General features: G+C 56.2%; 39 protein-coding genes and 5 pseudogenes. 25 read left to right on the plus strand and 19 right to left on the minus strand.

Annotated features, from left to right (window positions below; genetic code table 11):
- Positions 1-1,338, minus strand: a 1,338-nt coding sequence (locus ACOZ32_RS13920) for a DUF790 family protein (RefSeq protein WP_424335336.1), incomplete at its 3' end; no start/stop codon positions are given.
- A complete protein-coding gene (locus ACOZ32_RS13925) occupies positions 1,325-2,734 on the minus strand; it encodes a DEAD/DEAH box helicase family protein (protein WP_424335337.1) in 1,410 nt (469 codons plus the stop codon). The genes ACOZ32_RS13920 and ACOZ32_RS13925, both read right to left, overlap by 14 nt.
- Positions 2,735-3,133: 399 nt before the next feature.
- Between ACOZ32_RS13925 and ACOZ32_RS13930 the strand changes: the two genes are divergently transcribed.
- From ACOZ32_RS13930 to ACOZ32_RS13955, 6 genes and pseudogenes are all read left to right on the plus strand, one after another.
- Entirely contained in the window at positions 3,134-3,541 is a 408-nt protein-coding gene (locus ACOZ32_RS13930; protein ID WP_049892649.1) for a hypothetical protein, read from the plus strand.
- A gap of 334 nt (positions 3,542-3,875) precedes the next feature.
- A complete protein-coding gene (locus tag ACOZ32_RS13935) occupies positions 3,876-7,259 on the plus strand; it encodes a DUF5817 domain-containing protein (RefSeq protein ID WP_424335338.1) in 3,384 nt (1,127 codons plus the stop codon).
- 105 nt (positions 7,260-7,364) lie between these two features.
- Positions 7,365-11,117, plus strand: a complete 3,753-nt coding sequence (locus ACOZ32_RS13940; RefSeq protein WP_285253738.1) for an Eco57I restriction-modification methylase domain-containing protein — start codon at positions 7,365-7,367, stop codon at positions 11,115-11,117.
- A 42-nt stretch (positions 11,118-11,159) separates the two neighbouring features.
- Positions 11,160-12,224 (plus strand): type I restriction enzyme HsdR N-terminal domain-containing protein, encoded by a 1,065-nt coding sequence (locus ACOZ32_RS13945; RefSeq protein ID WP_285253739.1) that lies wholly within the window; start codon positions 11,160-11,162, stop codon positions 12,222-12,224.
- A gap of 462 nt (positions 12,225-12,686) precedes the next feature.
- Positions 12,687-12,932 (plus strand): annotated as a pseudogene (locus ACOZ32_RS13950) (restriction endonuclease); the annotation flags it as partial.
- A gap of 528 nt (positions 12,933-13,460) precedes the next feature.
- Positions 13,461-14,090, plus strand: coding sequence for an archaellin/type IV pilin N-terminal domain-containing protein (locus ACOZ32_RS13955; RefSeq protein WP_285253741.1), 630 nt, complete (start codon positions 13,461-13,463; stop codon positions 14,088-14,090).
- Positions 14,091-14,251: 161 nt separating this feature from the next.
- On the opposite strand, the gene ACOZ32_RS13960 is transcribed toward ACOZ32_RS13955, so the two are convergent.
- Positions 14,252-15,325 carry a hypothetical protein gene (locus tag ACOZ32_RS13960; RefSeq protein WP_424335339.1) on the minus strand — a complete coding sequence of 358 codons (1,074 nt, stop codon included), beginning with the start codon at positions 15,323-15,325 and terminating at the stop codon, positions 14,252-14,254.
- A 126-nt stretch (positions 15,326-15,451) separates the two neighbouring features.
- Between ACOZ32_RS13960 and ACOZ32_RS13965 the strand changes: the two genes are divergently transcribed.
- Entirely contained in the window at positions 15,452-15,706 is a 255-nt protein-coding gene (locus ACOZ32_RS13965; protein WP_059059238.1) for a winged helix-turn-helix domain-containing protein, read from the plus strand.
- Positions 15,707-15,810: 104 nt separating this feature from the next.
- Here the strand turns inward: ACOZ32_RS13965 and ACOZ32_RS13970 are convergent.
- From ACOZ32_RS13970 to ACOZ32_RS13980, 3 genes and pseudogenes are all read right to left on the minus strand, one after another.
- Positions 15,811-16,176, minus strand: a pseudogene (locus ACOZ32_RS13970) (IS5-like element ISHmu1 family transposase); the annotation flags it as partial.
- A gap of 10 nt (positions 16,177-16,186) precedes the next feature.
- Positions 16,187-17,623, minus strand: coding sequence for an IS66-like element ISNpe24 family transposase (locus ACOZ32_RS13975; protein ID WP_015298959.1), 1,437 nt, complete (start codon positions 17,621-17,623; stop codon positions 16,187-16,189).
- A gap of 160 nt (positions 17,624-17,783) precedes the next feature.
- Positions 17,784-18,284, minus strand: a pseudogene (locus tag ACOZ32_RS13980) (IS5/IS1182 family transposase); the annotation flags it as partial.
- A gap of 67 nt (positions 18,285-18,351) precedes the next feature.
- Here ACOZ32_RS13980 and ACOZ32_RS13985 point away from each other — a divergent pair.
- Positions 18,352-20,037: an ATP-binding protein gene (locus ACOZ32_RS13985; RefSeq protein ID WP_424335340.1), complete on the plus strand. Its 1,686-nt coding sequence runs from the start codon at positions 18,352-18,354 to the stop codon at positions 20,035-20,037.
- Here the strand turns inward: ACOZ32_RS13985 and ACOZ32_RS13990 are convergent.
- Positions 19,990-21,339, minus strand: coding sequence for an IS4-like element ISH5 family transposase (locus ACOZ32_RS13990; RefSeq protein WP_012289547.1), 1,350 nt, complete (start codon positions 21,337-21,339; stop codon positions 19,990-19,992). The two genes, ACOZ32_RS13985 and ACOZ32_RS13990, sit on opposite strands and share 48 nt — an antisense overlap.
- Positions 21,340-21,432: 93 nt before the next feature.
- Between ACOZ32_RS13990 and ACOZ32_RS13995 the strand changes: the two are divergent.
- Positions 21,433-21,606: pseudogene (locus ACOZ32_RS13995) on the plus strand (hypothetical protein); the annotation flags it as partial.
- Between the two features lie 105 nt (positions 21,607-21,711).
- Positions 21,712-21,894: a DUF5817 family protein gene (locus ACOZ32_RS14000; protein WP_424335352.1), complete on the plus strand. Its 183-nt coding sequence runs from the start codon at positions 21,712-21,714 to the stop codon at positions 21,892-21,894.
- Between the two features lie 64 nt (positions 21,895-21,958).
- Here the strand turns inward: ACOZ32_RS14000 and ACOZ32_RS14005 are convergent, their stop codons facing one another.
- Both ACOZ32_RS14005 and ACOZ32_RS14010 read right to left on the minus strand, forming a co-directional pair.
- On the minus strand, positions 21,959-23,365 hold the full coding sequence (locus tag ACOZ32_RS14005; protein WP_424335341.1) for a hypothetical protein: 1,407 nt from the start codon (positions 23,363-23,365) through the stop codon (positions 21,959-21,961).
- Entirely contained in the window at positions 23,358-23,774 is a 417-nt protein-coding gene (locus ACOZ32_RS14010; protein ID WP_424335342.1) for a hypothetical protein, read from the minus strand. Before ACOZ32_RS14010 ends, ACOZ32_RS14005 begins: the two co-directional genes overlap by 8 nt.
- Positions 23,775-23,997: 223 nt before the next feature.
- Here ACOZ32_RS14010 and ACOZ32_RS14015 point away from each other — a divergent pair, with 223 nt between their 5' ends.
- A complete protein-coding gene (locus ACOZ32_RS14015) occupies positions 23,998-24,192 on the plus strand; it encodes a hypothetical protein (RefSeq protein ID WP_424335343.1) in 195 nt (64 codons plus the stop codon).
- Positions 24,193-25,283: 1,091 nt separating this feature from the next.
- Here ACOZ32_RS14015 and ACOZ32_RS14020 read toward each other — a convergent pair.
- Both ACOZ32_RS14020 and ACOZ32_RS14025 read right to left on the minus strand, forming a co-directional pair.
- Positions 25,284-25,430: a DUF7563 family protein gene (locus tag ACOZ32_RS14020; protein WP_230892641.1), complete on the minus strand. Its 147-nt coding sequence runs from the start codon at positions 25,428-25,430 to the stop codon at positions 25,284-25,286.
- A 1,442-nt stretch (positions 25,431-26,872) separates the two neighbouring features.
- Complete coding sequence (locus ACOZ32_RS14025) at positions 26,873-27,865, minus strand: transposase (protein WP_424335300.1); 993 nt, start codon at positions 27,863-27,865, stop codon at positions 26,873-26,875.
- A gap of 410 nt (positions 27,866-28,275) precedes the next feature.
- Here ACOZ32_RS14025 and ACOZ32_RS14030 point away from each other — a divergent pair, with 410 nt between their 5' ends.
- From ACOZ32_RS14030 to ACOZ32_RS14045, 4 genes are all read left to right on the plus strand, one after another.
- Positions 28,276-28,647 (plus strand): hypothetical protein, encoded by a 372-nt coding sequence (locus ACOZ32_RS14030; RefSeq protein ID WP_285253390.1) that lies wholly within the window; start codon positions 28,276-28,278, stop codon positions 28,645-28,647.
- Between the two features lie 593 nt (positions 28,648-29,240).
- Positions 29,241-29,582, plus strand: a complete 342-nt coding sequence (locus tag ACOZ32_RS14035; protein WP_424335344.1) for a MarR family transcriptional regulator — start codon at positions 29,241-29,243, stop codon at positions 29,580-29,582.
- 876 nt (positions 29,583-30,458) lie between these two features.
- On the plus strand, positions 30,459-30,956 hold the full coding sequence (locus ACOZ32_RS14040) for a DUF1643 domain-containing protein (RefSeq protein ID WP_424335345.1): 498 nt from the start codon (positions 30,459-30,461) through the stop codon (positions 30,954-30,956).
- 212 nt (positions 30,957-31,168) lie between these two features.
- The gene (locus ACOZ32_RS14045; RefSeq protein ID WP_424335346.1) at positions 31,169-31,729 is read left to right on the plus strand and encodes a TATA-box-binding protein; all 561 of its coding nucleotides are present in this window, start codon (positions 31,169-31,171) and stop codon (positions 31,727-31,729) included.
- Positions 31,730-31,818: 89 nt separating this feature from the next.
- Here ACOZ32_RS14045 and ACOZ32_RS14050 read toward each other — a convergent pair whose 3' ends face one another.
- Positions 31,819-32,100 carry a PadR family transcriptional regulator gene (locus ACOZ32_RS14050; RefSeq protein WP_424335347.1) on the minus strand — a complete coding sequence of 94 codons (282 nt, stop codon included), beginning with the start codon at positions 32,098-32,100 and terminating at the stop codon, positions 31,819-31,821.
- Positions 32,101-32,691: 591 nt separating this feature from the next.
- Between ACOZ32_RS14050 and ACOZ32_RS14055 the strand changes: the two genes are divergently transcribed.
- Positions 32,692-33,459, plus strand: coding sequence for a hypothetical protein (locus tag ACOZ32_RS14055; RefSeq protein ID WP_424335348.1), 768 nt, complete (start codon positions 32,692-32,694; stop codon positions 33,457-33,459).
- A gap of 198 nt (positions 33,460-33,657) precedes the next feature.
- Here ACOZ32_RS14055 and ACOZ32_RS14060 read toward each other — a convergent pair whose 3' ends face one another.
- Positions 33,658-34,827, minus strand: coding sequence for an ISH3 family transposase (locus ACOZ32_RS14060; protein WP_285255186.1), 1,170 nt, complete (start codon positions 34,825-34,827; stop codon positions 33,658-33,660).
- Between the two features lie 282 nt (positions 34,828-35,109).
- Between ACOZ32_RS14060 and ACOZ32_RS14065 the strand changes: the two are divergent.
- The 5 genes and pseudogenes from ACOZ32_RS14065 to ACOZ32_RS14085 form a co-directional block, all read left to right on the plus strand.
- Positions 35,110-35,205, plus strand: a pseudogene (locus tag ACOZ32_RS14065) (DUF7692 domain-containing protein); the annotation flags it as partial.
- A gap of 172 nt (positions 35,206-35,377) precedes the next feature.
- On the plus strand, positions 35,378-35,545 hold the full coding sequence (locus tag ACOZ32_RS14070) for a hypothetical protein (RefSeq protein ID WP_424335349.1): 168 nt from the start codon (positions 35,378-35,380) through the stop codon (positions 35,543-35,545).
- Between the two features lie 50 nt (positions 35,546-35,595).
- Positions 35,596-36,111: a hypothetical protein gene (locus ACOZ32_RS14075; RefSeq protein WP_424335350.1), complete on the plus strand. Its 516-nt coding sequence runs from the start codon at positions 35,596-35,598 to the stop codon at positions 36,109-36,111.
- A gap of 604 nt (positions 36,112-36,715) precedes the next feature.
- Positions 36,716-37,321 carry a site-specific integrase gene (locus ACOZ32_RS14080; protein ID WP_230890689.1) on the plus strand — a complete coding sequence of 202 codons (606 nt, stop codon included), beginning with the start codon at positions 36,716-36,718 and terminating at the stop codon, positions 37,319-37,321.
- The gene (locus ACOZ32_RS14085) at positions 37,318-37,737 is read left to right on the plus strand and encodes a hypothetical protein (protein WP_230890688.1); all 420 of its coding nucleotides are present in this window, start codon (positions 37,318-37,320) and stop codon (positions 37,735-37,737) included. Before ACOZ32_RS14080 ends, ACOZ32_RS14085 begins: the two co-directional genes overlap by 4 nt.
- 98 nt (positions 37,738-37,835) lie before the next feature.
- Here ACOZ32_RS14085 and ACOZ32_RS14090 read toward each other — a convergent pair whose 3' ends face one another.
- The 5 genes from ACOZ32_RS14090 to ACOZ32_RS14110 all read right to left on the minus strand — a co-directional run bounded on the left by ACOZ32_RS14090 (position 37,836) and on the right by ACOZ32_RS14110 (position 40,977).
- A complete protein-coding gene (locus ACOZ32_RS14090) occupies positions 37,836-38,285 on the minus strand; it encodes a hypothetical protein (protein ID WP_285258161.1) in 450 nt (149 codons plus the stop codon).
- A 24-nt stretch (positions 38,286-38,309) separates the two neighbouring features.
- Entirely contained in the window at positions 38,310-38,648 is a 339-nt protein-coding gene (locus ACOZ32_RS14095) for a toxin-antitoxin system TumE family protein (protein WP_285255103.1), read from the minus strand.
- A 622-nt stretch (positions 38,649-39,270) separates the two neighbouring features.
- Positions 39,271-39,732, minus strand: coding sequence for a hypothetical protein (locus tag ACOZ32_RS14100; protein WP_010890495.1), 462 nt, complete (start codon positions 39,730-39,732; stop codon positions 39,271-39,273).
- Entirely contained in the window at positions 39,732-40,505 is a 774-nt protein-coding gene (locus ACOZ32_RS14105; RefSeq protein WP_010890494.1) for a ParA family protein, read from the minus strand. The genes ACOZ32_RS14100 and ACOZ32_RS14105 overlap by 1 nt, the downstream gene beginning before the upstream one ends.
- Positions 40,506-40,785: 280 nt before the next feature.
- Entirely contained in the window at positions 40,786-40,977 is a 192-nt protein-coding gene (locus ACOZ32_RS14110) for a hypothetical protein (RefSeq protein ID WP_012289581.1), read from the minus strand.
- A gap of 156 nt (positions 40,978-41,133) precedes the next feature.
- Here ACOZ32_RS14110 and ACOZ32_RS14115 point away from each other — a divergent pair, with 156 nt between their 5' ends.
- Positions 41,134-42,300 (plus strand): ISH3 family transposase, encoded by a 1,167-nt coding sequence (locus ACOZ32_RS14115; protein ID WP_230890048.1) that lies wholly within the window; start codon positions 41,134-41,136, stop codon positions 42,298-42,300.
- Between the two features lie 130 nt (positions 42,301-42,430).
- Here the strand turns inward: ACOZ32_RS14115 and ACOZ32_RS14120 are convergent, their stop codons facing one another.
- On the minus strand, positions 42,431-42,643 hold the full coding sequence (locus ACOZ32_RS14120) for a hypothetical protein (protein ID WP_424335351.1): 213 nt from the start codon (positions 42,641-42,643) through the stop codon (positions 42,431-42,433).
- A gap of 80 nt (positions 42,644-42,723) precedes the next feature.
- On the opposite strand from ACOZ32_RS14120, the gene ACOZ32_RS14125 reads away from it, so the two are divergent.
- The 3 genes from ACOZ32_RS14125 (at position 42,724) to ACOZ32_RS14135 (ending at position 45,037) form a co-directional block, all read left to right on the plus strand.
- Positions 42,724-43,005, plus strand: coding sequence for a PadR family transcriptional regulator (locus ACOZ32_RS14125; protein ID WP_285254774.1), 282 nt, complete (start codon positions 42,724-42,726; stop codon positions 43,003-43,005).
- Between the two features lie 596 nt (positions 43,006-43,601).
- Positions 43,602-44,576 (plus strand): hypothetical protein, encoded by a 975-nt coding sequence (locus tag ACOZ32_RS14130; RefSeq protein ID WP_010890491.1) that lies wholly within the window; start codon positions 43,602-43,604, stop codon positions 44,574-44,576.
- Complete coding sequence (locus ACOZ32_RS14135) at positions 44,573-45,037, plus strand: IS1096 element passenger TnpR family protein (RefSeq protein WP_285257927.1); 465 nt, start codon at positions 44,573-44,575, stop codon at positions 45,035-45,037. Before ACOZ32_RS14130 ends, ACOZ32_RS14135 begins: the two co-directional genes overlap by 4 nt.
- Positions 45,038-45,075 lie beyond the last annotated feature (38 nt).

Below are 45,075 nucleotides of genomic sequence, written 5' to 3' on the forward strand. Positions count from 1 at the left end.
TGACTGGATCGCATGGTTCTCGGCTACCTCGACGACATCATAGACGTGGATACCAGACTTGAACCACAGCAGACGGTCACTCGCTCCTTCGAAGTCGTCCGCCGAACAGTCCAGTCGTTCTGAGACCGCTACAAGCAGATGGTCAACGTCTGCATCACGCAGCTTCGCCAGCTTCTTTTCAAGATATTCGGGCGTCCAGAACCCCACGATTTCGAGAATCGCTCGTCGGCCATCGGGGTGTTCAAGCGCGAAGTCTGGAATCATCACCTCCGCACCCAGGTCTAGCACGTCGTCTTCTCGGAGTAATTCCCAGTCGGTGTTCGCCCGGTTCCACTTCTGGGCGAGCGTTCGTTCGACGTCGCTGTCAAAGTCACTCTGAGCGGTGTAGTGTGACGAGAGGCCCTCGGTATGGTCGAGGTCAAATGACAACGTCTCTCCCCTCTGGCTGTCTTCGTCGTTGAGAATTTCGGCGTGCATCTCCCAGCGGTCACATAACGGGAGCGCCGGGAGAAAGTTCGACAGCCGAATCCCGTACTTCCGTGACTGTGAGAACAGCGACGCAGGCCCATCCAATACTGCCTCATACCCATCGGCGGCGTCCGTCGTTGATACCCGGTTGCCGTCCGTGTCGATGGGATAGATACGGTGCATCAGCCCGAACAGTTTTACATAGCTGAACGCGGTGCCGAAGTGGTCCCAGACTCGGATCCGCATCTGGGTTGCGTCGTACAGGACTGCTTGCGCCAACGCGAGATTATACCGGGTGAGGAGCCACTCCACTGTGATGGTGTCCTCGGCGTACGTCTGCTCGCTATCACCCGTCAACCGCGTCGTCGCTGCTGACGCGTCTCCCCTGTCGTATTCGTCGGCCACACGGTCTCCGAACTGGACGAGCTGTTTGTTGTCCTCTAGGTCCGCGTACATTCCTTGATGGCACTGTTCAAGCGAGATCCCTAACCGGTCGGCCACAGCAGTGTACACATCCAGCCAGTGTGCATCCTCACCCAGTGTGGGCTGGCGGACAATTGGATACGACTCGTTTGCCTTCTCGAATAACTGCTGGCGGATCTCTCGCGGGTCGGCTGCGGCGACCGTCTCGAACTCGCACTCGTCTTTCAGCAATTTCGCCAGCCCTTGGATGAGTTTGTAGTCTGTATCCGCGATGGTGAGTTCGTCGATCGTTTCCTCAAGCTCGCCTTTTGACTCCCCGAGATGGTCCTCGAATACCTGAATGAGTTCCGCTGCTGTCTCTCGATACTGTGGTTCATCTGTATCGATGAATAGCGGCGTGACTGTTCCGTCTCGCGTCCGCGAGCGGGCGAGGTCAGCTGTCAGCATTCGTTGTCACCCCCTGGCGGCGGCGCTTGGAGACGTACTGCTCCATCGTGTCGTCGGTGATGAGTTCGTAGAGTCGGGCTGGTTCACGGTCTTCTGTGGGGCGGAGAATGCGGCCGAGACGCTGAGCGTACTGGCGTTTCGATGCACTCCCAGAGAGAATAATCCCGACGTTCGCTGCAGGGACGTCGATTCCTTCGTCAAGCACCTGTGACGTGACGAGCATCGAGTACTCACCTGTTCGGAACCGTTCTAGGATTTCTGTGCGCTCGTCTGTCTGGGTCTGGTGAGTGATACAGGGGACGATGAACTCCTGAGAGATGTCATAGGCAAAGTCGTTGTTTGCGGTGAAGATGATGGTTCGGTCGTCGTAGTGGCGTTTCAGTAGGTTGTCGAGGGTGTCGAGTTTCTTCTCGGCGGTGCGGGCGATTTCCTCGGCACGTTGCTTGGCGATGAGAGCGCGACGACCGTCCGGGTCGTAGGACGTGCGTTTGAGGAATTCCTGATAGCCGTCCTGTTTCCAGATATCGACGTCGTGATTGTCTAGGTAGTCGCGGTAGATCTGGTACTCGTCGTCGTACTGGTTGCGTTCTTCGGGTGTGAGGTCAACCTTCAGGTGGATGGTTTCGTATTCGCTGAGGTACTCTCCGGCGAGTTCGTCGACGTTCTCCTCGTAGACGACGGGGCCAATCAGGTCTTCCAAGACGTTGTGTTCCCCATCAGTGCGTTCGTAGGTCGCAGTCAGGCCGAGCCGGTACGGGGCAATCGTCATTTCCGGGATTTGCTGGTAGGTTGGGGCCGGGAGGTGATGGACCTCGTCGACGACGAGCAGGCCGAACTGGTCGCCGTACTCGTTGATGTAGCGATACGCAGAGTCATAGGTTGTTACTGTGATGTCGGTGACGTTGTGGCTGCCGCCGCCAAGTACGCCAATCTCGTGGGGGAGTTGGTCACCGAAGGCGTTGGTGAGGGTGGCGTGCCACTGGTTCAGCAGGTCAATTGTTGGGACGACAACAAGGGTACTGACGGCAGCGTCAGCAATGGCTTGGACAGCAAGGAACGTCTTGCCACTCCCCGTCGGGAGGACAACGCTGCCACGGCGGTCGTGGTCGGTCCAAGCAGCTAACGCGGCCTGCTGGTAATCACGGGGTTCGATAGCAACAGCAGGCGTGAGATCAAGATCACGGTAGGCGCGAGCGTCATCGTGGAGGGACTCGTCGGTGTGTGAAGCCTGATTCAGCGTGGCTTGCCCATCGGGGCCCTGTGCCCATTGGCAGAGGTCTTGATAGTGGAGGGCACGCGCTCGATACTCGTCGACGCGGTCATCCCAGTCCGCGTAGGGAACTGAATTGGGCGCGTCTTCGAGCAGGAGAGTGCCATCATCGAACGCGAGACGCATTTGGGGTGTGGTACGCATTTCGCGGTACTTGTCCTTGCGGGACTACAGGTACAGTAGCATGCCATAGGGTACATTTCAGGCTCTCTTAGGGAGATACCAAGCCCGTACGTCGGTTAAGGTGGGAGATTAGTGGAACAGCAATGTCACGGCTCACGACCGCGTGAGGTGAGTAGCCGGTCGAATAGAACGAATTCCATGTGCATGAATCGAGAATGCCACGAAGAGTTCCTCATTCGGCTGAACACGCTTAATTAGACAGTGCCCCCTCGGCAAAATTCTGTTGGGGTCAGTACTACCGCATATACACATTTAGCAATTCAGCGTTCAAGAATGATCAGCACTTGCAGAAGTCAACGGGGCCAAGCAATCAAATATGCCGGTAGCGAACAGCGAGGCGACATGCTTCCTGATGACCTCTCTGTCGATCAAGACAAGTTACTGACGTGGCAGACCGAGTGCTGGCAGTGCGGTGAGCAGACGCCAATAGTCTGGCCCCGCGACGACCATCTCAACACCCCTATTGGCGGCGTGCTTGCAAAGTACGATACTCCTGTCGAACGTGTCTACAGCAACACGCTTGAAAAAGAGGTGTGGGGAAACGTCTGCCAGCACTGCGAGGCATACCAAGGAAACCACTACATGGAACAAGAGGCGGTTGCGATTGACCCGCCGTTCGTGGAGTGCCCGAATTGTGGCGAGGAACATGAGTGGCGGCCAGACGAGGGATTTGGCGCTGCTTTTGGCCAGGGCTGGGTCTCCTGTCCGGAGTATGGCGACGTGCCTGTCGGCGATCCACGCAAAAAGTGACCGAGAGATGTCCGACACAGCTTTTTATGCCCGGGGTGGCAAAGGCTACGCAACCAAGGTAGGCTAACCGCACGACGTGCCTAGTCGTCGGGGATGCCTCTGGACGGTGAAATAATTGGTTTCACCGCCGAGGATGGCTAGTCCCCGACGGCAAGAGAACCCGATCAACCATCTGGTTCTCGCGGGCCCATGACCTAATAGCTTTCGCCCTCAGCCGTGGCTCCGTGGCTCTCTTGGCCGAGAGTCACCAGCGGCTGTCCTCGAACGCGAACGGTCTCGGGTACGACGACTAACTCGGGAGTCGTCAGCACGCAACTTCCCGGACAGACGCCCTATGTCCGGACACCACACCACCTGGCTCGTCGGCTGCTCGACCTGCGACGAGCTCTGGCTCACCGCCGCCGGCCGCAAGACCACAGACTGCCCTCGCTGTCGGACCACCTACAGGACTCGCACGCTCCGGAAGTTCGCCGAGGACACGGACCGCGACGCACTCATCGAGAAGCGCACCCAGATCCTCTCCAGCCGGAGCGACCCACGTGCTCGCGACCAGTACCGCGCCACCGTTGACGACGCTCTTACCGACTACGACTCTCTCGAGGACGCCGCGCAGTCGTCGCTCATCGACGAGGCGGCAGTCCGCCGTCATATTGGCGCTGACGACGCCGCCGATCTCCGCTCCGCCAACGATGAATCGACGACGTCCTCCTCATCTTCCTCGGGGATGGAGGAACCGGAATCCGAGCACACGAACTCCTTCGACCCCCTTGGAATCCCACTCCCCGTGGCCGCCGACTCTGGAATCTCGCGTATTCCGCCAGAGCAGGACGGCCAGACGGATCTCTCGACGACGGTTGTCTATCGTGGGCTCCAACCCCAGATGCGGCGCTGGATTCCCAGCCTCCTTGAGGACCTTCTCCCGACGCTCACCGCTGCCGTCGCCCAATGGACAGTCGACCAAGATACTCTCACCCTCGAGGATGCGAATACCGAGGGTATCGCGACGGCGCTGCTCGACAAGCTTGACATCGACCCGGGGACCGTCGAAATTGATGGTGATCGCCAGGCTCCGGTCGAAGTCCGCGCGTGGGTCCGTGACCTCGTGGCGTTCACCGTACGTGCCGTCGAGGAAGACGTCACGATTAATGATGCCCCAGAGTCGCTCACGCGGATCGGCACTGGCCGTGGGTTGCTCAACGCTGGTCGTGCAGCGCTCCGAGCTGGCCCGGTTGCACTCCTCGATGTGCTTGAGGTGACGCCACAGGTCGCTGCGACGCTCAATGAGGGCGAGTGGGTTGGGACACGCAAAGAGACGCGCGCCCGGTCTCTCGGCGCGCTGGACAGCCTCTCGGACGCCCTGGACATCCAGTTGGTGTTCTCGACACCACGCATGGAGTCACTCCTCGTCGAGGACCACCCAGACTGGACGAGCCGCCATCTCAATCTTACCGAGGACGCAGATACCTCCTACCCATCTAAGACCGACACAGCTGCCGGAGAGGACGCGGCACTCGCACGAGAGGCGTGGGACATCCTTCGTGAACGCGAGTGGTCAGGCACGGGATACACGCGTATCCTCGGGAATATCCCAGCGTCTGGGGCAGCTCGTGGTGACCTCGCGGCTGACGACGATGTGAGTCTCTCCGAGGGCAGCATCTACGCGTACGTCGACGACCTCGCAGCGGCTGGGTTCGTCACTATCGACGACAGCACACGCCCCAGTAGGGTCGTCCTAACGGAGCTTGGTGCGTCTATTGCCGACTACGTCGACGCTAAGGGATCTGTGCAGAACCCCGTTCAGGCCAGTCTTACTCAGTCCCCCAACCGTGGTACAAGTGAGTGTACTCCCCAGCACCAACAAGACCCGCCCGGGGACTCCCACCGGCTGGGCGACGACCGCGTCTCTGCCGCCGAGTCGTTCCTCGCGAGGACTGGTGACGTCAGCGAGGACGGCTATACGCGGTTCCTCGGTCGATACAGCGGTGGTACTGCGCCTCGAGAGATTGAGCCGGCGACACTTCATCACCAATTACAGGCCGGTCGCTGTACGGAGGGAGTGTCAGTCGTAGAGGACGCGAACCTACAGAAATTCGATGATGGGCGTGTTTCGTACTTGTCTGGTGGGCCATCCTTCGATGACGATGTTGCAGTCGTCTTGGAGTGGGGGAATCCGCTGGGGACGTTGGCACGTCTCGTTGGAACCTTACTTGGGTCGCGGGCGTGGAGTAAGATTCTCCGTCGGAGCCGTCTGGGGAGTAGTCTCGAGAACTTGTGGGCGGGCGCGGACCAGTTCGACTCGGCGCTTGCGGACGTCGCGAAGTTCGGCGCGCAGATGGGGTGGATGAGTTCGCGTGAGGAAAGCGACTACCTGTCGTACCGGGAGCGCCTCGAGGCTGTTCGGTGTTCGCTCCTGGAGGATGTCGGACGATTCGATGAACTAGACTACGAGCAGCGGTCGGCACTGTTGTCGAAGCTGATTGGGTTGGCGACGACGGCGACGACGTTGTATCATGCTGCTGGCTATGATTTGACGGTGCATCTTCGGGTGCCGGATTCGAAGCAGTTGCGTCGCGACGATGACCGGTATGGTCGGTTCCTTGCGTTCTTCCGGTCGGTGGTGGCGAAGCAAGGCGTCTATCGTGGACCTGATGGCGTGCATTCGATTTATCGGATGCAGCGTGAACGGCGCTCGGAGAAGTTGAAGCGGCGGCTGGGATATGAGATTGACCCGGGAGATCCACGGGCGGAGCTGACGTGTTCGTGGGTAGTCGCCGTCGACGGGACAGGTGGCGAGGTCGCCAGTGATATCGAGGACGCGCTATGTGTCGAGGATCACCGGGTTCGTGAGCGGATTCAGGAGGGGGCTGAGGAGGCAGCGGTGATGGACGTGCCGGTAGTCGTAGCGAATGGAGCGGAGACGACGCGGCGTATCGTTGAGGCGTTCGCGATGAGGAAGGGGTTCAGCGCTGGGGCACGCCAGGACCTCGACCGGCTCGTGAATGTGATTCACGCCGCGCTTGGGACTCGAGATCGTGCGCCGTCGCCGTTCGATGTAGCGGCAGTAATGCAGGCGTTAGAGTCGAAAGATGAGCCATCGGACGAGTTGGATGTAGGGGCGTTAGCGAGAGGGATCGCGACGCTACCAGCGAATCGGCTGTTGCCGTCGCTATTCGACGAGGGTGAGCGGCCGAAGCTGGCGCTCCAGAAGATGGTGAGGGCACTGCTGGAGAGTGATGGGGCGGTTTCTCGTGGGGATCTCGTGGATGTGTCGTCGCAGAATTCGGTTGACCGGTATCTCCAACGGTTGCGGGCGCTGGATATCGTCGAACGGGTTGGGCCTGGGGAGTACAGGGCGTACTTGGAGCCGTGGTGGGTGTCGGGGAACGGGCAGAGCGAGCCCTACAGTGAGGCGTATGATGGAGAGATTGCAGCGACCGGGCTGGGGGATGGGCGGTGGGATGCGGTGTTGCTTGGTGCTGCTCGCGAGCTTGGAGCGGACACGGCGAGTGCGGCGTCTGTCGAGGCGTTTTCCCAGCCAGTGGTGTTCGAGGAGGTGCTTGAGGCGCATCCTGTCTTGGAGCAGTACGAGCACATTCTGCGGGTGTACGTTGACGGAGTTGAGGAGGACGACGAGGAGGTGGTGGCGAGAATCGGGTCACCACCACCCGGCGCGTCACCCGGACAGCAGACGCTTATGGGAGCGCTGGCTGGCGATTAGCTGGTTGGCGGACGTGAGTAAGACGCAGTACGAATCTGGTTGGGGGATGCGAGTAAGAGGCACAGGGATGCAACCTTTTTGACGCCCGACTGTTTCGAGGCGGATATGTCTGATACGTCTGCGATTCTCGATGCCCTCCACGGAATCGCATCACGCCTCGGTGCGGATATGAGCGAGAAAGACGTGGAGAACGCCTTCCTCAACGAGAATTTCTACACGCTCCTCGGCTACGATGGTGCGGGCCACGACCTCCGTAGCGAGTGGACACTCCCCGACGACCGCCGTCCTGATTACGTTACTCTCGACAACAACGAGTCCGTCACAGCAGTCTACGAGTTCAAGACCACAGACCGCGACCTCGGCCCCCACGAAGACCAACTGTTCCACTACGTTGATCAACTCAAAGCCGACTACGGCGTCCTCACCAACGGAGACGAACTCCGCCTCTACCGTCGTGACGGCCACTCTCGTATGGAACGGGTATTCCTCGAAGACGCGACGAAAAGTGATGCCGCCGACCTCGAAGCAGCGCTCCAGAAACCAGAGTGGGACATTACCGATCCTGAGAGCGTCACCGACTTCCTCGACCGCCTCGATGAAGTCGAACTCGACGGCGAACTCGGGCGACAAGACTTCTTTGAGACCTTCCGGTTGGAGGAGGACAGTCCATTCGCCAACCTCGTGACGGCAATGATGGACTTACTTGTAGAACTCCGCGACGAACAGGAGGCGAAGTTCGTGGAAGGTGCGTATGACTTCTGGGAGGCCAGTTACGCCAGCGAACCAGACAATACACCCGACTCGTGGGAACCGTTCATCGACGACCAGCAGTCGCTCCGCGACTTCATGTTCTGCTTGGAGTCCGGCCACGCACTCCTCGCTCGGCTCCTTTTGGCGAAGGCCACCGACGACCACGATTTCTTCCCCGACAGTACGGGTCTTCGGCGGTACTTCGATGAACTCGGCGGCTTCAGCGGCTCCATCGAGTTGGACGCCTACCCGATTGCGGCCAACGGCATGATCGAGGACATGCGTAACCACCTCGTCCAGAGCCTCTTCGAGGACGACATCTTCATCTGGTGGACAGACGGCTACGGCAAAGAAACTGCCAGCCAACACAAGAACCCATACAGCCGCTTCGAGTCTGTCGCAAAAGAGGGAAGCGACGTTAGCCGAGTCAGTCCTGCGACCCGAGAACGGTTCAGTCGCGCTATCGCTCACGTCTCGTTTGCGGTACTGAAATTCGACTTTGCGCAGGTTGAGGGCGACCCGCTGGGTAACCTTTACCAGAAGTACTTCGACCCGGATACGCGGAAGGCACTGGGGGAGTTCTACACGCCAGAGCCCGTCATCGACTACATCATGGACGGCGTCGAATACGACGTGGGCGTCTCTGAGGAGCGCATTATCGACCCGTCCTGTGGTTCCGGGACGTTCCTCGTGGAAGCCGTGAACCGTTACCTCGACGACGTGCGCCGGTATAATGACGAGCCCGATTGGTCGGAACACCTCACCGAACTCTGTACGACGCCGCATATCGTCGGGTTGGACATTCACCCGTTCGCGGTGTTGATGGCACAGATTCGCTTCATGGTCGCTATTCTCCCCGAGTACAAGGAAGCGAAACAGGAGGACGATGAGTTCACCATTCGACGGCTCCCGATTTTCCGGACGGACTCCTTGCGAAACGAGCGAGAACTGACGGGCCTCGATCTCGGTGACGACGACCAGACGCAGATGACGTTTGACTCCATCACCGAGGACAATCAAGACGTGAAGATTCCTGTGCCACTTCCCATTGAGGTCGATGAAAGCGAAGTGGCAGACTCGGAATTGGAGGATGGATTCCTCGTTCAACGGGTTCGTATGCCGAAGTACGACACGGCGAAAATGAACGCCGGCGTCCGGAACTTTGGGGAGTACTACGCCGCACTACAGGGCGTCTTGGACGTGGTAAAATTCCACATGCGGGAAGGATGGTGGGAGTACGGTGGAGGCCTCGAAGAGGGTATCCACCGTTACACAACCCGTGACTACGATGGAGTTGAGGATTTCTTCGAGCCATACGTCAACGATATTCTGGCTACGGTGCGCTACCTTCGAGAAGACCATGGCGACGGACGGCTGTTCAAAATGTTTGAAGATACAGTCTTGTCTTTAGTCGTGAAAAATTATATGAAGTATGATTATGTTGTGGGGAATCCGCCATGGGGAGGCATTCTGTTAGGTAGTCGGGGAGCATTAGGGAATGAGTCTCTCCGCGATCAGTTGAGAGAACAGTATGACTCTGCCTACGGGAGGTATGATATCTATGTCCCATTTATCGAACGCGGGGTTGATTGGCTACGTGAAGATGGTAATTTAGGATACATTACTCCCAACCGATTTATGAAGCGCAATTACGGGAAAGAGACTCGTCGTATCCTGTTGGAGAACACCAAGTTAGACACTATTGTTGACTTCGGGGATTATGATGAGATGTTCGATAATGCGACTAACTATCCCTGTATCCTGATTACCGAGAAAGAGAGCGTGTCTGAATCAGAGTTTGAATTCGTTACGTTCCAAGACGAAGTTCACGAGCGATCGGTTGATACGGTTATGGAACATCTTCGAGAGAGTTCTGTACCTTGGATTAAACGGCACAGGTTGAATCAGGCAAAACTAACAACAGACTCCTGGTCGCCTGCCAAGGTTCTCGCATCAGACATTGTCCAAAGTGTCAGAGATGGCCCCGGACAGCGGATTGGGGAACTGTACAACGCCAGTCAGGGATGTACAATTGGCGGGAAAGGGTGCGAAGAGATATTTGTTTTATCGGAGGAGGAGGCGGAGAACCTGAATTTGGAGGAGGACTTGTTGCAGAACGTACTGAAAGGCGGAGATATTGAGAAGTGGTCGGAACCAACACAAGACAAGGTTCTCATATATCCATACGACGACAACGGCGATGTTGTTGATCTGGAGGACTATCCAGAGACGCACACCTATCTATCTGAATACCAGAAACGGTTGGAAAGCAGAGAATTAGACGGGAAGAACATTACAGACTGGAACAAGGAATGGTACGAACTATGGCGACCCCGTGATAGGGACGTTCTCGGTAGCCAGAAAATCATCACGCCCCGTCTTTCAACAGAAAATTGCTTCGCGGTCGATCTGGAGAAGCATTTCCTGTTAGATTCGGCAGTTGGGATGATGTGTCCGGAGACACATTACGAGTATCTACTTGGATTTCTGAACTCAACTTGGAGTCAGTTGTACGTCAATAGCGAGAGCACGTACGTACAAAACCGATACTGGAACTACAGCCAAACCGTAATTGAGTCCCTTCCAATAGTGCCGCCTGAAGATGCAGTTGGCTCAGAGGCCTATGATAGTATTGAGGCGGCTGTCAAAGAACTCCTCAAATATCGAGATCTGCGGGAGCGTATTGATGGGTTCCCCACAACCTATCTTGATGATTCAATGGAGATTGATTGGGTTGATTATACTTGGCAGACAAAGCGGTCGTCGGTTGACCCGACAATTAACGAAGAGGATGGAGTAATCAGCGTAGATGCGGGACGTACTGATAGTATCCGAAATGCCTTGATTAATACGGAGACGAAGGCGGAGTATATCCGAGAAGCGGTAGAGGAAATGAACGTAGATAGTGGAGAGAGCATTTCGATTCCTATCCCTATCAGCGATACTGAGGTACAGAACGTAATGTCCGAACTGAACAATGATAAAGTCACGTTTGATACGGACGAAATAACCAACCTGGAGAACGAGATTGACGAAGCGGTCTATTCGCTTCTGGAATTAGGCCAAGATGAAAAACAGACAGTTCAGGACTGTCTTGACTTGTTCTAACTCTCAGTATCTTTATCCGGTTGCCAGAAAAAGCAACTCGAAATGACGCTTCGTGAGGAGTTATCTGAATACGCCGAACGCTCTGCGGGGCTTATTGAGGACTCCCCGCAGATGGATGAGGAGAACACCAAGCGGAAGATCATCGAACCGCTGATTGAACTCCTCGGGTGGGATATTCTCTCGTCAGACGTCGAGCTTGAGTATTCTGTCCAGATGGGGTCGGGGACGAAGAAGGTCGATTACGCGCTCAAACGGGAAGGGACGCCAGTTGTCTTCGTGGAGGCAAAGGGATGTGATACGCCCCTCGACCAAAGCCACGAGAATCAGCTGAAAAGCTATATGCGTCAGGTCGGGGTCGATTGGGGCCTCCTTACGAATGGACGGAAATTCGAGATATTCCGCCGTGACGTATCCAGCAACCGGCCTAACGAAATCTCTCTCGCGGAGTTCTCCATCGAGGATGTGCCAAACAACGAAGACCCTCTAAAGGCACTCTCGCAGGAGTATATCGACTCGGGGGAGTCACGACAGATTGCCGAGAAGATCGAAGCGGTACAGAACGCAGTCGCTTCACTTCGGGAGAACAAGGAAACCCTCGCAGAAGATGTGACGGGAGAGGTTACGGAGGTCGCTGGTAATGCTGTGTCACAGCAAGTTGAGGATGAAGCGAAAGCCTTCGTCGATGATTTGGTCGAGACGCTGGAAGAACAGGCCCACCGGACGGCAGTTGTTCAAGACCCTCCGGGAGGTGACGGATCAGAGGATGGGGAGTATGTGATTCGGCTTACTCGAAACGGGAGAAACGTCTTTCGAGTGGCTGAGGACGTCCAATCCGAGGCAGTTAGATCACTCGTGAACTACCTTATAGGAGAGGAGGGGCTTCTTAATGAGATCGACATACCCTACATTCCTGGTACAGGACAGGGAAGTCGAGCGCTTCTCAACGACGAACCTACGCATCCGAACGGTTCGGAAATGCGGGGACAACAGAGAGTGTCGGGTGGCTACTACTTACTCACGAACCTAAGCTCTGAAGACAAAAAACGATACGTATCAGAACTTCCCGAGAAGGTGGGTCTGGAGATCGAGTTCTCCGACAATTGGTGACTTGAGTCAGTTCTTCGACCGCCACAGTATCCGAGAGGGAAAACTTCCCTCCGGAAGCGCAACAGCCCGGTTGATATCCCACGGGGACGCTACATCGAGGGGTGACCTGTTGGAAAATTTTCGCCCCTCGACTGTGGGCCGGAGTCCCGCATCGCGGCTCGTCCACACCGGAGAGATGAACTTCCAGCTATTGATACCGCCCCAATCGTTAACGCCCAACAGGCCGATGGGATACCCTTCCGCTAGGCTACGTAGGGATCCGGTCGCTCACGGCGTTCCTCCTTACACTTGACCGTTTTGTACATGGGAATCTCCCCGTAGTTGAGCGCGGCCTGTCGAAGCTCCTACCGCTCGGAGACGGTGAGGTGGTCCTGCGGCTTCTGCCTGTTCCCGATGGAGAACGAGCGGTCAAGTTCCTATTCGTCTTCACCGTACTCGCTGTGCCGCCACCTAAATTATGTCAAAAATAGGTCAAATCTCCGTGTCGGCGAGCCGTCCATCGAGCGCGAATATCCGAACACCGTTGAGATACGGCTGACGACGCTGCGCATCACGGACCTCACGGAGACCGAGGCCGACCTCACCAAGGCGTTCGTTCCGGTCGCCGTCGACGACGTCCGCGAGGGCCTGGCGAGCTACACCGAAACGGTCGAGCACGCCGAGGAGCTGGAGGCGAAGATCGAGCGCACGGTCGACCTCATCGAGGAGACGTAGCCTCTGTGTCGTCGCTATTCGCCGTCGCTAGCCGGGGACCGTCTTTGTGATCTCTACAGGCGGTTCACGTTACGCTCTTCACCTGGACTGCGTGAGGACCGTAGTCCAAGCTCCCGGTTGAGTTTGCCCTTGTTGAGTCCATACTATTCCGGGATTCGTGCTCACGAGGACACTGGCATGGACCTCAACTTGTGGAAGCCCACGTATTGATCGCTCGAACACCCGAATCGCGGCTGCCGTCGTGTGAACGAGATAACGCGGTTCGTGTGCATATTCGGGAAACGGATTCTCGTCGCGTGTGACCCCGAGGGTGGGGGAGTGATGAGGAGATGTTCTTCGTGGAAGTGAACGAGGTAGTCAGGGGTTTGTGGGCCTGATATCGATGTGGGCACTCTGGTAACAGAACACGAGAGAAATGTGAGGCCCTTGTCTAATTTCTCAGTTCTAATAATCAGGGCGATACAACTATAAGAGGAAATCAAAACAGAATATCTATCCGGAGTTATCCGGGCCTATTGACACATGTTCGAATTTATTAACGACGGGGACGAGCGCGGTCAGGTGGGGATTGGGACGCTCATCGTGTTCATCGCGATGGTGCTGGTCGCCGCGATCGCTGCGGGCGTGCTCATCAACACGGCCGGCTTCCTCCAGTCTAAAAGTCAAGCGACTGGTGAGGAGGCCTCCTCACAGGTGTCGAATCGTATCAGCGTCGTCTCCGCATACGGCAACGTGAACAGGTCGGGGAGCCAGAACGTCGTTGAATTCGTCAATCTAACAGTCCGTCAAGCGGCTGGTGCTGGCAACATTAATCTCTCGAAGAGTACGATCCAGTGGATTGGGCCGGATGATGCAACAACCCTCATCTATGCACCAAAAACTAATGGCGAGACAGGAGAGTACACGCTGAACGAGAGTAGGTTTGGAACTGAACAGATCAAGGCGGATGGAGACCGATCTCGGGTTCTTGTCGATTCATCCGACCGGCTCGAAATCGTTATTTGGGCCGGTAATACGAGCGGTGGATTCACTAACGGGCTTCCGGCCGGATCTGAGGTGCAACTTACAATCACCACACAGTTTGGGTCGAAAACAAGCTACTGGGTCAACATCCCTGAGTCGCTCGAAAGCAAAACCGCTGTCAAAGTCTAGTCTACCGGACCATCGGCAAGTTCCGAGATAGGTATTAGTTATATTCTATTTCTCGTAGCGTTTCAGAGAAATTGTGCGGTGTGTTTTGGATTGGTGGCCTTAGCCACACCTGCCACAACCAACCGGCCAATTGAGCCCTTCTGGTGGTTTCTGAGTAATCGCTAGGGCGTGTCGGTCGGTTTTCCGGTGGGGGCGGTAATGTATTCTTGGAGATCTTCGATTGCAGTTTCAAGATCGTTTATCCGTCGCCTGACTTGAGTCAACTGCCGCGTATCGGTGGTTGCGTTCCGGTGGGCATCTGCTACCGCAGTGAGTCGTGTTTCGATCATCGACAGCGCTTCGTCATACGTCTCCCAGTCTGGCTTTCGGTAGAGTGTTGGATTCACATATTGCTTCGATCGCGGGTTTGGACAGTCAACACGGAGTTGGACCCCACGGAGGTCGGATTCCATGTTCATGAAACGCTTCACAATACGATCCTCTGACTCATCGTCAAACTGGGGGTCGTCCTGGACCCTCCGCTTGAGCTGTTGGACGACCTCCCAGCTGATTTCAAGGCGATCATAGTACGGATTCTCCTCTAATTCGGCTGCACTGTAGGCTGGCCGATCAACGAGCGGGTAACTATCCAAGGAGTGATTGCGGTCGTCGACGATGCGATACCAGCGTCGTCGATCGCTGAGCAACCAGACTGAGAGTTCACGCCCGTCTAGCTCGTGGGAGTCGGTCCCCGGCATAAGAAAGGGAATGAGAAGCCGTTGATCGTATTCCTCGAGGCCGGGGTCAGTGATTTTCTGGTGCGCATTCCCAGCGTCGGATTCAATATCGAGGTAGCCGGTTTTACCGACGAGCGGGTCAGGGGTGTTGACACCATCCTCGGTGATATAGAGGGGTTTGACCGGGACACTCTGGACGGTTACATCACGGATTTCGCCGCCATCAATAGCTTGAGTCTTGGTTGCTGGTTTAATGTAGAGTGAGTCGTCGTCAGGGCAGGTTGCATGGAGTACTGTGTCATCGGACTCCGGGGCGAGTGTGACTAGTGGGGATGGTGAGTCCGTGTCTGTTACCTCAGCGGTCGTGGTGACGGGGGTGTCGGACGTTGTGGGTTGCCAGCTGACGGTGAGGACTGTTTCAGGGGGAATTGTTTTGAGGAGTTCGTGGTCCCGGAGATTGGATAGGGAGTTTTCGACGCCGTCGAGTGGGGATTGGGATTGAGTGAAGGGGGTTGTCATTACGTGGGGGTTTGGACTAATTTGGTAAAAGCTTGTTTACGATTCCGTTTAGTATAATAGACGGTTCCGTTTGTTTTGTTCGACACTTCGATAAGAGTAATAATGCGGCGTAAGAGGACAGAGACAATGAGACAGCCCGGAGACTGGATGCAAAACCCCACTGACGACCGCATCCTCGAAGTTCTCGACTCCGGGCTTGAACTCGGCCCCGCCGCAATCGGCCACAACATCGACCGCTCACGATCCTGGGTAAGTCAACGCCTTAGTGTCCTCGTTGAACACGGGCTCGCAACCCAAACAACATCTGGATACTACGCAATTACTGAGGACGGACGCCGCTACCTAACCGGGGAATTCGACGCCAGCAACCTCGATAATTAGGTTCTTGATTCTCGCTTGGGTTCAATCCCATGACCGCTCAAGTTGGTCTGCTTGTAGGAAGTCCAGCAGATTTACCAAATTGGGCCTTGTTTAGACGCGTAAATTCACGGTTGTGAGTGGCTGACGCTGAGTTCGATGTTTCTGACAGCGCATTTCAGCACGAGTTCGCGGAACTGACCAAACCACGTTCGAGCGCGAACGATCTCGCCGTATTTTCGGCGTAACGCGAAAAATATGGATTCTGCGTTCGAGCGTTGATGGTAGATCGTATCATCTTGCAGAAGGTTGTTAGCGATGCCGTGCCAGCCAAATTCGCGGTGCTTGATCACCGGTTTGACGCCTTCAGCTCGTAATCTTTGGCGAAGCAGCCACCAGTCGTAGCCTTTGTCGGCTGTAAGAATGTTCAGTTTGTCGAGGTTCCGTTTGACCATCTGCCAACCGATTTTCGAATCATGCGGTTGTTTCATCGAACGTATGTGTTTACCCCGAGGTCTCGACAGCCGGCACAGCGTGAGCCCGTGAGATCATATCATTGCTGCTGACGACTCGACGAAGCTCTTCGTATGGATTGCGTCCCTGCTGGCGCCACGTCGCCAGCAGGGACAAGATCGTCTCGTGAACGAACATTCCTCGGTCATTACGGAGCGTTCCGATGATTTTCCGGAGAACCACTGGTTCACGAAGCGCGTTCTCTGCGGCATTGTTCGTCGGAGAGACCGCTGGCTCACCGACGAAGGTGAGCCAGTGGTCAAGACCTCCTTCGATCTTCCCGAGCAGTGTTGCCACTGGTCCGTCGGGTACTGACCGTTCAATCAGCGATTCAAGCTCTCTTCGCGCCACACGCTGGAGGTCTGCTCGCTCACGGACTGTCAAGTCGCTCTCCAGCCGGGCCTGGAGAGCGACGTACACCTGTCTGAGAGCGTGGTAGATCGGTTCACCTTCTGCCTGCTTTTCCGCGGCGTCTTCAGCCTCTCGAAGAATGTGCGCCCAACACCGCTGGAGGTTGCTGCTGAAAGCTGGGTACGCCGTCCACCCGTCACAGATGACCGTTCCCGCGAAGTCCTCACCGAGGACTTCCGCGGGAACATCACTTCCACGACTCTCTCTGACCGCGTATAACGTATGCTGAGCGGTCTTGAACGTCCAGATCCACGCCTGCTCACCCTCACGTTTGATACCTGTTTCGTCGATATGAACCACGTCGGCATCTTGGATCTCTTGACGGATCTGGTCGTACTCACAGCGACCGGCGCGCGCAGCGCGCTCGGTCGCGTGCCACGCGGATGCACCCGAGAGTTCGAGTCCATGCAGTTGCTCGAAGCGGTCAGCGATCTTCCGGTAGGGAAGGCGATGATCGTACCGTGACAGAGCTGATTGAGCGATGACGTTCACCCCGAACTGCCCCTCATCGGGGCAGTCGGGGTGAGCCGCAACTGTCTCTGTTCCACAGGAATCGCACTGGTAGTAGTGGCGGTTGTACCGGGTGATTTCTGGGGGCTGCGGATCAGGAATCTCCTCGACGAGTCGGGGGCTGACGCCCACCGACTCGTCGAAGTGGTCGCCACACTCAGGACAACAGTCACAGGTGACTTCGATTTCTTCGTCGGGATCAGCTGTAGAACGCCACTCCGGATCGTGACCGTCCTTTCGACCAGGAGTACCGCCATCAGTTCGGACATCGTCGTCTTCGTCGTCCTGCGAGGTCGGGGACTCATCGGTCCCCGACCGTCGCTTGCTGGGTGGAGTGTGCGGATTCTCGTATTTGCGAAGACGTGTTTCGAGTTCTTCGACCCGCTCGTCTTTCTCTTGCAACTTCTCTCGGAGCTGTGTGTTCTCTTGTTCAAGCTCTTCGACTCGTTGTTCAAGTTGCAAAAACCGGGAGAGCAACTCGTCCTTGGTGAGATCATCTCCGTTCACAGATCCCACCTTCCAGTACAGACAGCGGAGGCAACGGGATGGGCTCCGCGACGGAGCCCATCCCTGTGGATCATCACGAACCTCCGCTGCCAGCTCATACAGCCCGATTTGTGCGCCTCCTATGAGATGGTGGCGAAATCAGCTCGGGCTAAACACATACCATCGAACAATGTATATCGAGGATCACACCAGTCTTGCAATCACTGAGGAGCGTCGTTTTCACCGCCTCGAACGTGTAATTCGTGCGTTTTGCGTAGTGTTGGCTGGCAGCTATCCGGTCCATGCCGGTTGCGTCAATCGCCTGGACATCGCCGAGATCGTGCAACTCCGCCGACAACCGCAGCAGGACGCGCCAGATTCGCATTTTAAGATCCTGCTTGCGCGTACACACGGTCGTGAAATCAGGCAGTTCAGCCACCGCTAGACCGAGTTTCTCAACAATTCCATGCATCTCGTGAAGCACGTCCAGCAGCCGCCGATACGTGTGATCAAGGTACTCGCGGAGGCCGTGAATTGCCACGATCACCCAGTCTGCGTAGCCATTTTCACCTTCTTCGAACGCTGGATCCGGCTCGCCGACGACGGCTTTTTGAGCAAGCGACACAACCCGATCAGTGAAGCGGGCGAGTTTGCTGGACACAAACTCCTCTTCCCGCTTCACTTCCTAGTAAGTTAGACATTTAGCCGCTCTTACTAGCGTCTAAACACGGCCCCAAATTGACAAATAGATGGCTAGTATGGCCCAGGCCGCCAATCAAGAACTTGTTGACCTTTTCGAGGAGTTCTACCGCCGATACTACAGCGACGACGTCGCGGAGCTCGCCCGCGAGTACCCCCGCAAGTCGAAGTCCCTCGAACTGGACTGGGGTAAGCTCTACCAGATGAACCCCGACCTAGCCGACGACTACATCAACCACCCCGACCAGCTCCAGGAGGCCGCCGAGGAAGCCCTCCGGCTGTACGACCTCCCCGTCGACGTCAGCCTCGGGCGGGCCCACGTTCGGGTACACAATGTCTCTGAGACTGTCCCGATGGAGGACATCGATTCAGGAACAATCAACACGCTCGTTTCGGTGACAGGGACTGTCGACACAGCACATTCTACCCAGAGTATCGTTGAGCGTGCTGTCTTTGTCTGCCAACGCTGTGGGATGGAAACTGAGGACCCACAACCTGGACACACTGACGGAGATCTCCAGCAGCCGTATCAGTGCGAGTCCTGCGAACGTCAAGGCCCATTCAAACTCGACTCTGACCGATCCGAGTGGGTTGACCAGCAGAAATTCAAGCTCCGTGAATCCCCGATCGGGGATAAGAACGGCAAAGACATCGAGAGTATCCTCGCATTCGCCGAGGACGACATTGCAGGGACCGTTGATCCAGGCGACCAAATTACCGTAGTCGGTGTCGTCCGGATGAAAGATCCCGGTGAATACACCGCAGCCTCAATCTCGGATAAGTACATCGAGGTGAGCAGCATCGAACCTGCCGACTCTCTCGAAGAGATCGAGATTTCCACGTCAGAGGAACAGCAGATCACGGATTTGGCGAATACCAGTGATGTTATCGAGCGACTGTGTGCTTCGTTTGCGCCGTCGGTCCACGGCTACGAGGAACAGAAGTTAGCCCTTCTTCTGCAACTCTTCGGTGGTGTCGACAAGGACCTCCCAGATGGCGCTCAAATCCGGGGCGACATCCACGTCTTCCTCGTTGGAGACCCCGGCTCGGCGAAGACACGGCTACTGCAGGCGACGACGAAACTCGCGCCGAAAGCGCTCCGAACGAACGGCACGCGGACGACGAGTGCGGGGTTAACCGCAGCAGCTACACGAACGAGTGACGGGACGAGCGCGTGGGAGCTCGAGGCGGGACCTGTCGTTCTGGCTGACGAAGGCCATCTCGCAGTTGACGATCTTGATCATATGCCTGAGGAGGTGAGTGCCAACCTCTACGAGCCGATGGAAGAACAGACGGTTTCGGTCTCGAAAGGCGACGCCAACGATGTCCTCTCGGCCCGCACATCAATCACAGCGGCAGCGAACCCGAAGTACGGGCGGTTCGACCAGTACGAACCACTAGGTGAACAAATCAATCTGCCGCCCGCCCTGATGTCGCGGTTCGATCTCATCTTCACTCACATCGATAGTGTGGACGAGGCGGGTGATTCGGAGGTCGCGTCGCATATTCTCGACGTAAACCACGTCGGTGAGCTCCGGGCTCAGAATCTGTCTGCGGAGAGTGAGACGGAGGATGATCTTCGGGAGTCTGTTGAGCCGGAGATTGAGCTTTCGCTTCTCCGGAAGTATATCGCGTACGCTCGGCGGAACTGCTTCCCGACGTTGACACCAGAAGCCATTCGTTCTAGTTTAGTGGCGGCCAAAGCCGAACTCACCTCGTTCAACCTGCTCACGTAACCGATCTCTGTGTGGATTTGGATTTCGTGATGCCCACAGCAACAGTTCGTCCAAATCCGGCAGTTCGTAGCCCAACTCGACCATGAGATACAGCTGGATCAGATGAGCGTGCCGTTCAACGGCTAGCGAACAGCGACGGCGAGGGAGCCGCGACGCCGACTCGTCGGCGTCTGCGGCGGCTTCGACCTCACGCTGTCTTGCCTCAAGCGACCGTAACTCATCCACGATCACACGACTCATCATCAACGAAATTGCCGCCATGATGATCAGCGCCTCAATGATGTAGGCGTCGGTCGTGTTGATCTCGTCCAGGCCGAACCGCGACTTCAACTCCTTGAACAGCAGTTCGACCTCCCAGCGCGCCCGATAGAGCTGCGCGATATCGGGCGCGCTGTAGTCGTCGTTGCCGAGATTCGTCAGATACAGATGGTACTCTTCGGTCTCCTCGTTGCGCAGGCCGACCAGTCGAAACGTCCGGGTCGCGCTGGCGCCCGACCCTCGTTTGCGCTCGAATGAAAGCGTGATGCGGACGTCGATCTCCTGTCGCTGCAGGTCGTCGAGGACGGCCTGCAGCGACTCTCCTTCCAGCGGAATGCTGTTGCCTCGCCAAGTCCGCAGTTCTTCGACAATCTCGAAGTTCGCGTTGTCCTTGACGCGGGAGACGAACCAGCCGCCGTTCTGGTCGATACGATCGAACAACCAGAAATCGTAGAAGCCCAAATCAAGCAGGATGAGGGCGTCAGCTACCCACTCTCCGGTGGGTAGCTGACTCCGTTCGTGAGTCGTGCCGTCGGTTGTGCGGAACCGTGTTGGAAGACCTGTCGAGAGTGACTCGATGAGGTGGAGTTTCAGTTCAGCCTGGTCTTCGCCGGTTGCGGCGTAGACATCAGCGGCGTCTTGATACAGCGAAACAATAGTCGCGTCAGCAATGAGGACGTCTCGAAAGCGTTCGAGACGTCCGCTCAAGTCGGCTCGTCCAGTATCGAGATTCTCGATAGCATCATCGAGAATCTCTCGAAGGAGTGCAACGAACCCCGGTTCGAACCAGTCGTGGAACGCCGCGTAAGAGAGGTCGTCGCAGTCAGCCATCTCGACATAGCGTTCGAGAAATGCTTGCAGAGAGCGGTCTGAGCCAGCAGCGAAGCCAAACGAGAGTGTGTAAAACAGCGCAACGATGTCGAACTTCCGCTCACGCTCAACGAGATTCGTTGCGCGAGCGCGCTCGCGCAACTCATCAGAGGGAAACGCTCTTTGAATTCGGTCAACAACTACCGAGTCCGGTGGAGAGTACACACTTCCCACCGGGTTCCTCAACCGGGTAGTTGCGACGATATCTAATCAGCAGATAGCGACAGGATTCTCCACTAAACTAGAACGGATGCACCAGAAGCAAAGGAGACTATCGAGGAGTTTTACGTAGATCTGCGGTCGAACGGGGCGGACGAAGATGCTCCTGTGCCGGTTTCAGCAAGACAGCTCGAAGCGATTGTTCGGTTGGCAGAAGCCTCCGCCAGGATGCGTCTCTCCGCCACTGTTGATCAGGAGGACGCTGACCGTGTCGTTGAACTCGCCCGGAGTGCGCTTCAGGATATCGGGGTTGATCCTGAGACTGGTAGCTTCGACGCTGATGTTGTTGAGCAGGGGAAATCCGGTGAGCAGATTGAGACTGAGGACGTGATTTGTCGTATTGTCGGCCAGCTTGAAGAGGAATATGATGAGGGCGCACCAATAGAGGCAGTTGTTGATTATGCCAAGGAGGCGGGTATATCCGCTGAGAAGGCCCAGCACATCCTTGAGAAACAAAAGGAAAAGGGAGAGATGTACCAGCCCAACGCGGACCACCTGCGTTCAATCTGAAAACCCCCGTCGCAGCGGGTCATATTAGACCGAGTATGAGCTAACGGCTGTATTTGGGTTTACGTCAGGTACCTCCGTTTTCACCAACCGCGGGAATCGGGTCGTCATAGATGTCGAACTTGTAGATGCCGTTCAGGTAGGGTTCGCGGACGTCAGCGTCGTAGTTCTCGTATTTCTTTTGTTTGTAGACTTGGTCTTCGGTGTCGCCGTCGGTATTCGAGTCGCCGCGAATCCGCTTCTTTCGTACCTTGTCCGGGATTGCATCCTCGTGGAGCTCTGTATGCCCGACGCTGTGGGCGTTCGTGAAGTAGTGTCGCGCTTGGTGGAATGTCACTTTTTGGGCGGTATCCAATCCGTTATCCCAGTAGATTGAACGCCAATGCTTTGTGCGACATCGCCGACAATGAAACCGCCGCCCTGGCTTATCCGCATCTGCAAGATTCTCCTCAATAAGATCCTCGCCGCACGTGGGACACTCCTTGAGTTCCTCTTCCTTGGCGAAGTTTTGGATACTATCCACATAGTAGCTTTTAAGCCATAGTCTCTGGTGGACTGTGGATTTCGTTGCGCGGCGTGCATCAGCACACGTCGTGAAAACCGGATGGACTATGTGACCGTGCGTTGGTGGGCGGACTAAGAGCCATCCGAGTAATGCGGTCTTCAACTCGGAATCGAGCGGCAGAATTGACCCACCCTCCTCTTTGCGCTTATTACCCCGCTCGCGGACCTCACCCTCGGTTTCTGGTCCTGGTCGTTCCTCGTTTGGAATCTCCGTACCCTCATTGAACTGCTCGTAGATGAGAATTGTATCTGGCCGATCTCTGATTCGCGGATCAAGGCGGACATCGTGCTCGTCGATAACCTCCCAGAAGAGCGGATGGTCGATATGGAGACACCGCAAATCAGTATTGAGGACTTCCCCCAGCCGCGTTCCGTGTTTGAGGCCACAGAGCCAGAGGGCACGGCTGAATGGCTGCGTAAGCCAGTTCACGAAGCGTTTCATTCGCGCGAACGGAATATGTGGGCGACCCGCGTCGAAATCATGGGTCTCCCGGAACTCTGAGAGTGGACGAGTTACCGGATTTCCGGCAATCGCATTCTGTCGCTCAAGCTCGTTATAGAACTGGCTGAGGAAGCCAAGCCGATCCGCAGCAGTACGATCATTTAAATCCGGATCTTGCTTGAGGACGTTGTCGCGGAAGGATCTAACATCGTCTTCGACGGCATCTCGGACATCTCGAATATCGGCGTCTACCTGCTCGGCTATCTTCTCAGTAAGATGCTGGTCAAACCGATAGAGCACCTGCTCTATCTCGTGGAGATGCTGATCAATAATGTCTCCTCGCTTCTGTTCGATGAATTGGCTGAGTGGTCGTTTCCGCCATTCTTTTTGCGCCTGTTCGCGGCGGCGTTCGCGCACCTCCGTATTGACACGAGAATAGTTGCGCTTGCGGTTGTTCTGGTCACTCATTGGTCTTTACGTAGCCACCATCGAACGCGGGTTCGACTTGGCCCCGTTCATTTAGCTCCCGCAACGCTGTTTCGATTGCTTCCAGTTGTTCTTCCTTAGTTCCGAAGACGGCTTTTTGGAGTTCGTCCTGCTCAAGTGCTTGACTCTCGTCGGTCGGAAGATTTGCGAGAAGTTTTTCTGTAATGTCGCTGTCTGGATTCTCCAATTCGTTGTCTACCGCAGAGGATCCATCTTGGCGAATGAGGTCATTAAGTGTCTCTGTGCTGAGTTTGTCGCTGGACTGGAAGAGAAGACGACCTGCTTCGAGTCGCTGGCGCACGTACTTGCTTCGAGAGAGTCCGAGTTCATCTGCTTCGGCACTAAGTTGGTCGACATATTCGTCTGGTAGTGAGGCCACGCTTCTACCCATATCTGCTCTACCTTACCGCAATAACATAATAATTTTGTTCAAAGTAGATGGATAAACTCCTCCACCATCTATCTTTTTATATAGTATATATGTAGAGGGTTATTTAGTTTTTATCCCCCGATTGGGGTGAGAGACAAAAACTAATGGTAGAATCCGATTTTAGGTGCGAATGACGGTGTGATTAACTTTTTTACCGAGGCTTGCCCATATACTCGGTAGTCAGATGGCTGAGAAAATCGAAATCGGGCGCCAGCAACCACTCCAAATGGACTCTCGAGGTCGCGTAACAATCCCATCGAACATCCGGCAAAAACACGACATCCAGCCGGAAGACGGCAAGGAGGTCTGGATCGAAGTTGACCTCAAATGGGCGGAGGTAGAGCAAACAGATTCCAAAGACGACGCCGGTGACGCCTAGACTAGTAGACGTATTAGCTGGCGAAATGGAACCATTAGCTCCGTTATCGTGCTCATCTTGCGGTGACCATTTCGCGGACGGGGGTTCCACGACGACAATCAATTCAGATGTTCATACAAAGGGAGGATGAAGAGGATGTTTCTCGACTCATCTCCGTACAAAATATCCGTTCACCAATTACGCCCGGACCGGTCGACAGATGGACCAGCCTGTTGACGCACGCTGACTCACTAGACTCCACCGTCAGAGATGTTGTTTGTTTACGAGGATAAGCGGATGTCTGCTCTCTGCAGGCGTGTAATCGTTGACGTCTGACTCGCTGATACCCGTTCTTACCTGACGTATCCTCGTTGTTTTACTTTGGTGGCCTCCTCCTCGTCGACTCGTCGTACCATTGCTTCGTGGACCCGAGTACAGTCATTCCCAGGGCACCCTGTCACTAGATCCACTCTCATTTCATCTTCCTCGTCGTCGTAGATCCACGCAACAGTTCTGCGGCAGTTGGGGCATTTGTATTCAATCTGGAGAGGCATCGGTTGTGGTGTTTCTGAAGACGCTTGTGTGGTTATCTTCCACGCTATAGCCGGTTGGTCGCCTGTTGCGGCTGTTGCTGTACTTGATCTGTGAGCTGGCCTCCGTTGTGTTCTTGGGTATTCTGGAGAGGGTGACTTAAATTTGTGCAGTATGCACATGCATAGTCGGTTGGCTAACTCGGGTGGTGCTATGCGTATGACTGGGTACTTTGCACACGGATTTCGCACAGCCATACTACAAAGCTGATGGACGAACGCGATCTGCGGCCAGCAGACCACGCTATCCTGGATGTCTTGAGCCAAGGCCGTGCAACCAAAGGCCTCCTCGTTGATGAGACCGGCTACTCCCGTAACACCGTCTATAATCGTCTTGAAGTCCTCCAAGCAGCCGGCCACGTCCGACTCGTCCACGAACCCACTCGGTTATTCGAGCTTGTCTCAGACCCGCGAGATAGCGACTAGTTACGACGGCTTGTCGGTCACAACTCCAGGAAAAACATCTTAGAACGAGTCCTCTGACACTCCTGCTGTCGCCTGCCCGTGGACGTCTGGGTGTTGTTAGGTTCGTTTCTCACGGATGCCGTTGCGATCCCGCGTGACGGTCTCACAGCTGGGGCAGGCGCGTGGGCTTGTCACGTCGTCCGGCGTAAACACACGGGCATAGGCATCGGTGACGTGACTCCCACAGTTCTGGCACTCCGGCATACACCGCCCATTCGACGCCGCTAGTATAGGCTTTCTGTGGCCGCCCACCTGTATCGTTGCCCACTACCTCACCCAAGAATCGGTAGCCAGAGGTCGCTACCCGAATATCAACGTATTTTGGTGTGCTCAACATGACCGGCAACTATGGCGACGTGTACTGAGTGCGGTGCTGATCTCCCGCCTGATACCGAAGCTGTCTGTGACCATTTTCAGACCGAACATGGATACTTCACTGAGAGTGGCAGCGAGACCACCAACGAGTAGTTCCCACTCCAGATTCGGTATCCAGTATCGCAACGGACATGGCTGGCTGCTACACCGTTGATTCGTCCCGGAGCGCTCTTTCTCTGGTTGTCGGCTCTTGCTGGTACCCGAGTGGGGTGAGCGTTCTGCTGTACGTACCCGACAAGTATGTGGGCGCGAATTCCTGAGTTCGATTGTGGGGCGTTCGCCCGACTGTCACACGGCACGTCCACCGTGGGCTAGCCGTCAGCGCTGACGGCTACCGACGCCCGCCTCGAATACTCCAGAAATTCCCTCAACGAACTCCCGCCTCGGCGACTGTCCCCGATGTGAGGCTTCGATTCACGACCGGCTTCTTCTCGTTGCGAACCCGCCGGATACGAGTCACTGTGGAAATATACGCAGACTCACTCCAAACGAGGGGTGGGGTGGTGCTGATCTTGAGTGCTCCATTTCGCACACGGGGGGTGTGATAGTTCAATCTCTCTATTTCGCACACGGGGGGTGGTAGTCGACTGTTGTCTTGGGATTTCGAGTCGCGATTTTATAAGGAGAGTGCCGTTCGTTTGAGCGCTATTTCGCACGGGCCTCGCTGGTATTCAACGGGGAAACAGCCAGGTAAAACCCACCCAGCTAAATTGGAAATTGGTCTGCAACACAGAACTGCGCTCACTCAAAACGAGGAGTGGGGCTAGAGAGTAGCACCTGAGGGCCGTTCGAAGCAAACCGGATATATCTGGTTTAATATATAATTTCCCTCACTCAAAACGAGGGGTGGGGTGGTGTCGATCTTGAGCTCTCCATTTCGCAAGCGGGGGTGGGTGATAGAGCGACTGTTCCATTCCGCACACGGGGGGTGGTAATCTGCCACTGTCTTGTGATTTCAACCCTCGATTTTATAAGGGGATGCAGTTGGTTTGCGCGCTCCATTTCGCACGGGGGTCCCCCCGGTATTCCACCCCGCAAGGCAACTAGGCGATAGTAATCGAGCAAATACTATAGGAATACTAAAAATATAGATTAGAATAGATAACTACTTTCACTCAAAACGAGGGGTGGGGGATGTGGATACGCTCACTCCAAACGAGGGGTGGGGAGTACCTCCTGAGACCGCTCGATGTGATGTAGATACTGCAGAATTGGGGAATACTTCACATGGCTTCAGTTTAACCCTAGCAGAGGGTGTCATAGAACTCTTCTCACACCGTGATCACGGTACTTCCCGGATTGTCTCCGCGTTCGTAGTTGGTGATTGCGATGACGAGGCGAAGGCACAACGCAAGGAACACCTGCGCCCGTGCGTGGACGCGGCCTCGGGCGTGCGTTCGCCCGAGGCCGCAGTCCTTGACTGATTCGTTGGTTCGTTCAACTCCCGTACGGCGGTTGTACGTTTCATCCAACGTGGACTGCTTCAGTTGAACGTCTTCGCTGTGTTGTTCGATGCGGTCTTCGACCCTGTACTCGATATCTTTCGGGTCGTCGGTGTTTCGCGCGTTGTACGGAGCGACTGGCACGACCCCTGCGGCCAGCAGGTGGTCGTGCCAGTCGAGCGTATCGTAGGCGCTGTCACCGACCATCCACACCGGCTGTTCGACGGCGAGCGCGTCACGGGTGACGCGCATCGCCGTCTCCTCTGGTGCTTGCTTACTCTCTGTGAACTCCGCTGCGATCGGGATCTTTTGCCCGGTCGAGACAATCGTGCAACCGTAGCCGTAGTAGTACTCGTCGTCGGTTGGATCGTAGCACTTCGACGCGTCTTGATCGGCGGGCATCGCCCTCACGTCGGTTGAATCAATGCAGTAGGTCAAGTCGAGCAGGCCGCGCCGGGCGGCCTGCTCGACGAGTCGGTCGAAGACTTCGTCGACGACGTGTTCGAGGTCGGTGAGAAAGCGATCGACCGCGTCTCTTGACGGCGGTCGATCGAACCCACAGCTCAACCAGACAACTGTGTTCTGAAGCTCCCGCTCAACCGGCCGAATACCGTAGATGTCCTTGTAGTAGCAGTGGAGGAAGCCACGCATCAGCTCTGGTGGTTCGTGCTCTCGTGTTCGCCCCGTCTCCGCCGGGGCGAACACGTCGAACTCTTCGAGGAACTCGAAGGAAAGGTGCTCAAACAACGCTAACGTCTCCGTCTCCGCGACATTGAAGAACGACTCTACCGAAGGCTCATCCTGCAGGGTCGCTGAGTCCATACCACCTCAGCATTCACCCTGCTCTTTGGTGTGCTACTCGTTCTATGACACCCTCATAGCTTAGGTAAGTCGATAGGAAACAAATGACCGTATATTCCTCTTCACTATCTTCAATGCATCTCACTGGGGAAGACTTAGTGGAATTTAGGGATGTGATGGAGAAGGACAGTACGGACACTCGATTTGCTTTCACTAGAGCGTGTCATACAATAGTTCTCGACCAGGATTTTCAAATATTATCGAATGAATAAAATCTGGGCTGCGCTGTTCACTGAATCAAACGTGAGATGAAGCAGTCAAAATCACCGTGTAGAGGGTGTGAGGCTTATTTATGGCACACTGTACCGAGTGTTGGAGATATCTGTGGAGACTTCGGTGAATATTTTTGACTGGACTAGGTGGAGGAATGTATGTCAACGAAAGGAGTGGTTCTTCTCATAGTTGGGGTTCTGCTAATTGTCGTTGGTGCAAGTACAGTAGTTACGGGAATGAATAAACAGGAAGCCGCAGAAGAGTGGAAAGAAACTAAAGCACAAGAATCAGAGGTCTGCCACTATGAAACCAACGAATCAAAGCTACCAGATAATTTCTCTGAGATTAAGGAGGAGGGTAGCGAAGTTGAAATAATGGAGGCCAAGCATGAAGCACGAGAGAGAAAGTGTAGTACAATAACACCGTCAGAAAGTGAGAATCCGTATTCTGGTGGCGGAACTGACGTTGTATTGGGTGGAGTCCTCACCCTCATTGGAGGGGTCTGCGCTTATAACGGCGCACAAAACTGAAATAACCAACTACGCCTGTATGTCCTGCACAGCGGGAAGGGGACGGCGGCAACCGCCAGCTGTCCTTTCTCCTAACCCTTTTTCAGCCCTTTCCAGTTGAACCGGTTTCCTCTAACCCACTCAAAGCCTTCGATATGGTCTATAGGGGGTTCTCATAGCCCATAATATTACGGAGAATAACACTCCAATACACTCGAAATTACCCTTTGTAGTTTCTGTGAACTAGTGATTCTGTCGTGCCTATAACAATTATCCCAAGGAGAAGAATGTGGGTTGAGAGAAGCTTTAGTCTGACTTCGGGAACTAGAACTGTACCCAGCGTGTCATAGAACTCTTCACATGCAATAGTCATTTTGGGTACCTTTGCAGAGCGTTACAGTCTTAGAAGACCGTGCACCGGGTGCACGCCGCTTATAACCATGTAGAAGCCGGTTATTTATTTCGTTATACTGACTATTCTTGCTCGGCTAACACGATTCAGCGTAGCGGCTGTGATTCCTGTGGGGCCGTATATAGCAGCCTCGGCGCTGGTACCGCTACGTCCGTCGATGGCTATGTGAACTGTTGTATGACACCCTCCTAGCAGTGAACTCATGGGTGGCCCGAACGACGAGAACCCGCATCTGGTACTTCCAGGCACTCCCGAATACGACGCGCTCAGCTTTCTCGTCCGCAATCGCGGAGAGCAATTTACGCCGCCTGAGATTGCCGCCAGCACAGACATTCGTGAAGCGGACGCAGCAGACACGATGACCACCCTCTCCGAAGACGACCTCGTCGAACGGTCTCAGGGAGCCTATTACGTCCCAGTAGAGCGTGCAGAAGAGCTTCAACGGCGGCTTGAGTCGGTCGACGCCGCCGCACAGGTACATGAGAATGCGCCCGATGATGCCTATGCTGTCGACGGCTGGGAGGAGCACGTAGATTCCCTATAGTGGACACTATCCAGCTAGTGGGCTGGGTGATGATACTTCGAAGACGGTGTGGGGGTGGAGATGATACTTCGAAGACGGTGTGTAGGGGTGGGAGATGATACTTCGAAGACGGTGTGTCCTCGAGGAACGAATAATGGTTTACAGGCGCCGTAGGCCGGGTTTTCGGGGCTTGCCATCGAGGCGTTTCACTTTCTATTGAGTTGGCCGATTTGAGTACGGGGATGTCTTTGGCTGATATTCCCTCATCGGGCACTCCGGGTGGCTGACCTATATGTGGCTGTAGCCCCCCGGATCCCATAGCGGGAGCGATACACCCGCTGTCACACGCTCGCACCACGGACCTGGCCTTCTCTGTCGAAGGCTGTCCACCCCACGGTTGAGACACGAGCTATGCCCTCGCAGAATCCACGAGTTGGCGTCTGTCCCCGATGTGGCGACTCAATCCGCCACCGGCATGTCCTCGTCGAGTACGAGACCGGCGACGACGCACGGTACTGGGCGGAATGCCCGCGCTGTGGCGGCGTTGTCGATCCAAACGCATGATCCGGCGACTCACCCGTGTGTTCGGTGGGACAGATACTGACTCGATTGTCGAATGCCGGCGCTGTGGGACGACCTTGGAGTCTGCGGACGTTGAGCGCTGCGCTGAATGTGGCAGTTCCGAAATCGCAACGTATCGGCTCTGAGCTCCTCCCCTGTCGAGGGTGGTATTGGAACAGCCACGAGGAGTGGGTTCGCGAACAACCGACTTGGAACAACCGCCCAGTGAGACTGCCAATTTAGCGGGTGCCCATTACAAGCCGTATTGAATGGGACAAGAGGGCCAATAATGTGCGACAGCCGAAGACTCATACATTAGTAGAGAAGCTGTCGTCTGTGGTGTCAAACGCAGATACTAGTGCGGTTCTTAGTGATGAACGCAAGTATCGGTATCAACTTCGACGTAGTTGGGATTCCGAGAAACCCACTCTCGCCTTTATCATGCTGAACCCGAGTACTGCTGATGAGGTTGAAGACGACCCCACTATTCGACGTTGTGTCGGATACGCTGAAGACTGGGGTTACGGGGAACTTGTCGTCGGGAATCTCTACGCATATCGCACCTCCGACCCGAACGAACTTAATAAAGTTGAGAAACCAGTCGGCCCAGAGAATGACGAACATCTAGAGGATATTTCCGATAAAGCAGACAAGGTGGTGGTTGCATGGGGAGCAAACGAGGCTGTGGGAGACCGTGAGGTAGAGGTGGCAGTGGCTCTTAATTCTGAACTACATGCACTGGATACAACAAAGCATGGGCATCCGAATCACCCACTGTATCAGCCTAAGGACGTAGAGCCTGAAATCTGGGAACCCAGGGTGAGCGACGAGTAGGAGGTTGGATTCATCCCTGTTCCAAACCTAAAAAATAAGTCGAGCTGAGTCCTGTGGAGCAGAATCCCAAACCGATTACACCCAAATCACTCGCGGTAAGTGGTTCGTCTCTACTTAGCGGCTTATACTCGAATCGATTAGCCGTTGAGGGCCTCACCAGCGCCACACATTTCCACCCGCTATTTAAGTTATTTGTCCGACGAATACCCCGTATGAGCACGCTGGCGGACACGATCCATATCGAGAACGTCGTTGCATCTAGTGACATCGGCCAAGAACTTGCCCTCGATCAACTCGCAACGGATCTGCCTGGCGCCGAGTATAACCCAGAGGACTTCCCTGGGGTTGTCTACCGCCTCCAGGAGCCGAAGTCAGCCACGCTGATTTTCCGCTCGGGCAAAGTCGTCTGCACCGGCGCGAAAAGCGTCGATGACGTTCACGAAACCCTCGAGATTGTGTTTGAGGACATCCGCGAGTTAGGCATCGATGTCGACAGTAATCCGCCGATTGAGGTGCAGAATATTGTCTCCAGCGCGAGTCTCGAGCAATCGCTGAACTTGAACGCAATCGCAATCGGGCTGGGATTAGAGCAAATCGAGTACGAACCCGAGCAGTTCCCTGGCCTCGTCTACCGGCTTGACGACCCCGACGTCGTCGTTCTCCTCTTCGGCAGTGGGAAACTCGTGATTACCGGCGCAAATGAATCTGAGGACGCACAGTCCGCACTGAAACACGTCGAAGACCGCCTCACTGAACTCGGCCTGCTTGAGTGAGTCCACGGAGCTATCGAGCGACTACTACGCGAAGGGGGCAGTGTTGCTGGAGTGAGTGACACCCATCCCGGAACGCTGGAAATGGGCTGTTACTCGGTGAAGTCGACGTACTGGGTTTCCCAGTCGCGACGAGCAGTAATCTCGCGGCGGCCACGCCCGGTCAGCGTATAGGAGTTTGTACGCTTGTCGAGCTGCCCTTTCTCTACAAGGCCTTTGTCGACGAGGTCGTCGAGATTCGGGTACAGCCGCCCATGATTGATTTCTTGCTCGTAGTAGTCCTCGAGTTCGTCCTTGACTGCGAGCCCATGCGGTTGCTCAAGCCCAGCAATTACATACAAGATGTCCCGCTGGAATCCAGTTAAATCATGCATTCGTCTATTTGCCTTCTACTGGGTTGAATAAGTCCCCTCTGATATCCTAGTAGGTGTTGCAGTCCTAGGGCCGAAATCCGAGAGCGACGTCAAGATGGGAACGATGAGATCATCCGAATCGAGTAATCGGCGCGGCAATCAGAAATCGCCCGGAGTTAACCAACATTCCACTGGAAAGCGCTATTCTGTTGGTTAACAGTAGTCGCACGGCGAATCTGTCAGAGGATTACCAACGAGTATCCGTCAAGGCTTCGGTGAGGGGGAGGCCTGTACTTAGCCGGTAATTCTCAACAGAATCAGGTGGGGTCTGCGCGACGAGCCCCTAAGGGGGTATGGGTAAAACGGGCCGGCGCAAAACGCGCCGGCCCTTCCGCAACCGCGCCCGCGACGCTACCGGCTGCGTAACTGCCGGACACGCGCTCTACCCATGGACAGGTACTGGTCGACACTCCGGCCGGCTACCCTGCCGGACTCGCTTAGCCCCCGTACGAGTGTGGCTAAGGCCACCAATCCAAAACACACCGTACCGCTACGCGAGAGTCACTGTTCTGGGGACTAGCTTTACTTTGATAACTAACTAACAACTATCTAATGGAGGACGACGAATCGCATAGCGATAGTCACCCGGACGAAGATGAAACACAAGCATTCGCGCAAGCAGAGGGAGTAGAACCGGGAGCGGTAGATGTGCCGAGAGCACTCGAAGCGGTAGCTACGGCTGGTTCACTTAATATGTCGCCAGCTCTCGAAGCGGTAGCTACGGCAGGAGCGCTCGATATGTCGCCAGCTCTCGAAGCGGTAGCTACGGCAGGAGCGCTCGATATGTCGCCAGCTCTCGAAGCGGTAGCTACGGCAGGAGCGCTCGATATGTCGCCAGCTCTCGAAGCGGTAGCTACGGCAGGTTCACTTAATATGTCACCCGCTCTCGAAGCGGTAGCTACGGCTGGTTCACTTAATGTGTCACCCGCTCTCGAAGCGGTAGCTACGGCAGGAGCGCTCGATATATCGCCAGCACTCGAAGCTGTAGAAGCGGCAACAAGAGCGACTGAGGTACAGTCTGCGTTAGGTGACCTACCAGATAACTCTCCGACTGGTTCTGGCCCGGTTCAGGAAGGTCAACCAGACTGGTTGGTTCAGAATGGGATTGAGATGGGTGTCTCTTTTTCTCTCTGGGTTGCCGAATCTTTGGGAATTGCAGACACCAAGGAGCTTAGTAAGCACGCTTCACGGGGCAGTATTCTGTTAATAATCGCGTATCTCGGGCTTTCCCATTATGACCCCTCTCCCTCCCCGCAGCAGGTCATACCTGTAGCTATGGTTCTAAACATGTTGCTTCCTCCTGTGAAGATGAGTGAGTGAATATCGACTAGGTCCAGTACCTCACAAAGCATCCGGAGCTAACTGATGCTGGATCGTGAGTTACCGACGAACCAAAGCTGGATTTGTGTTCTGAAGATCCATTCCGACGACGAGAGACGGGAAGCCGTCGCGTCGGCGGCAATCGCCGCCGACAGCGACGGCGTTGCCACTGATCGGCAAGGCGTACTCGATTACTAGTTACCGGTGAAACCGGTCGTCCGGTGGACGATTCGCGGGGACGGACCGACGCACTGCGAGGGCCGTCCACGCTGCCCGGGTCACCATATCGATGAACTCTTCGAAGGGCCACCACCAGAGGCGACGCCCGCCTCGGCGGGGCGTCGCCACGTACTCCCAGTGCAAGAACCGCCAGACATTCTGAATCAGGAGGCTGAGAACAACGAACAACAGCCGTCTCGTGGGATCTTGCGTTGTCGTCGAGATAATCGTTGACTCGGAGAGGCGATAGCTCGCTTCGATCCCGAAGCGTTTGCTGTAGTGGGATCGAGCCTGTCGTGGCTCGTCGATGAACGGCGCGTCGACGGCGTAGCCGTGACGCGCCACCCCATGCTCATCGTATCGACCATTCTTGTAGGTACAGTCGATCATCACCGGAAATTCGACGGTCCACTCGTGTTCGCCATAGGACGTCGTGAGATCGTGAGTGATCTCACGACTCCAGCCCTGGGTGAGTTCGGTCTTGATCTTCTTGCCCCACGAAATGACCGGGACGATGTACGCGAAATTGTGCGCTTGGAGTAACGTGAGACACTTCCCGTCGTAGAAGCCGCTATCGAGATAGACCGCTTTGACGTCGAACTCGAAGCTATCGATCAGTCCAAGAAACTCGGCGAGGACATCGCTGGCGGTGTCGCCGTCGGTGAGACGGCGCACCGCCAAGGTGTATCGCTTGTTGTTCACGCGTGCGTAGAGCGTGGCGTAGGCGTGGAACGCAGTCGTTCCTGCTTTGGCCTCGTTGTAGTAGAGGCCGTCTGTCTCGTCTTCGTCACCGTAGTAGGGCCGCAGGTGGAGGTCAGCAGCGACCTCCACCTGCTCAGGGAGGGTTTCGAGAACATCCTGTTGGAGGAGCGTGTTCCCGGTAGATTCGACGGTTTCGAGGTCGAACTTGGTCCGGAGATGATGAAGAACACCGTTGCCAGAGGGAGCGTCTTCGCTCTTCTCGCAGAGGGTGGATATCGAGGTCCCGTCGGCGGTCGCGCCGACGAGGACCTCGAAGATGTCCTCTGGGTCGATTTCTGCGTTCTCACCAAGATCTAGCGTGAATGCGCTGGTGAGAACGTTGACGAGAAAGTTAAGGAGCTGGTCTTCGTGGATTTCACTGTCCGCTTGCTCTGTTTGTTTGGTCACAACTCAGCAAGCGGACTTCTCAACTAACGGCTTTGTGAAGTACTGAGGTCAAAGACAAGAACCTCTCGCCACGCTCCCTCTCGGGGTTGCGCGTCGACGTGAGCGCTCGACCCGATATGCACACGAGACCGCGATCGCTCGTGTGCATATTCGAGTCCGGTCGTGCTCGCGCACCCCTGAACCTACCTCACTCCCGATAGGAATTGTCGGATTTCACCCCAAAATCGGGGTTCCAGTCAGCCAAATCAATCGGTTATCAGGGCTCGTGTGTACGAGACGAGTATGCGAATCCGAACCGACGGAGAGTACGCGCACCGCGAGGAAACAATCGAGGCGGCCGCCGAGCGCTTCGACTGTAACAAGACGAAGGCCGTGCTCATTCGTCTTTAGCTAAGAGACAAATCGCAAGACTGCGGCGGGTTGGCCGGAGAGCTAATTTTTGGGTTGGTGAGAACGATTCCAGCGTCTAAGCGGTTCTCATCAGGAGTCGCCGATCCAGTAGATTGGCGTTCACTCGGCATTTCCGGCTTAGCTAAAGACGAATGAGGCCGTGCTTATCGCGTGCGAGGTCGCCGGTGACGTTCTCGCCGGCGTCGAAGAGGCGCTGGAGCATCCCGACCTCCCGCCGAGCGTCCGCGACGAGCTGGCCGAGACGATCTCGACGCGACGTATTGAGGTCAATATCTCCGAACCAGAGACCTCTGTTCAGGTTGAATAATTGAATTAGTTAATGTGGGTTTTAATAGGAGAACAACATTTACGCCCGATATGCCTGCTTACCAAACTCTCAATCACCATGACGAAATCTCGATTGAGGTGGTGGAGGATGATTTAGAGCCGCGCCGATCTGTCTACTTTACGGACCAATCTCCCACTTTCCAAATAAAAGTAGAGAACACCGGAGAGAAACCGATTCAGGGGAGAACCAATCTCCGTCTTTCCTTCGAGCGTTCTCCGGAAGATTATGAATCGGGCACGCACACACCAGTCGTCGTGGATTTAGAACCCGGGGAAACTCAAACAATTGACCATGAGTTAGATATGTTATCATACCAGGGAGGCGCTGCCGTCGTCGTGGATAAGTTTCGAATTAGAGACCGAGACGACCACCTCGAAATTAACAAAAAGAGCGGCAATCGTCTATTCCGTCTCTATACGTTCATGGTGTACGACCGAGAATATTACCGGTTGAATTATCTGCGGCCACGTCGAGCCCAGTACCTCTCAGCAATACTGGCTGTATTGATTATCGCCGTCGGAGTTCTTCAGATAATCGGCGTATAGGTCTGGATTGCGGTTCCAGAAAGGAGGGTTGTTGCGGGTGCAGCTGCGGAACGGTGGGGAGTGTTTTGGATTTGGGGGCTTAGCCGTACTTGCATGGGGTTCTAAGGTGGTCCGGCAGGGTAGCCGGCCGGAGCATCGTTCGTTCCCCTCCCTGCGTAGAGTGCGTGTCCGGCAGCTACGCGGCCGGTAGCGTCGCGGGCGCGGTTGCGGAAGGGCCGGCGCGTTTTGCGCCGGCCCGTTTTACCCATACCCCCTTAGGGGCACTGCCTGAGTACGATGAAACCAAGCAGGGTTTCAAACCGCGTAGGAGGAAACAGCGGAGGCTACCTCACGGGTTTCGAGTACCGCGGGTACTACAATATCGTCTATAGCGGCGGTTAAATACACGTCAGCACACCAGCGACAAATAGGCATTTGTACTTAGCATCCCTGTCTGTTCAATACTGATTAGAAACTGGCCAAGGGATGTGTGTTGAGTACGCAGCTAGGATCTAGTGACGACTTGTAGGACAAGTCGGAAGCGAACATCCGATATCTACTCCTAAAGCGCCTCGATCAGGGCGCTCCCCACACCACTAAGTGCAAGGTTATTATAGAAGTCTGCATGAGACTGGAGGCGACCGCAAAGGAAGACGAGTACAAGGTCTGGATGACCGACGCCGAACTTGACGAACTGCGGCGGGCCGCAGCAAGCCATCGCGACGACCTCGTCATCCAACTGGGCGGCTACGTCGGCCTTCGCGCCTTTGAGGTGCCCCAGATTTACCCTAAGCACGTCAAACGCACCGAGGACGGCGACCACTACCGTCTCCGCGTTCCTGAGGGGAAAGACACCACTGGGAACGGCGGAAAGCCGCGTGATGCCTACCTGCCACCTGACGTCGAGGGCGACATCCACCGCTACACGAACGCCGAGGGCATTGACCGCCACGAGTCACTCATCGATCTCTCCGAGCGCGGCGTCCGGGACGTCGTCAAGCGCACCGCCGAGCGTGCTGCTGAGGAGACCGGCGACGACGATTTCCAGTATGTGTCCAGCCACGATCTCCGGCGGCGGTTCGCCCAGCGGCTTCTCGTCGACGAACAGGTCAACCCGCGGGTCGTGATGCAGGTTGGGGGTTGGGATTCGTTCCAGGCGATCGAGCCCTACCTGAACGCTCCCACGCCCGAGGTCGTGAATGAAGCCTTCGAGGAGGCTGGCCTCGCATGACTGACGATGATGTCGATCCTGAGAACCCGCGACCCGACGGCCATTATCCGCGGTTCGCGGACAACGAATGGCACTACATCCCCGATGAGTTGGCGCAGACGATTTCGCTCGGGCCAGCTGGCGACGGTGAGGAGGGGCAGGACTGGGTGTTGACGTACACCCCCGAGCGAGAGAACGAGGAGGACCGGGAGAAGATACTGGTGCGGCTGACGCCGCGGGCGCTTCACGAGCTCTACATCGAGACGAAAGGCCTCTCGACTGACCAGCGAATGCACGGCCATAGTGCTGAGTGCGATCTCTGCGGCGAGAAAGTCGATCTCGACGAGGCGATCCCCAACCAACGTGGGAAACCCTGCCACAACCGCTGCTGGGCCGAGTATACGGGCGCACCAGACTGGTTCAGCGACTACGTGTAATGTGAGACCGGAAACCGTCGGAAGATGGTGATGAGGAACCGGGTTTGTGGTTCGCGAAGGTAGGGTTGAGAGCGGGAAAACCCGTCTCTAGAACTGGCTTATGGTGCCGCGGCGGCCGTGTCGCCAGCTTCAGGATCGAACGGGAGGTTGATGACGAGTTCGTCGAACCAGACGACCGGGCGCTTCCGCTGGCCATCTTCCTCGAAGAAGATAATGCCCAGCTGGGCAAGCCGACTGAGCTCCTCGTGGACGTTTTTCACGTCCCGGTCAACGACCCGTGCGGTTTCGTTGATGCTGGCTGGTTCTTCCTGCCGGATGGCCTCGATGAGCTCGAGAACGCGCGGAGTCAGCGTGTCCATCAAATCGTCGTAGCTGGTGAACGAGAGCGTCGGTGTCGAGTCCATCGCGTCGCCCTGTTCGAGCGCCGCGATGCTGTCGGTGACGTCGTCGTGGAACTCGCTGGACGGCGTCACGGTCACGACGAGGGTTGATTCGGCGCGAAGCTGTTCGCGCTCCATCGGGTGCAGCGGCGGCGTGGAGTCAGTCATGGGTATCACCGTGGTGTGATGGCCTCACGTGACCTCGAACTGGGATTTTGGGATTTCGCTCCAGAATCGCTCCCAGAGTTCGACCATCCCGGGGAACTCGATGATGTCTGGGTCCGAGTCTGGTGCGACGTGCAGTTCGTGTCCTTTGGTGTCTTCGTGCGAGTTGTCGTACCGGCGAATCGTCCCATCGTCAAGCGTGTGGGGTGGGTCCGGTTCCGTCGCGCCGTAGTGGAGCTTGTACGCCCACCCGGATGGGTATGCGTCGCGGTTGGTCCGCATGCAGAACACGCGGACGACGGTTCCGTCTGGGTACTTCTTCGCCTCGTTTACACCATCCAGGTCGTCGCCGGTGGGTGAGGCCATCCTCGTCTATTGGTTCGTCAGCCAATGCAATAAGGGTATTGGTGAGAAGACCAACGCAGGGGTGGTTCTTCTAGAGGGTGTTCTAAACGATTTATATGGCGTTTTTCTCTCAAACGAGGCGGACTATCCGTTCACTACACCTGCCCACTTCGCGGTGTGATTCGATTGTGATGACTGGGTCTCCATGATTGCCGGCACTAATGATCGCGGTCGTCGAATCCGCTCAAACTGGAGGGGCATCGTGAGCTGGTTGTTTTGGAAGAGTCCGTCGAGCGCGTCCGTGTTGATGCCTTCATTGATGCGCCAATCGTGCCGGCATCGTTCTACAGCACCCGTTACGAACCGCGTGAGGAGATAATATTCTAATCCGCCTAGACAGCACCAGAAGCCACGGAGACGGCGAGAACACGCGTCTGTCTGGGTTCTCCCCCGGGATTCACGTCCCGACGATGGTGCTCTACACGCCGCTACCTGGGGGTGACAGCTGGAGAACACCCTCCAAACGCGGTGTGTAAACCGCATGCTGCAATACGGAATTCGAAGCGGTGCGTCCGTTTCGACGATTCGCCGCGGCGGGCCCAAACGTCACAGTCTCGAGGAGTCGCGAACGCGTAGGTGGAAGCTACTCTGGCTCGCCGCGCTCTTCAAGGCCTTCAATGCGTTCATTGATTTCTTGGGGGTCCATGCGTGCAATGCGTTCAATGCCCAGTGCCACGACGAGGGGGTAGTAGTGCCGGGTCTTCGGCAGCTCCTCGCCGCGCTCCATCTCGAACTCGAGATCCGTCTCCTTGTACGTCGTCTTCAGGTCGTCTTTCAGAAACTCGGGGAGGTAGAAGCTCTTTGAGGTCCACTCGCTCTTCACGTTCCTCACGTGCATTGCATTCCTTGAACTCACCTCAGCCTCTGCATTCATCTTGCCTCCCTCGTTCTCTTCGTTCCCTGCATCCGATGCGTTCTCCTCATGAGGGGGCTGCTGAGCGTTCGCTGCCTGCTCTTCTTCGCCGCTTACTTCATCGGCCTCTTCGTCGTTGTCGAAGCGACGGCTGAGGCGGTCGGCGACGTCGTCACGATCTCCGTTCGGCATCAGCCCTCCACCTCCTCGAGGGTCGCAGCCACATCATCGTAGACAGTGGTCATGTCTGTCTCCTCGGCGTCCTCGCCGAAGATGGAGCCACCAGCGCCCAGCGAACGCTTGATAGCAGCCCGGTTGCGAACTTCGAAGACTGGTGCGCGGCCGTCAAACGTGTCCTCGAACCAGGCGATGGCGTCGGCTTGCTCGTTGTCCAGGGGGTAGTTGACGTTCGAGATGAGGATAGCGCGTTCCCGGATGTCGACGTCGTAGCCGCGCTCCAGGCTCTCGATCTGGTTGAGGAGGTGTTCGATGGCGAGCACCGACGAGTCGTCGGCCTCGACGGGGATGATGATGTCCTCGGCGGCCAGCAGGACGTTGTCGTTGATCGGGCCCAGGCTGGGTGGGGCGTCGATGAGGACGTAGTCGTAGTCCTGGAGCTGGTCGAGGACGTCACCGAAGCGTTGGCGTGGCCGGCGGCCGGAGGCGATGAGGTCCTGCTCGAGTTGGAACATGTCGATGTTCGCGGGGAGGACGTCGAACTCCGCGTGGGCGACGACGAGGTCCGCAGCGTCGTGGTCGTGGGGCGTCTTGATGGCGTCGTAGAGGCTCGGCGGGTCGCTTTGGTAGGCCTCGCGGAAGCCGAGGGTGTTGGTGAGGTAGCCCTGAGGATCGGCGTCGATCGCGAGCACTTGGTGGCCTCGATGGGCGAGTGCCCCGGCAATGTTGATGGTGTTTGTGGTCTTGCCCACGCCGCCTTTCTGTTGGCTGATAGCGAAAGATTTCATTGGGTGCTGTGCGTGCAATGCATGCACTGCGTGAAAAGCTTACGTCAGACACGCAGAATACCTAACCAACACGCCGCCACCTCTGGGGCGAGTTGTTGGTTAAGACTCACCGCGGTGAACTCCGCTATCAGAGTGTACTGTGGTCGAACCTCTCAGAAGGACCATTCTGATAGGGTGGTAGGATAGCTGCTGAAACGAACAATTCGCCAGTATTGACGTTCTAAACGGTGGTTTTCGGGACGCTTTCTTGGTACAGCAGGCCGGAAACGGGGCTGTAGAACTACTCGCCGCCGTGGGTGACCGCTTCGCCGCTTGAGGATGAGCCGTCGACGTCGCGACGGACGTCGTAGTCGTCGGAGTCGCCGCCGAGGTTCTCCGCGAGATCTTCGTGCAGTTGGTCGCGCTGCTCGTCCATCTCCTCGTGGAGTTCATCGAACTCCTCGTCGGTCACTGGGCCCTGATTTCGTGCCATTCCTCGAACCTCGTGCCGTAGCGCTCGGGCTGCATTGGTATCTGGTCTTTGGCGTACGTGAGCGCCTCACTCGGCTGCATTGGCGGGAAGAGTTCTTCTGACCGATACTCAGTACATCACAAAGCCGGTTAGTTAGAACGTCTGCTTGCTGATGGTGTGTTCAAGACCAAGCAAGCAGACAGTGAAATCCACGAAGACCAGCTCCTTAACTTTCTCGTCAACACGCTCAGCGATGAAATTGATCTTGACCTCGGCGCTACTGCTGAAATCGAAGCTGAGGACATCTACGAGGTCCTCGTCGGCGCATGCGCCGACGGGACATCGGTCTCTACGCTGTGCAACTCCAGTGAAGACTCCCCATCGGCGAACACGATTCTCTATCATCTACGGACGAAGTTCGAGCCCGAACGGCTCGAACGAGTCGCTAACACGCTTCTTCGACGAGACATCGTTGAGCTGCTTCCCGAGCAGGTGGAGGTCTGCGCAGACCTCCACCTGCGACCCTACTACGGTGATGAAGACGACACAGACGCTCTCTACCACTCGGAAGCGAAGCGTGGAACCACCGCATTCCACGCCTACGCCACACTCTACGCGCGTGTGAAGAACAAACGCTACACGCTGGCGGTGCGCCGTCTCGAAGACGGCGACACCGCCAGCAGTGTCCTCGCTGAGTTCCTCGGTGTCCTCGACGGCCTTGACACCGACGTCAAGGCCGTCTATCTTGATCGCGGATTCTACGACAGCAAGTGTCTCACGCTGTTACAGACGCACAACTACGCCTATGTGGTTCCGATCATCCGGTGGGGTGAAGCGATTCAGCAGGAACTCTCGGAAGGATGGAGTCGCATTATTCAACACAACCTGACAGGGAAACTCGACGGTCACAGCTGGACCGTCGAGTTTCCCGTCTACATCGACTGTACATACCTGAATGGACGGTACGACGAGAACGGCGTGGCGCGTCACGGCTACGCCGCTGACGCGCCGTTCATCGAGACACCACGCCAGGCTCGATACCACTACAGCAAACGCTTCGGTATCGAATCGAGCTATCGGTTGTCCGAGCAAGCGATAGCGACGACAACGACACGAGACGCGACGGTGAGACTGCTGTACGTCGTAGTGAGTCTGCTGCTACAGAATGTTTGGCGGTATCTCCACTATGAATACGTGGCGACGCCGCGCCGAGGCGGGCGTCGCCTGTGGTGGTGGCCGTACAAGGAGTTCGTGAATATGGTTCGACGGGCTGCGTGGACGGCCCTCGCGGTGCGTCGGGCCGTCCCCGCGAACCGACCACCTGACGACCGATTCCACCGCTAACCACTGACCGGGACAGCCCCCGCACTGAGTGGCGACGCTGTCGCGTCGGCGGCTGAGCGCCGCCGACAGCGACAGCTTCCCGTCGATCTGTGAGGAGATCGCGGTCGGTCACTGCACTCCGCAACAGAAATCAGACCTCAGACTGACTCAACTGAGGACGCTTTGTGAGGTACTGATACTTCTCTTCGTCTCGGTAGACGTCTAGGTAGACGCCCTTTTCGGCGACGTCGTAGCCATGCTCACGCTCCGGGTCATGGTCCGATCGAACGACTATTGCCCACTCGCCGCCCTCGAATTGGACGACAAACAGGGTTAGGTGGCCACTGGAGTGGCTGTACCCCATTCACCGGAAACCGTTCGAACGGTGGTCTTGGGGGCGTTGTGTTCCGAAGCTCTATGTTTCGCGTCTCTGAACTACAGCGTATGCACGATTTGACGGGGTTTCAGCGTGATTTACTGTATGTCATTGCAGGGTTAGACGAGCCACACGGGCTTGCTGTGAAGGCTGAGATGGAGGAGTACTACACCTCCGAGATTCACCACGGCCGGCTCTACCCGAACCTCGATACACTCGTTGACAAGGGCTTGGTTGAGAAAGGCAAGTTAGACCAGCGCACAAACTCCTATGCGCTCACTCGGCGTGGACAGCGAGAGATTGCTGCTCGCCGCGAGTGGGAGCACCAATACGTGACACTCGACGAGTAGCTGCTCTCAGGGGTTGTCCTGTTTGACCGCGTGGACGGCCCTCGCGGTGTTTCGAACCGTTCCCGCGAACCGACCACTTGGCGACCGGTTCAGCGGTAACAGCGGCCGAGCAAGTGGCTTTGTAAGTGGCAACGCTGCGTCGGCGGCTGATCGCCGTCGACAGCGACAGCCAGTGTCTTCGACCAGCGTTCCTCACCCGCTACCGACGACTCATCGCAACAGATCAGGTGACTCAGGTCAGGCTAACTGGCGACGCTTTGTGAGGTACTGAAGGTTACTTGGAGCGGAACGCTGCCACCCGTTCTTCGGTAGCCGCACACTTTTTATGCGATAGTGCGTACACTAATTTGGTATGTCGCGGTCAAAACTCATCGCAAGTGTCGCCATTGTTGCTATCATTGTTATTTTTCTCCGTCGTCGTGGAGATGGAGAAACGGAATCCGATAACTGATTCGACTGTACTGAGCGATCCAGGAGGACAAAAATGGGTGTGCGAACTGTTCTATGACACCCTGAGGGGGTGTAATACTGCCGTCGTTACGTCTGTAGCACGGCCCCAGACCAACCTTTAGGGCCGTATCGGACAATCGCTACGTATGCCCTTCAGCGTCACCTGGAATACGCTCTTGGAGAGACTCGATGCCCTTCACGAGGAGGCAACGCTCATCACCCCACTCTCCAACAATCGCATTCGCATCACCGACGTCCAAGACCAACGCGTCATCATCCAGTTCCGTGACCGTGACATTGACCAGACGCGTCCACTCCAGCGCGACCAGTTTGAAACGCTCTACCGGCGCATCACCGAGGAGTCAGGCGAGTTCAATCTTGATCGACTACCACCTGACGCTGACCCATATCCCGCCGTCTTGACCATCCACCCGCAGTTTGAACTCGATGCAGACGCTGGAGTCATCACTCAAACTGAGGGAGAAACGTCAACGCAACTGCGTGACAGCGATCCAGCCACCGACGTCGACGACCGCACTGAACCAGACCTAGACGTGTATGCGGACGCGCTCTTGGTTGTTGATGCGCTCGAACGCCACGAGGTGGCCGACCTCTCCGAGCTGGAGACGGACGCGCTGGGTACCCTCTATACGCTCCTCTCAGATCTTCAGCGGGATGCCAACGACCTTCGGAAGGATGTTGCCGACGTGTTGTTGAGCCGGCTGCACCACGACCGGCCAGTGAGCGCGCCGTTCGGCTCCGTTCAGCGGACCACGCGCCAGACCCGGTCGCTCAAAGACGACGAGACGGTGCTGGCAGCATTCGAAGACGCGGGGATCGACCGAGATCGCGTGCTTGGCGTCGACCGAAACAAAGTCGACGACGCGCTGGAGGTAACCGACCTCTCCGAATCGGACGTATACGACATTGAGGAAAGTGAGTATGTGCGGAAAGCCGAGGTTGACGAGGAACGCAAGGAAACGCGTCTCCAAGGGCTCAAGGATCAACTTGCCGCCACCGAGGGCGACGAAACGGATGCCCTCCAAGAGGAAATCAGCGCACTCGAAGACCGCATCGATTCTCTCACCAGCTTCCAAACTGGAACTGACCTCCAAGAATGACCACCTACCAGTTCCGAGTCAAATTCGAATACGCTCCGACTGAACTGTGGCGTGACATCATCGTCGGGGCCGACCGCACCCTCGACGAGTTCCAAACGGTACTGAATCGCGCGGTCGGTCTCGACCAAGACCACCTCTGGTTTGTCGGCACTGACCAAGACTACTGGGACAGCGACGTGCAGTACAAGTGCCCCAGTGAATTCGAGCAATCATCGGATGGGTTGGTGCGCGGTGGCGAGGAGTACGATGCTGGCGAGACGACAGTCGGCCAGATGGCTCGTCGGTTAGACCTTGATGAGCATGACCGTCTCTGCTACCTCTTCGACTACGGCGATGAGTGGCGCTTCTATGCAATTCTGAAAGAGATTACCGAAGACGAACCGAGTGACACCGAACCGGCAGTTGTCAACCGGAAGGGAGACCCCGTCGATCAGTACGCGCCACCGGACGAACGGCTGTAACCGAGTGCTCGCGGCCCGTCGCGCTCTTACTGCGGCAT

The organism is Halobacterium sp. MBLA0001 (assembly GCF_049705385.1).
Lineage (GTDB): Archaea > Halobacteriota > Halobacteria > Halobacteriales > Halobacteriaceae > Halobacterium > Halobacterium salinarum.

What these genes read in the sequence shown, in the direction of transcription:
- ACOZ32_RS14075 (WP_424335350.1), top strand. Translation starts at nt 35,596, where the DNA reads ATGCCTGCTTACCAAACTCTCAATCACCATGACGAAATCTCGATTGAG.
- ACOZ32_RS14010 (WP_424335342.1), bottom strand. Translation starts at nt 23,774, where the DNA reads ATGGGTAGAAGCGTGGCCTCACTACCAGACGAATATGTCGACCAACTT.
- ACOZ32_RS13945 (WP_285253739.1), top strand. Translation starts at nt 11,160, where the DNA reads ATGACGCTTCGTGAGGAGTTATCTGAATACGCCGAACGCTCTGCGGGG.
- ACOZ32_RS14005 (WP_424335341.1), bottom strand. Translation starts at nt 23,365, where the DNA reads ATGAGTGACCAGAACAACCGCAAGCGCAACTATTCTCGTGTCAATACG.
- ACOZ32_RS14120 (WP_424335351.1), bottom strand. Translation starts at nt 42,643, where the DNA reads ATGGGGTACAGCCACTCCAGTGGCCACCTAACCCTGTTTGTCGTCCAA.
- ACOZ32_RS13935 (WP_424335338.1), top strand. Translation starts at nt 3,876, where the DNA reads ATGTCCGGACACCACACCACCTGGCTCGTCGGCTGCTCGACCTGCGAC.
- ACOZ32_RS13925 (WP_424335337.1), bottom strand. Translation starts at nt 2,734, where the DNA reads ATGCGTCTCGCGTTCGATGATGGCACTCTCCTGCTCGAAGACGCGCCC.
- ACOZ32_RS14125 (WP_285254774.1), top strand. Translation starts at nt 42,724, where the DNA reads ATGCACGATTTGACGGGGTTTCAGCGTGATTTACTGTATGTCATTGCA.
- ACOZ32_RS13955 (WP_285253741.1), top strand. Translation starts at nt 13,461, where the DNA reads ATGTTCGAATTTATTAACGACGGGGACGAGCGCGGTCAGGTGGGGATT.
- ACOZ32_RS14045 (WP_424335346.1), top strand. Translation starts at nt 31,169, where the DNA reads ATGAGCACGCTGGCGGACACGATCCATATCGAGAACGTCGTTGCATCT.
- ACOZ32_RS14095 (WP_285255103.1), bottom strand. Translation starts at nt 38,648, where the DNA reads ATGGCCTCACCCACCGGCGACGACCTGGATGGTGTAAACGAGGCGAAG.
- ACOZ32_RS14080 (WP_230890689.1), top strand. Translation starts at nt 36,716, where the DNA reads ATGAGACTGGAGGCGACCGCAAAGGAAGACGAGTACAAGGTCTGGATG.
- ACOZ32_RS14085 (WP_230890688.1), top strand. Translation starts at nt 37,318, where the DNA reads ATGACTGACGATGATGTCGATCCTGAGAACCCGCGACCCGACGGCCAT.
- ACOZ32_RS14035 (WP_424335344.1), top strand. Translation starts at nt 29,241, where the DNA reads ATGGGTGGCCCGAACGACGAGAACCCGCATCTGGTACTTCCAGGCACT.
- ACOZ32_RS13940 (WP_285253738.1), top strand. Translation starts at nt 7,365, where the DNA reads ATGTCTGATACGTCTGCGATTCTCGATGCCCTCCACGGAATCGCATCA.
- ACOZ32_RS13960 (WP_424335339.1), bottom strand. Translation starts at nt 15,325, where the DNA reads ATGACAACCCCCTTCACTCAATCCCAATCCCCACTCGACGGCGTCGAA.
- ACOZ32_RS14090 (WP_285258161.1), bottom strand. Translation starts at nt 38,285, where the DNA reads ATGACTGACTCCACGCCGCCGCTGCACCCGATGGAGCGCGAACAGCTT.
- ACOZ32_RS13985 (WP_424335340.1), top strand. Translation starts at nt 18,352, where the DNA reads ATGGCTAGTATGGCCCAGGCCGCCAATCAAGAACTTGTTGACCTTTTC.
- ACOZ32_RS14100 (WP_010890495.1), bottom strand. Translation starts at nt 39,732, where the DNA reads ATGCCGAACGGAGATCGTGACGACGTCGCCGACCGCCTCAGCCGTCGC.
- ACOZ32_RS14130 (WP_010890491.1), top strand. Translation starts at nt 43,602, where the DNA reads ATGCCCTTCAGCGTCACCTGGAATACGCTCTTGGAGAGACTCGATGCC.
- ACOZ32_RS13930 (WP_049892649.1), top strand. Translation starts at nt 3,134, where the DNA reads ATGCTTCCTGATGACCTCTCTGTCGATCAAGACAAGTTACTGACGTGG.
- ACOZ32_RS14135 (WP_285257927.1), top strand. Translation starts at nt 44,573, where the DNA reads ATGACCACCTACCAGTTCCGAGTCAAATTCGAATACGCTCCGACTGAA.
- ACOZ32_RS14020 (WP_230892641.1), bottom strand. Translation starts at nt 25,430, where the DNA reads ATGCCGGAGTGCCAGAACTGTGGGAGTCACGTCACCGATGCCTATGCC.
- ACOZ32_RS14055 (WP_424335348.1), top strand. Translation starts at nt 32,692, where the DNA reads ATGGAGGACGACGAATCGCATAGCGATAGTCACCCGGACGAAGATGAA.
- ACOZ32_RS14110 (WP_012289581.1), bottom strand. Translation starts at nt 40,977, where the DNA reads ATGGCACGAAATCAGGGCCCAGTGACCGACGAGGAGTTCGATGAACTC.
- ACOZ32_RS14025 (WP_424335300.1), bottom strand. Translation starts at nt 27,865, where the DNA reads ATGGACTCAGCGACCCTGCAGGATGAGCCTTCGGTAGAGTCGTTCTTC.
- ACOZ32_RS14050 (WP_424335347.1), bottom strand. Translation starts at nt 32,100, where the DNA reads ATGCATGATTTAACTGGATTCCAGCGGGACATCTTGTATGTAATTGCT.
- ACOZ32_RS13965 (WP_059059238.1), top strand. Translation starts at nt 15,452, where the DNA reads ATGAGACAGCCCGGAGACTGGATGCAAAACCCCACTGACGACCGCATC.
- ACOZ32_RS14105 (WP_010890494.1), bottom strand. Translation starts at nt 40,505, where the DNA reads ATGAAATCTTTCGCTATCAGCCAACAGAAAGGCGGCGTGGGCAAGACC.
- ACOZ32_RS14015 (WP_424335343.1), top strand. Translation starts at nt 23,998, where the DNA reads ATGGCTGAGAAAATCGAAATCGGGCGCCAGCAACCACTCCAAATGGAC.
- ACOZ32_RS14030 (WP_285253390.1), top strand. Translation starts at nt 28,276, where the DNA reads ATGTCAACGAAAGGAGTGGTTCTTCTCATAGTTGGGGTTCTGCTAATT.